Origin of the sequence: Xenorhabdus sp. TH1, from assembly GCF_037260955.1 — a bacterium.
GTDB classification, from domain to species: domain Bacteria; phylum Pseudomonadota; class Gammaproteobacteria; order Enterobacterales; family Enterobacteriaceae; genus Xenorhabdus; species Xenorhabdus griffiniae.
In genome coordinates, this window is record NZ_CP147734.1 from 674,386 (window position 1) to 722,500 (window position 48,115).

42 protein-coding genes and 1 pseudogene (2 of these 43 running past the window's edge) are annotated in these 48,115 nt (G+C 43.7%); 29 read left to right on the forward strand and 14 right to left on the reverse strand.

Annotated features, from left to right (window positions below):
- Positions 1-1,277: the 5' portion of a glycerol-3-phosphate 1-O-acyltransferase PlsB gene (gene plsB, locus WDV74_RS02940; RefSeq protein WP_338884494.1), read on the reverse strand. The gene continues 1,192 nt to the left of window position 1, outside the view; 1,277 of the gene's 2,469 nt are visible here — the first part of the coding sequence; it begins with the start codon at positions 1,275-1,277; the stop codon falls past the left edge of the window.
- Positions 1,278-1,413: 136 nt separating this feature from the next.
- Here plsB and WDV74_RS02945 point away from each other — a divergent pair, with 136 nt between their 5' ends.
- Positions 1,414-1,785 (forward strand): diacylglycerol kinase, encoded by a 372-nt coding sequence (locus WDV74_RS02945; protein WP_338884495.1) that lies wholly within the window; start codon positions 1,414-1,416, stop codon positions 1,783-1,785.
- 120 nt (positions 1,786-1,905) lie between these two features.
- On the forward strand, positions 1,906-2,520 hold the full coding sequence (gene lexA, locus WDV74_RS02950) for a transcriptional repressor LexA (RefSeq protein WP_338884497.1): 615 nt from the start codon (positions 1,906-1,908) through the stop codon (positions 2,518-2,520).
- A 145-nt stretch (positions 2,521-2,665) separates the two neighbouring features.
- Here the strand turns inward: lexA and zur are convergent, their stop codons facing one another.
- Complete coding sequence (gene zur / locus WDV74_RS02955) at positions 2,666-3,178, reverse strand: zinc uptake transcriptional repressor Zur (RefSeq protein WP_338884499.1); 513 nt, start codon at positions 3,176-3,178, stop codon at positions 2,666-2,668.
- A gap of 420 nt (positions 3,179-3,598) precedes the next feature.
- On the opposite strand from zur, the gene WDV74_RS02960 reads away from it, so the two are divergent.
- Positions 3,599-4,747, forward strand: a complete 1,149-nt coding sequence (locus WDV74_RS02960) for a DUF1266 domain-containing protein (RefSeq protein WP_338884501.1) — start codon at positions 3,599-3,601, stop codon at positions 4,745-4,747.
- A gap of 75 nt (positions 4,748-4,822) precedes the next feature.
- Here the strand turns inward: WDV74_RS02960 and WDV74_RS02965 are convergent, their stop codons facing one another.
- Together WDV74_RS02965 and WDV74_RS02970 are read right to left on the reverse strand one after the other, a co-directional pair.
- Positions 4,823-5,272, reverse strand: coding sequence for an MFS transporter (locus tag WDV74_RS02965; RefSeq protein ID WP_338885523.1), 450 nt, complete (start codon positions 5,270-5,272; stop codon positions 4,823-4,825).
- Positions 5,273-5,287: 15 nt separating this feature from the next.
- Positions 5,288-5,459, reverse strand: a pseudogene (locus WDV74_RS02970) (site-specific integrase); the annotation flags it as partial.
- Between the two features lie 77 nt (positions 5,460-5,536).
- Here WDV74_RS02970 and dusA point away from each other — a divergent pair.
- Positions 5,537-6,574 (forward strand): tRNA dihydrouridine(20/20a) synthase DusA, encoded by a 1,038-nt coding sequence (gene dusA, locus WDV74_RS02975; RefSeq protein WP_338884502.1) that lies wholly within the window; start codon positions 5,537-5,539, stop codon positions 6,572-6,574.
- 13 nt (positions 6,575-6,587) lie between these two features.
- On the opposite strand, the gene WDV74_RS02980 is transcribed toward dusA, so the two are convergent.
- A complete protein-coding gene (locus tag WDV74_RS02980) occupies positions 6,588-7,571 on the reverse strand; it encodes a quinone oxidoreductase (RefSeq protein WP_338884503.1) in 984 nt (327 codons plus the stop codon).
- Between the two features lie 278 nt (positions 7,572-7,849).
- On the opposite strand from WDV74_RS02980, the gene dnaB reads away from it, so the two are divergent.
- The 3 genes from dnaB to WDV74_RS02995 all read left to right on the forward strand — a co-directional run bounded on the left by dnaB (position 7,850) and on the right by WDV74_RS02995 (position 11,703).
- Complete coding sequence (gene dnaB, locus WDV74_RS02985) at positions 7,850-9,259, forward strand: replicative DNA helicase (protein WP_338884504.1); 1,410 nt, start codon at positions 7,850-7,852, stop codon at positions 9,257-9,259.
- Between the two features lie 102 nt (positions 9,260-9,361).
- On the forward strand, positions 9,362-10,441 hold the full coding sequence (gene alr, locus WDV74_RS02990; protein WP_338884505.1) for an alanine racemase: 1,080 nt from the start codon (positions 9,362-9,364) through the stop codon (positions 10,439-10,441).
- A gap of 68 nt (positions 10,442-10,509) precedes the next feature.
- Complete coding sequence (locus WDV74_RS02995) at positions 10,510-11,703, forward strand: amino acid aminotransferase (RefSeq protein WP_338884506.1); 1,194 nt, start codon at positions 10,510-10,512, stop codon at positions 11,701-11,703.
- A gap of 186 nt (positions 11,704-11,889) precedes the next feature.
- On the opposite strand, the gene WDV74_RS03000 is transcribed toward WDV74_RS02995, so the two are convergent.
- The 3 genes from WDV74_RS03000 to uvrA form a co-directional block, all read right to left on the reverse strand.
- The gene (locus WDV74_RS03000; protein ID WP_338884508.1) at positions 11,890-12,456 is read right to left on the reverse strand and encodes a disulfide bond formation protein B; all 567 of its coding nucleotides are present in this window, start codon (positions 12,454-12,456) and stop codon (positions 11,890-11,892) included.
- Between the two features lie 12 nt (positions 12,457-12,468).
- Positions 12,469-12,627: a DUF5993 family protein gene (locus WDV74_RS03005; RefSeq protein WP_338884509.1), complete on the reverse strand. Its 159-nt coding sequence runs from the start codon at positions 12,625-12,627 to the stop codon at positions 12,469-12,471.
- 246 nt (positions 12,628-12,873) lie between these two features.
- Positions 12,874-15,705: an excinuclease ABC subunit UvrA gene (uvrA, locus tag WDV74_RS03010; RefSeq protein WP_338884511.1), complete on the reverse strand. Its 2,832-nt coding sequence runs from the start codon at positions 15,703-15,705 to the stop codon at positions 12,874-12,876.
- Between the two features lie 250 nt (positions 15,706-15,955).
- Here uvrA and WDV74_RS03015 point away from each other — a divergent pair, with 250 nt between their 5' ends.
- Positions 15,956-16,471, forward strand: a complete 516-nt coding sequence (locus WDV74_RS03015) for a single-stranded DNA-binding protein (protein WP_338884513.1) — start codon at positions 15,956-15,958, stop codon at positions 16,469-16,471.
- A gap of 108 nt (positions 16,472-16,579) precedes the next feature.
- On the opposite strand, the gene WDV74_RS03020 is transcribed toward WDV74_RS03015, so the two are convergent.
- Together WDV74_RS03020 and glk are read right to left on the reverse strand one after the other, a co-directional pair.
- Positions 16,580-17,362, reverse strand: a complete 783-nt coding sequence (locus tag WDV74_RS03020) for an aminoglycoside adenylyltransferase family protein (protein WP_338884515.1) — start codon at positions 17,360-17,362, stop codon at positions 16,580-16,582.
- Between the two features lie 205 nt (positions 17,363-17,567).
- A complete protein-coding gene (gene glk / locus WDV74_RS03025; protein ID WP_338884517.1) occupies positions 17,568-18,536 on the reverse strand; it encodes a glucokinase in 969 nt (322 codons plus the stop codon).
- Between the two features lie 664 nt (positions 18,537-19,200).
- On the opposite strand from glk, the gene WDV74_RS03030 reads away from it, so the two are divergent.
- The 3 genes from WDV74_RS03030 to WDV74_RS03040 all read left to right on the forward strand — a co-directional run bounded on the left by WDV74_RS03030 (position 19,201) and on the right by WDV74_RS03040 (position 23,412).
- Positions 19,201-20,547 carry an NCS2 family permease gene (locus tag WDV74_RS03030; RefSeq protein WP_338884519.1) on the forward strand — a complete coding sequence of 449 codons (1,347 nt, stop codon included), beginning with the start codon at positions 19,201-19,203 and terminating at the stop codon, positions 20,545-20,547.
- A 294-nt stretch (positions 20,548-20,841) separates the two neighbouring features.
- On the forward strand, positions 20,842-22,491 hold the full coding sequence (locus tag WDV74_RS03035; RefSeq protein ID WP_338884520.1) for a Na+/H+ antiporter: 1,650 nt from the start codon (positions 20,842-20,844) through the stop codon (positions 22,489-22,491).
- 21 nt (positions 22,492-22,512) lie between these two features.
- A complete protein-coding gene (locus tag WDV74_RS03040) occupies positions 22,513-23,412 on the forward strand; it encodes a carboxylate/amino acid/amine transporter (protein ID WP_338884521.1) in 900 nt (299 codons plus the stop codon).
- On the opposite strand, the gene metR is transcribed toward WDV74_RS03040, so the two are convergent.
- Complete coding sequence (gene metR, locus WDV74_RS03045) at positions 23,297-24,253, reverse strand: HTH-type transcriptional regulator MetR (RefSeq protein ID WP_338884522.1); 957 nt, start codon at positions 24,251-24,253, stop codon at positions 23,297-23,299. The two genes, WDV74_RS03040 and metR, sit on opposite strands and share 116 nt — an antisense overlap.
- A gap of 107 nt (positions 24,254-24,360) precedes the next feature.
- Between metR and metE the strand changes: the two genes are divergently transcribed.
- The 13 genes from metE to hemB all read left to right on the forward strand — a co-directional run bounded on the left by metE (position 24,361) and on the right by hemB (position 38,274).
- Entirely contained in the window at positions 24,361-26,640 is a 2,280-nt protein-coding gene (metE, locus tag WDV74_RS03050) for a 5-methyltetrahydropteroyltriglutamate--homocysteine S-methyltransferase (protein WP_338884523.1), read from the forward strand.
- A 347-nt stretch (positions 26,641-26,987) separates the two neighbouring features.
- Positions 26,988-28,373: a gluconate:H+ symporter gene (locus WDV74_RS03055; protein ID WP_338884524.1), complete on the forward strand. Its 1,386-nt coding sequence runs from the start codon at positions 26,988-26,990 to the stop codon at positions 28,371-28,373.
- Positions 28,374-28,586: 213 nt separating this feature from the next.
- A complete protein-coding gene (gene udp / locus WDV74_RS03060) occupies positions 28,587-29,342 on the forward strand; it encodes a uridine phosphorylase (protein ID WP_338884526.1) in 756 nt (251 codons plus the stop codon).
- A 147-nt stretch (positions 29,343-29,489) separates the two neighbouring features.
- Complete coding sequence (locus WDV74_RS03065) at positions 29,490-30,272, forward strand: tyrosine-protein phosphatase (RefSeq protein WP_338884527.1); 783 nt, start codon at positions 29,490-29,492, stop codon at positions 30,270-30,272.
- 77 nt (positions 30,273-30,349) lie between these two features.
- Positions 30,350-30,880, forward strand: coding sequence for a DedA family protein (locus WDV74_RS03070; RefSeq protein WP_338884528.1), 531 nt, complete (start codon positions 30,350-30,352; stop codon positions 30,878-30,880).
- 160 nt (positions 30,881-31,040) lie between these two features.
- The gene (rmuC, locus tag WDV74_RS03075; RefSeq protein ID WP_338884529.1) at positions 31,041-32,396 is read left to right on the forward strand and encodes a DNA recombination protein RmuC; all 1,356 of its coding nucleotides are present in this window, start codon (positions 31,041-31,043) and stop codon (positions 32,394-32,396) included.
- Between the two features lie 76 nt (positions 32,397-32,472).
- On the forward strand, positions 32,473-33,228 hold the full coding sequence (gene ubiE / locus WDV74_RS03080; RefSeq protein WP_338884530.1) for a bifunctional demethylmenaquinone methyltransferase/2-methoxy-6-polyprenyl-1,4-benzoquinol methylase UbiE: 756 nt from the start codon (positions 32,473-32,475) through the stop codon (positions 33,226-33,228).
- A gap of 1 nt (position 33,229) precedes the next feature.
- On the forward strand, positions 33,230-33,898 hold the full coding sequence (locus WDV74_RS03085; RefSeq protein ID WP_338884531.1) for an SCP2 domain-containing protein: 669 nt from the start codon (positions 33,230-33,232) through the stop codon (positions 33,896-33,898).
- On the forward strand, positions 33,885-35,522 hold the full coding sequence (ubiB, locus tag WDV74_RS03090; RefSeq protein WP_338884533.1) for a ubiquinone biosynthesis regulatory protein kinase UbiB: 1,638 nt from the start codon (positions 33,885-33,887) through the stop codon (positions 35,520-35,522). The genes WDV74_RS03085 and ubiB overlap by 14 nt, the downstream gene beginning before the upstream one ends.
- Positions 35,523-35,655: 133 nt before the next feature.
- Positions 35,656-35,922, forward strand: a complete 267-nt coding sequence (gene tatA, locus WDV74_RS03095) for a Sec-independent protein translocase subunit TatA (RefSeq protein WP_338884535.1) — start codon at positions 35,656-35,658, stop codon at positions 35,920-35,922.
- Positions 35,923-35,925: 3 nt separating this feature from the next.
- On the forward strand, positions 35,926-36,348 hold the full coding sequence (gene tatB, locus WDV74_RS03100) for a Sec-independent protein translocase protein TatB (RefSeq protein WP_338884536.1): 423 nt from the start codon (positions 35,926-35,928) through the stop codon (positions 36,346-36,348).
- Between the two features lie 3 nt (positions 36,349-36,351).
- A complete protein-coding gene (tatC, locus tag WDV74_RS03105; protein WP_338884538.1) occupies positions 36,352-37,140 on the forward strand; it encodes a Sec-independent protein translocase subunit TatC in 789 nt (262 codons plus the stop codon).
- A 117-nt stretch (positions 37,141-37,257) separates the two neighbouring features.
- A complete protein-coding gene (hemB, locus tag WDV74_RS03110; protein WP_338884539.1) occupies positions 37,258-38,274 on the forward strand; it encodes a porphobilinogen synthase in 1,017 nt (338 codons plus the stop codon).
- A gap of 53 nt (positions 38,275-38,327) precedes the next feature.
- On the opposite strand, the gene rfaH is transcribed toward hemB, so the two are convergent.
- Positions 38,328-38,816: a transcription/translation regulatory transformer protein RfaH gene (rfaH, locus tag WDV74_RS03115; RefSeq protein ID WP_338884541.1), complete on the reverse strand. Its 489-nt coding sequence runs from the start codon at positions 38,814-38,816 to the stop codon at positions 38,328-38,330.
- 255 nt (positions 38,817-39,071) lie between these two features.
- Between rfaH and ubiD the strand changes: the two genes are divergently transcribed.
- Positions 39,072-40,544, forward strand: coding sequence for a 4-hydroxy-3-polyprenylbenzoate decarboxylase (gene ubiD / locus WDV74_RS03120; RefSeq protein WP_338884542.1), 1,473 nt, complete (start codon positions 39,072-39,074; stop codon positions 40,542-40,544).
- Positions 40,545-40,554: 10 nt separating this feature from the next.
- A complete protein-coding gene (gene fre, locus WDV74_RS03125) occupies positions 40,555-41,256 on the forward strand; it encodes an NAD(P)H-flavin reductase (protein WP_338884543.1) in 702 nt (233 codons plus the stop codon).
- Between the two features lie 179 nt (positions 41,257-41,435).
- On the opposite strand, the gene fadA is transcribed toward fre, so the two are convergent.
- Complete coding sequence (fadA, locus tag WDV74_RS03130) at positions 41,436-42,599, reverse strand: acetyl-CoA C-acyltransferase FadA (RefSeq protein WP_338884544.1); 1,164 nt, start codon at positions 42,597-42,599, stop codon at positions 41,436-41,438.
- A gap of 11 nt (positions 42,600-42,610) precedes the next feature.
- Positions 42,611-44,797: a fatty acid oxidation complex subunit alpha FadB gene (gene fadB, locus WDV74_RS03135; RefSeq protein WP_338884545.1), complete on the reverse strand. Its 2,187-nt coding sequence runs from the start codon at positions 44,795-44,797 to the stop codon at positions 42,611-42,613.
- A 273-nt stretch (positions 44,798-45,070) separates the two neighbouring features.
- Between fadB and pepQ the strand changes: the two genes are divergently transcribed.
- The 3 genes in view from pepQ to trkH are tightly spaced (at most 36 nt apart) and all read left to right on the forward strand, a layout consistent with a single transcriptional unit that may run on beyond the window.
- Complete coding sequence (gene pepQ, locus WDV74_RS03140; RefSeq protein WP_338884546.1) at positions 45,071-46,405, forward strand: Xaa-Pro dipeptidase; 1,335 nt, start codon at positions 45,071-45,073, stop codon at positions 46,403-46,405.
- Positions 46,405-47,016, forward strand: coding sequence for an IMPACT family protein (locus WDV74_RS03145; protein ID WP_338884548.1), 612 nt, complete (start codon positions 46,405-46,407; stop codon positions 47,014-47,016). Before pepQ ends, WDV74_RS03145 begins: the two co-directional genes overlap by 1 nt.
- A 36-nt stretch (positions 47,017-47,052) precedes the next feature.
- A protein-coding gene (gene trkH, locus WDV74_RS03150) for a Trk system potassium transporter TrkH (protein ID WP_338884550.1) crosses the window boundary here: on the forward strand, positions 47,053-48,115 show its 5' portion. The gene runs 389 nt beyond the window's last position; only the first 1,063 of its 1,452 coding nucleotides appear in the window; it begins with the start codon at positions 47,053-47,055; its stop codon lies beyond the right edge, outside the window.

The window sequence follows — 48,115 nt, forward strand, 5'->3', positions numbered from 1 at the left end:
ATATAGATCGGCACAATCGTGATGGGACGAGATTCCCCTCGCAGCATGGCTTGCAAGGTCATGGAGAGCGTTCCAGTTTTGGGATCAAGCAAACGACCAGTCCGGGAGCGTCCTCCTTCGACAAAGTATTCAACTGAATAACCACGGGTAAACAACTCGCCGAGATATTCACGAAAGAGGGTTGAATAGAGCTTATTACCTTTAAATGTACGGCGGATAAAGAATGCACCGAGACGACGGAATATCGGGCCGGCAGGCCAGAAATTCAGGTTAATGCCCGCAGCAATATGAGGTGGAACCAGCCCTTGGTGATAGAGCACATAAGAGAGCAAAAGGTAGTCCATATGGCTGCGATGGCATGGAACATAAACCAGTTCATGGCCATCCTGCGCCAACTTGCGAACCCGTTCGGCGTTATGAACATTGATGCCTTGATACAAACGGTTCCAGGTCCAGCTTAAAACCCGATCGGTCAAGCGTACGGTTTCATAGGAGAAATCCGCGGCAATCTCTTCCAACATATTGATGGCGTTCTGCTTTGCTTTTTCGGGAGAGATTTTCTTACTACGGGCTTCATCAGCAATCGCTTTTTCTATTGCTTTTGATGTCAGCAACTTGTTGAACAGATCCTGCCTGGCAGGCAAACGCGGCCCAACTGCCGCAAGACGCTGGCGAGAATAGTGCATCCGAGCCACACGGGCGAGTTTATTGGCGATGATATTATCTGCACCATGCTCGTCAGCCATACGGCGTAAAGACACCGGTGTGGAGAAACGGACAAAACTATCCCGTCCAAGCCATAAGATGGCAAATAATTTTTGTACACCGTTTAGCAAACGTAATTGTGGGGTTGTATGTCCTTCTTGCCCTTCGCGTCCTGGGGAGCGGCCAAACATGACGGAAACGGGCACCATCTGGATATCTAGATCAGGATTATTGTGATGTAAGTCCAGATAAGAGTGAAAAATTTTCACAGATTCATGTTTTGGAGCATAACAACGGAACACACGTGGACCGTTATCGATAAAAACACAACTGGGAAGCTGTATATCACTAATTTCCAAAGGATCCAAAGGATCTGGTAAATCTTGCGCCAGACATTGTTGACGCAGAGTCAATAAGTCTGTTTTTGAGTGATACGGCAGTATATACAAAATAGGCCGAGTCGTATCAAGACGCAGCTCCGCAATAGGATCCGTAGGGATTAATTTACTTTTTACTAATAATTTTAGTGGTAAATTCAATAACTTATAATATATTTTACGCCAACCTGACATAACTGCTTTAAGCCTCTTGTTAGCAACGCATCGCAAGGATACCAGAAACAGATTTTGAGATCTGTGGAAATAAGACAATAATAAGAGCGAAAAGTTATATATCCATATCATCATTGAGTTCATTTAAAGAAATTTTATGGCAAATCAATCAACAGGTTTAAGTCGTATCATTAAAGCTGCTGGGTATTCGGTGAAAGGAATTAAGGCTGCATGGCAAAATGAAGCGGCATTTCGGCAGGAAGTAATTGCTGCCATACTTGCGATCATCATAGCATTTTCTTTAGATTTTAGCTTACTTGAGAGACTCTTCCTGATTGGCTCTATTATGCTGGTGGTCATTGTTGAAATTCTCAATAGTGCCATAGAAGCCGTCGTGGATCGCATTGGTAGTGAATATCATGAATTATCAGGTCGAGCGAAAGATATGGGATCTGCGGCGGTATTGCTCACCCTACTTTTGGCGTTATTTATTTGGGGAATGATCTTTTGGTCACATTTTATGGGCTGAGAAGTAGCGTGTTTTTTCATCAAATACGTTATTTAGTTGCTTTTACATGCCGACTGGTTCCCAATTCGGCTTTACCTGTATATACTCACAGTCTGACTGTATAAACAAACAGGGGGCGAAATGAAAGCGTTAACTGCCAGGCAGCAGCAAGTCTATGACTTGGTGCGTGACCATATTTCGCAAACGGGTATGCCACCAACACGTGCTGAAATTGCAGCGCAGCTTGGTTTTCGTTCACCTAACGCAGCAGAAGAGCATTTAAAGGCACTTGCGCGTAAAGGGGTGATAGAGATTATATCTGGTGCATCCAGAGGTATCCGTTTGCTGCTTGAAGAAAATGAAGGGGCAGGATTGCCGTTGATCGGTCGTGTTGCTGCCGGGGAACCACTGCTGGCTCAGGAACACATCGAAAGTCACTATAAGGTTGATCCTGAATTATTCAAACCAAGCGCTGATTTTTTATTACGTGTCAGTGGGATGTCCATGAAAGACATTGGGATTATGGATGGAGATTTACTGGCTGTACATAAAACACAGGATGTTCATAATGGGCAAGTTATTGTGGCGCGTATTGAAGATGAAGTCACAGTAAAACGCTTCAAACAAACAGGAAGCAAGATTGAACTGATTGCTGAGAATCCGGAATTTAAGCCTATTGTTGTTGATTTAAGTGAGCAAAATTTCACTGTTGAAGGATTGGCAGTCGGCATTATTCGTAATGGGGACTGGTTCTGATTGTAAAGGCGATAATTGCAGTTTGCCATCCTGGGGCGGTCATTTTTCCCAGAACCCGTTAAACTTAAGTTTAACAGGAGCTTGAAAAATATATGATTATATCAGTTATGACCGCCTCATTGTTCAATTTATCTTCAAGCGTTTTTTATTTCTTTCTATTTTCTTCAGCCGAATGATTGTGCTGGCATGTATCGCGCTCCGTGCAGGATTCAATTTCATGGCAGGAGGAACACATACCATGAACTTCTATCACACTATTTCGCAAATGAAATCCTGTACCTTGTGCCAACTGCTGAATAGCTGATGCTATATCCTTTGCATCCTTTTCGGTTACTAAACCACAAAATTCACAAATAAACATTGCCGAAGTGTGACTGGGCTCTTCAAAATGATGGCAAAGTACATAGCTGTTTGTGGATTCTATTTTGTGAATAAAACCTTGTTCCAGCAGAAACTCCAATCCACGATAAACTGTTGGAGGCTTAGCTTGTGGCTCAACTTCACGTAATAAATCCAGCAAATCATAAGCGCTTATTGCGCCAGGTTGTTCAGTGATTAAACGAAGAATTTCAAGGCGTTGAGGCGTCAAACGAACCCCTCTTGACAGGCATATTGTTTCAGCCTGTGCCAGTAACTTTTTTTGATTGATAGTTTTCATTACACCTCTCACACCTACACGATGCTAATGACTTTAATGTTATCATGTTTTTTAACCTGAGAGTGGGATCGATATGATGTTCAGTTCTCTTCTGATGTGCAATATGCCTGTGAAGAAAAGGGGTTAACTTGTCATGATGAGATACTTGAAAATAAAATTAATCCGTGGATAAGAACAATAAAATGGGTCAAATAACGAAGGAAACTTATTTAGATAATTATATTGGAAATTAAAATTATATTCTGTTTAAATATAGTCTTCTTTATTATTAACACTAAAAATAGTATTTTACATTACTAATATTAGAGATGGTCAACAATGATTAATGAAAAAGCTGTTTATTCTAGTAGTTCCACTTAGGAAGGAAAAAGATTTAAACATTAAAAATATTCTAAATACATCTTACTTAATGGATTAAAAATGAAAGAATTATTACAAAACCACCCGAATAATAGAAGATTTCCTGTTAATGGTTTTAGGATAATCAAAAATATCCTCAAGGAAAGAAAAGGCGTGGTATTTCTCAGACCTATTCAGATCGTGGGTTTAAGTGTTCTTTGGATTGCGACCTTTTTTCTGGTTGTATTCTCGGTTGGAGTAACGATCCTGATCTTTGCTTCTAATAACGTACCTTCAAAGGAATATATACTTTGGGCTAGCATGATTGGCTTGAGCTTACTTGGTATATATCTCTCCACATATAGTTTCCAACGCGTCAAAAATCTCCCTATTACCGAACAAAAACGTTATTACTTACAGGCAAAATATTCTGTTTTACCGGAAGAAAAACGTCAGGCATTGCGTTTGGATATCGTTAACTCTTATTACGAGGGTTTTTGGACAGAAACATTAGAACATTACCCTTTAAAAAGCCGAGTTTCTCGCGATAATTACCAATACCGTATCTTGCCCTTATCTGATGCAGAACCTCATCAGTCCCAAGTCTATACAAATTGGGGAATACTTGATGAAAAAGATTATTGGAAAGTATTGCATGATTTATGGGCAGGAATGCACTCAGAGCGTTTTGCGGTTGATGCAGTTTTTACCGATGGAGAAATGTTTAAGATACTTGGCAGTTTAATTGAAGAGCCAGAGGAATATATACAGCAATGTTCTCGCTCAATTAATGGACGCCCACCCGCTTTACTTTGGGGATTTGATCTCTGGCGAGCGATTGTTTTGAGCCGAAATTGTTTTGCGGCGGGCTATATTAGTGAAGAAACGGCGTGGAAAAATATATTAAAAACAGCCGATTATATTTATGAAATTTTTGGCAGCTTCGATGAATTCTATACGAATTATCGGTTAGGTAATGCCTATTGGAGTCGAGATTTTGACACAGTGAAAGGACGCCTAAAAGCGTTTTTGTTTTACAAGGAATATTGTGACTGGCCGATAGCTCAATTACCTTGGCCAAACCCGAAAGGTATCTTTATGGAACAATATATGAAAGAGGGTTTTGCTGATGTGGTCAATTCCATGTTGAAGGATCAAATGGAAGATTCACTTTATGATGAGATAATGGATGAAGATAGTAGTCATACTGAAATTCGCGTTTTGCACTAATAACCAACGGGAATAATTTCTTATTGCATTACATAGTAGCTCTCTAAAAAGAGCTACTATACTATCACTTGCCCTCTATTTTGAATAATGAAATTCTTTGGTTTCATGTTTATGCATATAAAACCATATTGCCAAATTTATTATGAAAATAATTAAGCCGGAAATAACAACACCAAACCAACCATGAGATTTATAAGTATAAATAGAAATAATAGAACCTAATGCCGTACCTGAACAACAACTTGTCATATAAGCTGATGTTAATCGGTTTTGCGCTTCTGGCAATATTTTATAGATTGTACTTTGGTTAATAACATTCAATCCTTGAACAGCGAGATCTAATAAAATAATCCCAACAATTAACCCATAGATAGAGTATTGTACATATGCCATAGGTAACCAAGAAAATAATAAGAGAGTTAAACCGACTTTCGTTACCGATTTTGCCTGACCTTTATCAACATAATGGCCAACATTGGTTGCTATTAGAGCACCTGCAATCCCTGCTAGCCCAAATAAACCGATTACACCTTCTGGCGCGGGAACTCCGTTTTGTTCTAGCTCAGTGCCCCCGTGTCTTGGCGTGGGACTGTCTTCCGAATATACGGTTCTCTCTATAGATATATTTACCACCAGACTTAACACCAATAGTGCAACGATAGCGGGCAGTGCCGTCTGCGCGCGGGCGTTTTTCTATGCTATAGTAGACCATCTTTAATACTCTCCTTTTCAGGTCCCCAAATTAATGGGGTTCTGCTTGGGGTGCTGATAATTCAAAAATAACCTGAAATGCACGAAAATATACAGATACAAAAACCTAATAAATTCACTGTAATATCAACGGATGCGAGAAGATTCAAACCTTCCCGCTTTTCCGTTGCGCCCATGTTAGACTGGACAGATCGCCATTGCCGTTACTTTCATCGTTTATTAAGCAAGGAAGCATTGCTTTACACGGAAATGGTTACAACGGGAGCGATTATTCATGGTAAAGGGGATTATCTGGCCTATAACGAGCAAGAACATCCAGTAGCACTGCAATTGGGGGGGAGTGATCCACAGGCATTAGCGCAGTGTGCCAGGATCGCACAGGAAAGAGGTTACGATGAGATCAATCTGAATGTGGGTTGTCCTTCTGATCGTGTGCAGAATGGTCGTTTTGGGGCTTGCCTGATGGGAGAATCCGCGCTAGTTGCTGATTGTATTAAGGCAATGCAGGATGTCGTGGATATTCCTGTTACGGTTAAAACCCGCATTGGAATTGATGAACAGGATAGCTACGAGTTTTTGTGTGATTTTATTGATATTGTTGTGAAAAACAGCGATTGCGATAATTTTATTATCCATGCACGTAAAGCATGGCTGTCGGGTTTAAGCCCGAAAGAAAACCGCGAAATTCCGCCTTTGGACTATCCGCGAGTCTATCAATTGAAACAAGATTTCCCCTACCTGACGCTTTCAATTAATGGTGGCATTAAATCGCTGGAAGAAGCCAAACAGCATTTGCAGTATATGGATGGCGTAATGGTTGGACGAGAAGCCTACCAAAACCCATCCATTCTGGCACATGTGGATCGTGAATTGTTTGATCAAACAGTTCCAGTGACCAATACGGTTGAGGCCGTTAAAGCGCTTTATCCTTATATCGAACAAGAGCTGTCTAAAGGCACTTATTTAGGGCATATCACCCGCCATATTCTAGGCATTTTCCAGGGGATCCCTGGGGCACGTCAGTGGCGTCGTCATTTAAGTGAAAACGCCCATAAGTCGGGCGCTGATATTATGGTTGTTGAAAAAGCGTTGGAAATGGTGACAGAGCGGATGTAAATCCGTTCAGAAATTATGGAATCAATAAGCTGGAACCGTGGGTTGCACGGTTTTCCAGCGTCTGGTGTGCTCTTACTGCTTCTCTCAGTGGAAATTTCTGGTTTTCTGGTACATCCACATTAATTTTGCCGCTGGCAATTAAAGCAAATAATGTCTTGCTGGCTTCAGCTAACTCTTCGCGAGTAGTGATATAGCCATTAAGGGAAGGGCGGGTGAGAAACAGTGAACCTTTCTGATTGAGGATACCCAAATTCACGCCGGTTACGGGGCCTGAAGCGTTACCGAAACTGACCATCAAACCTTGTCGTTTCAGGCAATCCAGCGAATCCAGCCAAGTCTCTTTGCCGACAGAATCGTATACGACACCGACTTTTTCCCCGCCAGTAATAGCCAAGACACGTTCTGCAATATTTTCGCGACGATAGTTGATGGTTTGCCATGCCCCTGCTGCCTTGGCGAGTGCCGCTTTTTCGTCTGAACCTACTGTGCCAATCAATTTCGCACCCAATGCTTTTGCCCATTGGCAGGCAATCAAACCAACACCACCAGCGGCAGCATGAAATAGAATTGTTTCGCCTGTCTGGAGCTTATGAGTCAAATTGAACAGATAGTAAACCGTCAGCCCTTTTAAAAATGACGCAGCCGCTTGTTCGAACGAGATCTCATCCGGCAACAGCGCGACTTTGCTTTCAGGAACGTTGTGTATTTCACTGTAAGCACCTAAAGTTGACTGAGCATAAACCACACGATCACCGACTTTAATTGATGTCACATTGGAACCAACTTTAGTAACAATGCCTGCGGCTTCCGTTCCCAGGCCACAGGGCAGGCTGGCTGGTGGATATAACCCACTGCGCATGTAGGTATCAATATAATTAATGCCGATAGCTTTGTTTTCGACTTGTACTTCATCGGGAGCAAGGTCAGCGGGTATAAATTCACAATATCGGAGTACTTCTGGGCCGCCAGTAGCGGATAATTCGATGTGTTTTGCCATGGTAACGCTCTCATTATATTAGAAATACTGGGAACAGCTTCGCATGTTTGCAATGAAATAGCTGCAAATAACGTTAATGTATTTGAAATCATTACAGACTATACGCATTAAACTTCAAGTTGCAATTGACAGCACGATATGAAACCTGATTTCTTCGCGGGGAGAAATCACACGCATCTTGAAATTAGATCGGTATATATATAATTACTCAAGGCTGTTTTCATGGCGTATACTGATACCCTATTTCGTTTTTTGTTTCGTGGATTGATGCGGTATACATGGCTGGAAAAAAACCAACTAACAACAGTATGGCTGAACCAAAAGATCGCCAAGTGGAAGGGCTGAAACTTCCACCACACTCTTTGGAAGCAGAGCAATCCGTGTTAGGCGGTTTGATGCTGGATAATGAACGTTGGGATAGTGTATCCGAACGGGTTACTAGCAATGACTTTTTTAGCCGACCACACAGGCGTATTTTTGCTGAAATGCAGCGTTTGCTCGAAACGGGCAAACCTATCGACCTGATCACATTAGCGGAATCTCTTGAACAGAATGGTGAACTCGATAATGTCGGAGGGTTTGCCTATCTTGCTGAATTGTCGAAAAATACCCCAAGCGCGGCGAACATCAATGCTTATGCCGATATTGTCCGCGAACGTGCAGTAGTACGCGAGATGATTGCGGTAGCCAATGAAATTGCCGATGCAGGCTATGATCCGCAAGGGCGAACCAGCGAAGAACTGTTGGATTTGGCTGAATCACGAGTATTCCAGATCGCAGAAAATCGGGCAAATAAAGATGGAGGTCCAAAAGGCATTGAACAGATCCTAGAAGAAACTGTTGAACGAATTGAACAGCTCTATCAGCGCCCGCATGATGGTGTAACAGGCGTTTCTACCGGCTATCAAGATCTGGATAAGAAAACCGCAGGATTGCAAAAGTCAGATTTAATCATCGTGGCGGCGCGTCCTTCAATGGGTAAAACGACTTTTGCGATGAACTTGTGTGAAAACGCGGCCATGATGCAGGATAAACCTGTTTTGATTTTCAGCCTTGAGATGCCCGGCAACCAGATCATGATGCGTATGCTAGCGTCTCTGTCCCGCGTAGACCAAACACGTATTCGTACCGGTCAACTTGATGATGAGGATTGGGCACGCATTTCCAGTACGATGGGGATCTTGCTGGAAAAACGCAATATGTATATCGATGACTCATCTGGTTTGACGCCAACAGAAGTACGTTCCCGTGCGAGACGCATTTTCCGCGAACACGGTGGGCTCAGTTTGATTATGATCGACTACCTGCAATTGATGCGAGTACCTTCTCTATCTGACAACCGAACACTGGAAATTGCGGAAATATCCCGCTCATTAAAAGCATTGGCAAAAGAACTTCAAGTGCCGGTCGTCGCACTCTCCCAACTTAACCGTAGCTTGGAACAGCGAGCCGATAAGCGTCCGGTTAACTCCGATCTGCGTGAATCAGGCTCTATCGAACAGGATGCTGACTTGATCATGTTTATCTATCGTGACGAGGTTTATCACGATAACAGTGAACTGAAAGGTGTGGCAGAAATTATTCTTGGTAAACAGCGTAACGGCCCTATCGGCACGGTAAGGCTGACATTTAATGGCCAATGGTCACGGTTCGATAATTATGCTGGACCAAGTTACAGTGACGAATAAATCCAAGTGCCTATCGTTCGTGTTCAAATAGCGTCAATAATCAATATCGAAGATAGGCTGTTATTATCAAACCTGACTGAAAAATGATAAAAAGGGGATGGAATGAAAGCGGCAACTGCTGTTATCGACCGCCGCGCTCTGCGACACAATCTGCAACAGGTGAGAGTACAAGCGCCTGACAGTAAGTTAATTGCAGTTGTGAAAGCAAACGCCTATGGACATGGTTTATTAGAAACTGCTTACACAATGGAAGATGCTGATTGCTTCGGTGTTGCTCGCATTGGGGAAGCGCTGGCCTTGCGCAGTGGTGGGATCGCCAAGCCAATCTTGCTATTAGAAGGTTTTTTTGAAGCGGCAGATCTCCCCGTTTTAGTCGTCAATCATATTGAAACCGTAGTGCATAGCATTGAACAGCTTGAGGCATTGGAACAGGCGGATTTATCCCATCCCATTAAAGTGTGGATGAAACTCGATACAGGTATGCATCGTCTGGGAGTCCGGATCGATGAAGCAGACGCATTTTATCAACGTCTCAGCCGCTGTCGTCATGTTGAGCAACCCGTTAATATCATCAGCCATTTTAGCCGTGCAGATGAACCCACAGTTGAAACGACCCAGCAACAAATGGAGCGTTTTATGGCATTTATCGTGGATAAATCTGGCGAAAAATCTATTTCTGCATCAGGGGGGATCTTATTATGGCCAAAGGCGCATTTGGACTGGGTTCGTCCCGGCATCATGATGTATGGTGCTTCGCCGATGGCAGATAAGACTGCTGCCGATTTTAATTTACTCCCTGCCATGACACTCAAATCCAGCTTAATCGCCGTTCGTAAACACAAAGCGGGTGAAGCAGTAGGATATGGTGGTACGTGGAGCAGTGAACAGGACACCTATCTTGGCGTTGTGGCAATGGGATATGGTGATGGCTATCCCCGCAGTGCACCTGCCGGTACGCCAGTATTTATTAATGGTCGGGAAGTGCCACTTGTTGGCCGTGTATCTATGGATATGATTACTGTGGATCTGGGACCAACATGCCAGGATAAAGTTGGAGATGAAGTTATCCTTTGGGGGAATGCCCTGCCAGTTGAAAAAATTGCAGCGCATTCGGGGATCAGCGTTTATGAGCTAATTACGAAACTGACTTCACGTGTTGCGATGGAATATCTAGACGAATAATCCGGGTAAGTTATATTGTCTGTTATTGCACTTTTAATAAATAATTCAATAGCAGGGAGTATAACGTAATGTTCCAGAATGTTGATGCGTATGCGGGCGATCCTATCCTGTCGTTAATGGAAGAGTTCAAAAATGATCCCCGCGCAGAAAAAATAAATCTGAGCATCGGGCTGTATTACGATGAAGAGGGTATAACGCCAAAATTACAGGCTGTTGCAACTGCTGAAAAACAAATAAACGCCTTGCCACAGTCTGCTTCCCTTTACCTGCCAATGGAAGGTTTGTTTGCCTATCGCACAGCAATTCAGGCATTACTGTTTGGCAAAGATCACCCACTATTAAACCAACAACGTATTGCTACGATCCAAACATTGGGTGGTTCAGGCGCATTAAAAGTAGGGGCTGATTTTTTACATCGTTATTTTCCTGATTCTGAAGTATGGTGCAGTGATCCGACGTGGGAAAACCATGCCACTATTTTTGCCGGAGCAGGCATCAAAGTGAACTATTACCCTTATTTTGATGATAAAACCAAAGGGGTAAAGTTTGACGAAATGCTGGCAACATTCAAGCAATTGCCGGCAAAAAGTATTATTTTGATGCATCCTTGTTGCCATAACCCAACAGGTTCCGATCTTACCAATGACCAATGGGATCAGGTGGTTCAGGTGACTAAAGAGCGGGGATTGCTGCCTTTCCTTGATATCGCTTATCAGGGGTTTGCCGATGGTATGGAAGAAGATGCTTACGCTATCCGCGCAATGGCCAATGCGGGGTTGCCTTGCCTGGTCAGCAATTCATTTTCGAAAATTTTCTCATTGTATGGTGAGCGTGTTGGTGGATTATCAGTTATCTGTGACGATGTAAAAGCGGCTGAACATGTCTTGGGACAATTGAAAGCGACGGTGCGCCGTATTTACTCCAGCCCACCAAATTTTGGTGCGCAGATTGTAGCCAGAGTATTGAGTAATCCTGAATTAAAAAACCAGTGGTTGGACGAAGTTGAACGGATGCGTTTGCGTATTCTGGAAATGCGGACAGTATTGGTCAATGCCCTGCAACAAGCACTACCAGAAAAAAACTTTGACCATTTACTGCAACAGCGTGGAATGTTCAGTTATACCGGATTCAGTCAGACACAAGTGGATAGATTACGTGAAGAATTTGGCGTCTATCTGGTCGGTTCTGGCCGCGTTTGTATGGCTGGCGTGAATCATCATAACGTGCAACGCATTGCAGAAGCGTTTGCGGCGGTGAGTTAATGATTTTTATTGTTTGCGAGTGTTGACCAAATAGCCATGCTTGTCTACATCTGTAGACGGCGTGGTGTGATATCTAATCACGCCAAGAAAATTAGTGATTTGTTGGTGAAAAAACCGGCTTAAAAAAACAGAAGGTTGCTGGAATTATGCAGCCTTCTGTTTTAATAGTTTCAATATAAATAAAGATTACTTTTGCAATAACTGATAGAACGTTGGGTTGTCATCACATTGTCCACCACCACACTCTAATAGGGTAGAAACTAGATTGGCTGCAATCAGAAATGCGAACAAGCCCATGACAATTTTGCCTGAAGTTGGAGGTGTGTATCTTGTTGAATCAACATTGTCTGTTTTCAGGGGCATGATAGCGGCGATGGCAATAATAGTCAGAATAGATAGAATGGCAGCCCAGGTATAAAAATGCAGGCCGAAGAAAGTTGAACCATATCCCGTATCGCCCGGCATGATATGAAGAGAAACCTGCCGCATGGCAATGAAACCAGTTATAATGCAGCCGAGCAGTGAAAGACTATAATGGGCATTTTTTATGCCAAAATAAATATTAAACAAAAAGCCAAAACCAATCATGATAATGCCTGCTCGCTGCAATAAACATAATGGGCAGGGAAGTTCAAAGCGGGCTAATTGATAATAAAACGCGATTATCAAAACCACACTAATACCGAACAGACCCAGAATATTTAAGGCCATTGCAAGGTTAGCATTACGCGGAGCTGACATTGTATTATTCATTATTGCCTCCGATTAGAAAGAAAGGTTCAATGCATCAGTTGCATGATATTTAAACCAAAATACCGTGATAACGAATAAAGCAAACCACAGGGTATATGTGAGCTTTTTCTTATCGGTAACAACTGTGACGATGATAATTAGCGCAATTAAGAATGGTAAAAACATATACATGTTTAATCTCCATTATAAATTTAAAGAATATGTTATGCCATTATGGCACTAATACTTCGGTGATGTGAGTATTAATAGTATTAGATCAACAATACAATACTAATTCACGAAAGGTTGTTTCACCTGAATTGACTGTAAGAAAAGGCTTAACTGTCCGTAGTAAATTGAATTTGATAAATAATTGTCTATAAAATAAATAAAAAACTCCCCACGATGTGAGGAGGATTATAAATAGTTTTTTTAAAATTAATCTCGCTCAAGTATTGGCTTCAAAAAACGAGCAGTGTGAGATTTTTCACATTGAATGACTTCTTCGGGTGTTCCTGAAACCAATATTTCACCACCGCCGCTACCACCTTCAGGGCCAAGATCGACAATCCAGTCAGCCGTTTTGATCACATCCAGATTATGTTCGATGACGACAATAGTATTTCCTTGATCTCGCAATTGATGCAGAACGGATAATAGTTGCTGAATATCCGCAAAATGCAGGCCGGTTGTTGGTTCATCAAGGATATATAGTGTCTGGCCTGTACCCCGTTTAGACAATTCCCGCGCCAGTTTTACCCGCTGCGCTTCCCCGCCAGAAAGTGTCGTTGCGGATTGCCCCAGGCGAATATAGGAAAGGCCGACATCTATCAAAGTTTGCAACTTACGGGAAAGCGCAGGAACTGCGTCAAAAAACTCACGAGCCTCTTCGATGGTCATATTCAGCACTTCATTAATATTCTTGCCCTTATATTTGATTTCCAGCGTTTCTCGATTGTAACGCTTACCCTTACATTGATCGCAAGGCACATAAACATCAGGTAAGAAATGCATCTCAACTTTAATTACGCCATCACCTTGACAGGCTTCACAACGTCCGCCTTTAACGTTGAAACTGAAACGCCCCGGTGTATAGCCACGGGTACGGGATTCAGGAACGCCTGAGAATAACTCTCTGACAGGCGTAAATATACCCGTATAAGTGGCAGGATTTGAACGTGGGGTTCTGCCAATCGGGCTTTGGTCGATATCGATTACCTTATCAAAATGCTCAAGACCCTGGATATCAATATAAGGGGCAGGACTAATATTTGTTGCTCCATTTAACTGACGCTGTGCAATAGGAAATAACGTATCGTTGATCAACGTTGATTTACCGGAACCAGAAACACCTGTGATACAAGTGAACAGGCCGACGGGGAGATTTAATGTCACCTTTTTCAGGTTATTGCCTTTTGCGCCAATCAATTTCAGCATCTTATCTGGATTAACAGACACGCGCTGCTCTGGAATAGCAATTTGACGCTCACCACTGAGGAATTTTCCTGTGAGTGATTTTGGGCTTTCCATGATAGCGGTAATCGTTCCTTCGGCAACAATCTCGCCGCCATGTACACCTGCGCCCGGTCCAATGTCAATAATATGGTCAGCCGCACGGATGGCATCTTCGTCATGTTCGACAACGATAACCGTGTTACCCAAATTGCGCAGGTGCAGTAAGGTTTCCAGCAAACGCTCATTATCCCTCTGATGCAGGCCAATGGAAGGTTCATCCAATACATACATCACACCGACGAGTCCTGCACCAATCTGGCTCGCCAAACGGATACGCTGGGCTTCCCCACCGGAAAGCGTTTCTGCTGAACGGGAGAGCGTCAGGTAATTTAATCCAACATTAACCAAGAATTTCAGGCGATCACGGATCTCTTTCAGGACTTTTTCGGCAATTTGGGCGCGTTGTCCACTCAGCTTGATATTTTGGAAAAACGCCATCGCATGACCGATGCTGAAATCCGAAATTTGTGGCAGCGTAGTATCTTCGATAAAGACATAACGCGCCTCCTTACGCAGTCGCGTTCCATCGCAGGAAACGCAAGATCGATTGCTGATATATTTTGCTAACTCTTCCCGTACGGCGGTGGATTCCGTCTCTTTATAGCGGCGTTCCATATTGTGCAGCACACCTTCGAACGGATGGTGGCGAACAGTCACATCACCACGATCATTGGTGTATTTAAATTCGATGGATTCTTTACCTGAGCCGTATAAAACTACTTTCTGAATGGTTGGGCTTAACTGATTAAACGGTGTTTCGATATCGAATTTGTAGTGTTCTGCCAGTGATCTTAGCATCTGAAAGTAATAGAAGTTACGGCGATCCCAACCACGGATCGCACCTCCGGCAAGGGAGATACCTTCATTTTGGACAACGCGTTCGGGATCAAAAAATTGCTGAACCCCTAATCCATCACAAGTAGGGCAAGCCCCTGCGGGATTGTTGAAGGAAAACAAGCGAGGTTCTAACTCGCTCATACTATAGCCACAGATTGGACAAGCAAAATTGGCGGAGAAGATCAGTTCTTCGGCCTGTGTATCCTCCATATTGGCAATGACGGCAGTACCACCGGAAAGTTCTAATGCAGTTTCGAATGATTCCGCTAATCGCTGGGCGAGATCAGCACGCACTTTAAAGCGGTCGATGACGACTTCAATGGTATGTTTTTTCTGTAATTCGAGTTTTGGTGGATCGGAAAGGTCACACACTTCACCATCAATACGGGCGCGAATATAGCCTTGTGCAGCGAGATTATCCAGCAGCTTGGTATGTTCACCTTTACGCTCTTTGACGACAGGAGCCAGTAACATCAGGCGTTGGTTTTCTGGTAGAGCCAAGACGTTATCTACCATCTGGCTGATTGTTTGTGCCGCCAGAGTGATATCATGCTCAGGACAACGTGGTTCACCCACTCGCGCAAATAGCAGACGGAGATAATCGTGAATTTCAGTTATCGTGCCGACCGTAGAACGTGGGTTATGGGAAGTAGACTTTTGCTCAATGGAAATGGCCGGGGATAGCCCCTCAATATGATCGACATCCGGTTTTTCCATCAGTGACAAAAACTGGCGTGCATATGCAGAGAGGGATTCAACATAGCGACGTTGCCCTTCCGCATACAGGGTATCGAAAGCCAAAGATGACTTACCGGAACCCGATAGCCCAGTAATGACTATCAGCTTGTCACGGGGAATTATTAAATTGATATTCTTAAGATTATGGGTGCGGGCGCCCCGAACTTCGATGTTATCCATATACCACTTCCCAGATGATTGATAGAGCAAAACTCATAAACGCGTTATTATTGCACAAACATTGCTGAATGGATATACAGTATTTAACGGACAATCGTGCTGTCACCATGACAATGTAAAGTACGATGCGCTTCGCAAAGTATAATATAACGGCTCTCTGTTTAAACTTATCTCTCGCATGGTAAACTACATTGCTTATAATTAGATAAATCCGTTTTTAGCAAAATTCATTTCATCAGGAGTATTCCCAATGGCCAGCAGAGGCATAAACAAAGTTATTTTAGTGGGTAATTTGGGACAGGACCCAGAAGTTCGCTATATGCCGAATGGCGGTGCAGTGACCAACATTACTCTGGCAACGTCTGAGAGCTGGCGTGATAAACAAACCGGTGAGATGAGAGAGAAAACCGAATGGCATCGTGTCGTGTTTTTCGGCAAATTGGCAGAAGTCGCCGGTGAATACCTGCGCAAAGGTTCTCAGGTTTATATTGAAGGTTCTTTGCAGACCCGTAAATGGCAGGATCAGAACGGCCAAGACCGTTATACCACGGAAATTGTCGTCAATCCTGTCGGTGGGGTAATGCAGATGCTGGGTAGCCGTAGTGGTGCAGCACAGGATGCGCCAGCGCAAGGCGGTTGGGGGCAACCACAACAGCCACAAGCCTCTCAGCAATTCAGTGGCGGTGCTCCATCTCGTCCAGCGCAGTCGCCTATGCCACAGAGCAATGAGCCGCCGATAGATTTCGATGATGATATTCCTTTCTGAGTGAACTAAAAAAGCAGCTTGATTCTGGTCAGGACCAGTCACAGATTTTGCGATCTGTAGTCGTTTAACTTTGATCTGGCAATTGTTTTTGTTTCGATAATTGTCAGATCAAGTCTTAAGTTTCACACATAGATTTGTTAGCACACAATCGTGCAGCGAACTTACCGTAATTTGAAGTTCTTGCTGGCGATTTTGCCAATCTTCTTCATGCCCTTTCAAATAGGTTTCCCGCGCATCGGCTAAGACTGCGGCCTGTGTGGCTGGAAGACGCTCAGCCGCCCAATCGGCAGCAACATCCTTAGAAACAAACTCTCCCGTCACTAATGTCCGCCACATTCGAGCCAGCGTTAGAAGGACATTACGTTCATCTCCCTGTAGCGTCTCAATTAAATTCGGCAGGACATCCTTAATAGCTCGATGAATATCCGAACTTGGAATAGCGGGTAGGAGATTGCTTGTGTTCGAGCCGAGCAGTGGTATTGCTTCCTGCCGTGCTTGAGCCAGCACCAAGGTAAGCTCTGGATCATAAACTGGCTTGGGAATTTCTCCCACCTCATATTTATGGCGTAGCCACTCACCATAAATAAATTCACTTCGGGCAGGATAAAGCGATGCGATGAGATTGGTGCGCAAGAAAACAATCAGTTCAATCGGGCGATGCCCATCAGGATCAAAAGGATATCGGCCTGATACCATCATTAAATCGGCAGCGAGAGATGCCCGAACCTCAGATGTCATCGGTTGGTCAATAACCACGAGCAAATCTACATCGCTGCGGGGGCGAAGACCACCAACCGCAGCCGAACCATGAAGGTAGACCGCGACCAGCGATTCGGCTAATCGCTTCTGGACGATCAACAATACTTGCTTTGCTTCAGAAGGAATAGTCACTCAATAGATCACTCATAAAATATTTATGCTAAATATTGCTCAAAATTATCACCAGCAAAGCAAACAAATAGCATGAGCATATACCAATCTCATTTCAAGATGCGTGTGATTTCTCCCTGTGAAGCGGGGGAGAAATCACGTTTCATAGCGTGTTGTAAATTGCAACTTGAAGTTTAATGCGTATATATAAATATCTTGGTTCTATTTAACCAATCGCTTTACCCAGTAATTGGCGAATATAAGATCCTGCACCCAATAACCCTGGGTTGTCATGAGTAATCAGATATACAGGAATATCTTTTAAATAGTCTGTAAATCTGCCTTTGTTTTCAAACCCTTGCCGGAAACCTGATTTTTGGAAGAAATCAAAGAAACGAGGGACGATCCCACCTGCAATGTAAACACCGCCAAATGCACCCATATTCAGCGCTAAATTTCCACCAAAACGTCCTAACGCGGTACAGAAGAGTTCTAACGCTTGTTTGCAGATAGAGCAATTTCCATTCAGTGCACGGTCAGAAACATCGCGAGGGGTAAGATCTTCGGCGACTTGCCCGTTGAGTTTCATCAGGGAACGATAAATATTCACTAATCCAGGGCCGGAAAGGACTCGTTCAGCGGAGACATGTCCATATTCTTCGCGCAGTACGCGCAACATATGATCTTCTTCCGCACTATCTGGCGCGAACTCTACGTGACCACCTTCACCAGGTAAGCTCATCCATTGGCTGCCAGTGTGAACAAGATGCGCGACTCCTAACCCAGTCCCTGCACCATAAACCGCAATAGGGCGTTTAGTTTGAGGTTGCTTTCCACCAATCTGAATGACGTCACCTGCTCCCAGAACCGGAATGGCGAGGGAAACGGCGGTAAAATCGTTAATCACCTCAAAACGTTCCCACCCCAAAGAGGCTTTCATTTGGCTAACAGAAAAACGCCAACTGTGGTTAGTCATGCTGATTACATCGTCCGTCACCGGACAGGCAATAGCGATACTGCCATATTTGACTGCACAATTCTGCTGTTTCAAATATTGGCGGATAACAATTTCAAGCGATTCATAATGCGCACAGGGATAGAATTCGACCGCGCTCAATTGCCCAGTATCTACATCACATAATGCCAGACGTGCATTTGTACCGCCGATATCACCTACCAGGGCATAAGTTGTCATGGTTTATCTCCTTAATTCTTACAGAAATCCTAATGAATCAGTCAAAAGTCGAATTGAGGGGATTTTACACAAGGTCAGGCTTAAAGGCCGCATAAAAATGTGTCGATAGGGTGTGGGTATCAGATAATATCTTGATTATTATAGGTTATAAGACCCATTTCATCAGCCAGAAAATCTACGGCTTTGATAACTGAGTTAGAAGACCAGAGTGGTTGTGATTCAATAGAGACTGTCAGTTGATTTTCTTTAAGCCGATCACCGAATAGCATTATCGCCTTATCGCCATGTTGTTTTGATGCCCACGTTATTGCTTGGGCAGATGGATTATCACGGTAAATTTGGCCTGCGATTCGGCTTCGGAAAGCAAAGCATCTTTGTTAACCAATACCCCTGTAAATATACAGAATACCGAGTATGAGTTTTATCATCTTTGATGTGATTATTGCTTGATTCTTATCCCTGATTCACTGGATAATCGTCGGCTTCAAATTTTCTCACTTTTTCTTTACCCTGAAAGCCAAACGATTGCGCAAACGAATGGTTGAGCCAATGAATGCAGCACTGATTTTTATTATCTTGTGGCGTAATCGTTTTCGTTTGAAGAGGTGAAGAAATAGGGAGAGAACTTTTAAAGCGATATAGTTAACAGAAGCAGGGGAAAAACATGTCTGGTATGCAGGCACCAACTCAATGCAAACTCGATAGGTATTTTAAGATTACTGAACGCGGATCGACAATACGTCAGGAAGTTCTCGCTGGATTAACGACATTTTTGGCGATGGTCTATTCCGTTATTGTGGTGCCAGGGATGCTTGGGCAAGCCGGATTTCCTCATACTGCCGTGTTTATTTCTGTTTGTTTGGTGACCGGTATCGGTTCGTTATTGATGGGGTTGTGGGTTAATTTGCCAATGGCGATTGGCTGTGCGATCTCGTTGACAACATTTACCGCATTTAGCCTGGTATTAGGGCAACAGGTCAGCATTTCCGTGGCTCTCGGTGCGGTTTTCCTGATGGGATGTTTGTTTACGTTAATTTCAATAACGGGCGTGCGAGCGTGGATTTTGCGTAATATGCCAATGGGTATTGCACATGGAACGGGTATTGGCATCGGTTTGTTTTTATTGTTGATTGCAGCCAATGGCGTAGGTCTGGTGGTAAAGAACCCAAACGCTGGCTTGCCTGTGTCTTTTGGTTCATTGACGTCATTTCCTGTGGTGATGACGTTATTGGGGCTGGCGGGCATTATCGGTCTGGAACGTAAGAAGGTGCCGGGTGGTATCTTGCTGATGATTATCGCAATTTCTATTATCGGCTTGATTTTTGATCCAGCCGTTAAATATCAAGGATTCTTTAAATTTCCTACATTGGGGGAAGATGGTTTGTCCCTGATGTTCAGTATGGATGTTATGGGCGCTTTACAGCCTGTTGTATTACCCAGTGTTTTGGCTCTGGTAATGACAGCTATATTTGACGCAACGGGTACAATCCGGGCTGTGGCGGGGCAAGCTAATTTATTGGATAAGAGAGGCCAGATTATCAATGGCGGCAAGGCACTGACAGCCGATTCTGTCAGTAGTATTTTTGCTGGAATGATCGGTTCTTCTCCCGCAGCGGTTTATATTGAGTCTGCTGCAGGAACCGCTGCTGGAGGCAAAACGGGTTTAACTGCTTCCGTTGTCGGTATTTTATTCCTGTTGATTGTATTCCTATCCCCGCTGTCGTATTTAGTGCCTGGCTATGCTACGGCTCCTGCCTTGATGTATGTCGGATTACTGATGCTGAGCAATGTGCGAAAGCTGAATTTTGATGATTTTGTTGATGCAATGTCAGGTTTACTGTGTGCGGTATTTATTGTGCTGACTTGTAATATCGTCACAGGCATTATGCTGGGTTTCAGTGTCCTGGTTGTTGGGCGTATTTTTTCGGGTGAATGGCGTAAATTGAATATTGGCACGGTTATACTTGCTATTATATTAGTGGTATTTTATGCCGGCAATTGGGCTATCTAATTAAAATAGGATGTGTAAACAATTGGCGTTTGCACATCCCTTCCATACCCCTCTGTTTCATTATTAGCCATATTGTGATTGCCAAGTATGTTCTAAAATGTGCTAATTTTTCAACATACTCAAGTTGGTAAGCATAAAATAGAAAAATGAAGCAATGCTTATTGATTCACAATGTGATTGCTTTTTGATTTTCTTTAGTAACTGTAATATTTATGGTTATTAGCGCTATTATTAACAGTAAAAAACAGTCACAATCTTTCCACTGACGGATTTTTGGCAATTTGTAAGGGTAACATGGAAATATTCTTTACTATCTTGATCTTGATTTTGGTGGTGTCAGTTTCTGGTGTTCTTACTAAAATGATTCCGTTCCGTATCCCCTTGCCGATAGTGCAAATAGCAATGGGAGCGTTGCTGGCTTGGCCTCATTTTGGTTTACACGTTACTTTCGATCCTGAACTTTTCCTCGTATTACTTATCCCCCCTTTGTTATTTGTTGATGGTTGGAAAACACCAACCAGAGAGTTTTTCCAGCATGGGCGTGAAATCGTCATTTTAGTTTTAGTATTGGTACTGGTGACGGTTATTGGCATTGGTTATTTGATCTATTGGTTATTGCCAAGTATCCCTCTTATTGCTGCCTTTGCACTGGCGGCGGTATTGTCCCCAACAGATGCGGTGGCGTTGTCATCAATTGTTGGAAAAGGACGTATTCCTAAAAATATGATGAGCGTGCTGGAAGGGGAAGCATTAATGAATGATGCTTCCGGTCTGGTGGCTCTGAAATTTGCGGTGGCGATTGCCATGGGCACGATGGTATTTACTGTCACTGGCGCAACGGTGGAGTTTTTCAAGGTTGCGATTGGTGGTTTGTTGTCGGGCATCGCCATCACATGGTTATACAGCAAATCACTGCGCTTAATGAGTCGTTGGAGCGGGGATGATCCTGCAACTCAAATCATGTTTATGATGTTGTTGCCGTTCGCTTCCTATATGATTGCTGAGCATATCGGTGTATCAGGGATTTTGGCTGCGGTTTCCGCAGGTATGACTATCAGTAAGGCAGGAGTGATCCGTAACGCACCACTGGATATGCGTCTGCGTGCCGATAATGTATGGGGAATGCTGGCCTTTGTCTTCAATGGCCTGGTGTTTATCATGCTAGGTCTGCAATTGCCGGGCATTTGGGAAACATCGGTAGATCAGGCTGAGCTTGATCCAAATGTTGAAACCTGGATGCTGTTTGCTGCCGTTGGCATCATTTACGTTGCGCTGGTATTACTGCGATTCAGTTGGTTATGGCTGATGAAAAATATCAGCAAGATGCTGATAAAGAAAAAACCGCTTCAGTTTGCCTCCTATACGACCCGTGAATTATGGTTGGCTTCTTTTGCGGGTGTCCGTGGGGCAATTACACTGGCAGGTGCACTGTCTGTGCCACTGTTCCTGCCGGATGGCGACCCATTTCCGGCTCGTTATCAGTTAATTTTCATTGCGGCGGGCGTGATTTTGTTCTCCCTCTTTGTCGGGGTTATCGGTTTACCTTTGCTGCTACGTGGCATGAAAGTTGGCGATAAGCAAGCAGATCTCGATGAAATCAGAATGGCAAAATCGGCAATGGCTGAAGTTGCTATTGTCAGTATGAATAAGATGGAAGAGCGTCTGTCGGCCAGCACTGAAGAAAAATTGGATGCAGAAGTCATTAATGAGGTTGCATCTCGCGTTACCGGTTATTTGCGGCGCCGTACCGCGGGAACGGATGAAATCGAGCATAATCTGATGGTTGAAGATTTGGAGCGTCGTTTCCGTTTGACGGCATTAAGGGCTGAACGCGGGGAGTTATATCACTTGCGTGCAACCCGTAAGATTAGTAATGAAACACTACAAACGTTGCTACATGATCTTGATTTGTTAGAAGCGCTTTTAGTGGAGAAAGATCAATAAAAGGTGAAAGACCAATAAATTATGTGGCTGTTAACGATCACAACATTTTTGTGGGCCGCCTCATTTAGCCTGATTGGCGCTTATCTCGCTGGTCAGGTTGATAGCTGGTTTTCGGTTCTTGTCAGGGTAATGTTAGCAGCAATGGTATTTTTACCATTTTTGCGCTGGCGTGGGTTATCTCTGAAAGTTATTTCACTGTATATGGCTGTTGGTGCCTGTCAGCTTGGTGTGATGTATTTGTTTGTTTTTCATGCCTATCATTATCTGACTGTGGCTGAGTTTTTGCTGTTTACCATTATGACGCCACTTTATGTCACATTAATTTATGATCTGATGGGGCGTCAGAGATTGCGCTGGGGTTATGCCTTGAGTTCTTTATTGGCAGTGGCTGGTGCAGCGATTATTCGTTATGACCGATTGAGTGAATCTTTCTGGATTGGCTTGCTGTTAGTGCAATTGGCAAATATTTTCTTTGCGATTGGTCAGGTCGGTTATAAGCGCTTGATGGAGATCCATCCCATTCCACAACGAGTGGCATTTTCATGGTTCTATCTGGGCGCTTGTACCGTCGCCATCATCGGCTGGCTAATGTTTGGTGATCCGCAAAAATTGCCCACAACTCAGCTTCAGTGGGGTGTTTTGGTTTGGCTGGGTGTTGGGGCATCGGGGATTGGCTACTTTATGTGGAACTATGGTGCCACCCAAGTGGATGCCGGAACACTGGCAATTATGAATAATATGTTGGTTCCGGCGGGGTTATTGGTCAATTTTGCAATTTGGCAGCAGCATCCTAACTGGCTGAACTTTACCATTGGAGGCAGCCTGATTGTTGCGTCACTTTGGGTGCATCACCGTTGGATACTGAAACCCGTTTTACCAACGGCAAATTGTCCACCGCGTGCCGGCGTGCAGAACGAATAAAGGTATCGATCGCGGGTTGGCGCTGCTCTCCTTCTCGGCTGGCAGCGTACAATCTGCTCCATAATCCCTCTCCTAATGTTTTGGTTACAACCAACCCTTGTCTTTCGAATGTTTCTACAGCCCAGTGTGGTAATGCGGCAATACCCAATCGGGCGGCAACCATCTGAATGAGCAATAACGTATTGTCGACCGTTTTTAATGTCGGCGTAATTTCCGCGGGTTGGAGAAAGCGTCGCCAGATATCAAGCCGTTGGCGCTGAACGGGATAAATCAGCAAAGTTTCAGCGGCGAGATCTTGTGGGCGAATATCGCGTGTGTTTGCCAGTGGATGATCTGGTGCGATCACTAGCTTCACTTCATAATCAAACAGCGGTGTATAGTGCAGGTTACTGTCTGCAATAATGTCAGATGTCAGGACAATATCCAGCTCGCGTTTTTGCAGGGCAGGTTGAGGATCAAATGTCACACCAGATTTAAAGTCCACATTAACCTGTGGCCAGCTTTCACGAAAACGCTTAAGCGCAGGTGTCAGCCATTGAATACAGCTATGGCACTCAATGGCAATGCGTAAGTTTGTCTCTTGTGGTTCATGGCATTGACGCAAGGAAGCTGTCACTAAGGGCAAGACTTGCTCTGCTAATTTTAATAGCACTTCTCCTTGAGGCGTTAACTTCAGGGGTTGGCTTTTACGAATGAATAACTTAAATCCCAGCCGATGTTCTAATTCACTGAACTGATGAGAGAGCGCAGATTGCGTTTGATGCAAATAATTTGCTGCTGCTGCGAGTGAGCCACAATGGTTCAGTGCTTGTAGTGTTTTTAAGTGTTTTAGTTCGATCATGAAAAACCTTCAAGATGATAATGAATAATTTGCGCTTGTGGTTTATACATTACCTGTTGATTATAGAAGTGTAAACATCTAGACGGCTAAAAATTACGGGTGACGACATGACGGTTTTGAATCATACATTAGGTTTTCCACGTATCGGATTGAAAAGAGAGCTAAAAAAGGCGCAAGAAAACTATTGGGCGGGCAAAATTTCTCAACAGGAATTGCTGGAGACAGGTCGTGAATTACGTGCACGTCACTGGCAACAACAAAAAGAAGCGGGCGTTGATTTAGTCCCCGTTGGTGATTTTGCCTGGTATGACCAAGTATTGACCACAAGCCTGTTATTGGGCAATGTTCCGCCACGTCATCAAAATGAAGATGGCAATATTGATCTGGATACACTGTTCCGTATTGCCCGTGGCCGAGCACCAACAGGTACACCTGCGGCTGCTTCGGAAATGACTAAATGGTTTAATACAAATTATCATTATATCGTGCCTGAATTTCAAGAGGGGCAGGCATTTAAGCTGGGTTGGACTCAGTTGTTGGACGAAGTTGATGAAGCTCTGGCACTGGGGCACAACGTAAAACCTGTACTTTTGGGACCAGTGACCTATTTATGGCTCGGTAAGGTAAAAGGCAAAGTTTTTGATCGCTTGTCTCTATTGAAAGATATCCTGCCGGTATACCAGCAAGTGCTGGCAGAACTGGCAAAACGTGGCATTGAATGGGTACAGATTGATGAACCAGCTCTGGTACTGGAATTACCAGAAACATGGCTGACGGCATTCTCAACGGCTTATCAAGCACTTGAGGGGCAGGTGAAATTGTTGCTGACGACCTATTTCGATAGCATTGGTCACAATCTGGAGACGATCAAATCGTTGCCAGTGCAGGGATTGCATGTTGATTTGGTTGCGGGAAGGGATTCACTTGAGAATTTGGATACATCTCTGCCGAAAGATTGGTTGCTTTCATTGGGAGTGATTAACGGCCGTAATGTTTGGCGAGCCGATTTGAGTGAGAAATATCAGCTTGTTGCACCATGGGTTGGTAAGAGAAATGTGTGGATTGGCACTTCCTGTTCACTGCTGCATAGCCCTATTGACCTGAATGATGAAACTGGGTTGGATGAAGAAGTGAAAAGCTGGTTTGCCTTTGCATTACAAAAATGTGCGGAACTTTCTTTGTTGTCGCAAGCATTGAATGTGCCAGAAGGCAATAAACAAGCCGAGCTGGATGCCTATAGTGCTCCCATTCGCGCCCGTCGCAGTTCTACAAGAGTGAATAATCCCGCGGTTGCTGGGCGTATTGCAGCAATTAAGCCACAGGACAGTGAACGTCAGCAGGTATATCCTGAACGTGCTAAGCTCCAGCGTCAACGTTACAATTTACCGTTGTGGCCAACAACAACCATAGGTTCATTCCCACAAACGACGGAAATTCGCAGCCTACGTCTCGATTTCAAAAAAGGTCGGGTGGATAGTACGCACTACCGAACCAATATCAATGAACATATTAAACAGGCGATCCAAGAGCAGGAGCGTTTGGGGTTGGATGTCTTGGTACACGGTGAAGCTGAACGTAACGACATGGTGGAATATTTCGGCGAACACTTTGACGGTTATGTCTTTACCCAAAATGGTTGGGTGCAGAGTTATGGCTCCCGTTGCGTGAAACCACCGGTCATTATTGGCGATATTAGCCGTCCAGAGGCGATAACAGTAAACTGGGCGACCTATGCGCAATCCTTGACTGAGAAGCCAGTCAAAGGCATGTTGACCGGGCCTGTGACCATTCTCTGCTGGTCATTCCCAAGGGAAGATATTAGTCGTGAAACCATTGCTAAACAGATCGCACTGGCTTTGCGTGATGAAGTTGATGATTTGCAGAAGGCAGGCATTGGCATTATCCAGATTGATGAACCGGCATTGCGTGAAGGCTTGCCACTGCGCAGAGAAGAGTGGCAGGAATATCTGGAGTGGGCAGTGGATGCTTTCAAACTGAGCGCAGCCATTGCGAAAGATGATACCCAAATCCACACTCATATGTGTTATTGCGAGTTCAATGACATCATGCCGTCGATTGCAGCGCTGGATGCGGATGTGATCACCATTGAAACCTCGCGCTCGGATATGGAATTGCTGGATTCATTCGAAGATTTCTCTTATCCGAATGAGATAGGGCCTGGTGTGTATGATATTCACTCACCAAACGTCCCAAGCGTTGAATGGATTGAGGCATTGTTACGCAAAGCGGCTGATCGTATTCCAGTCGAGCGTTTGTGGGTGAACCCAGACTGCGGATTGAAAACGCGTGGTTGGACAGAAACCAGACAAGCGTTGGCAAACATGGTTGAAGCGGCAAAACGCTTGCGCTCTTCATTAAATAGTTAACTGATACCAATCTGATTTTTCCCTGCGAAGTGGGAAAAATCAGGTTTTATATCTTGTTGTCAATTGCAACTTAAAGTTTAATGCGTATAGCGTTTATTTGTTTAATTTAAACTTAATCAGTAATAAAACTGCCCGCTACAATTAGTGCAATGTGGCGGGTAGAAAAGTTGGTCATGTATTGGATAGTTAGATAATTGCCAGACTTTTTTTCAAACAATCTCCTTTTTTTCAATTGCGATTTTCACTCCTTATCACTGAGTTTTTCAACTACCAAATCGATTTCTGATAGCGAAAAGCATAACAAATATGGCATGTTCCAGTTTGTCCATTTTTGATGAGGTTTGGTGATGGAGTTTTACATTCCAATTATTGGGTTGGGAGTGGCGGTATTTACGCTGGTTTTTCTGGTGTTGCGGACTCGTGTTCATGTCCTGATTGCTATGCTAATTGCAGCGATAATCGCTGGAATATCAGGCGGTTTGACTATAAATAATGTCGTTGATGTGATCGCTAAAGGATTTGGTTCGACATTAGGCAACATCGGTATTGTGATTGGATTGGGATGCATGATGGGGCGAATATTGGAAGTATCAGGTGCAACAGAGCAAATCGCTTATAGCTTGATAAAATGGTTGGGCAAAAGGCGTGAAGAGTGGGCTTTGGCGATTACCGGTTATATTGTCAGTATCCCCATATTTGTGAATTCAGCTTTTGTGATCCTCTATCCGCTGGTGAAGGCATTGGCGAAGAAAGGTAAACGCAATGTACTGTCCCTTGGGGTTGCTCTGGCGGGAGGGTTAGTGGTGACTCACCATATCGTTCCACCAACGCCAGGGCCGCTTGGTGTCGCCGGAATATTTGGGGTGAGTATCGGCAAAATGATGCTGGCAGGTATGGTATTGGCGGTACCCTGTGTTATTGGTATTACCTGCTATGCAAAGTGGCTGGAGACTAAATATCCTGAATATCAACTTGGTGATACAGAAGAAAGAGCAGAAAACTTATCACAAGTTCATCAGTGTTATCTGGAAGAGAAAGAGCAAAAATCACTTCCAAGCCTATTTCTTTCTCTTTTACCCATCGTCGTGCCAATTATTCTGATTTTTATTGGTGTAATTAATGGAATGATACTGAGAACTGATGAGTTTGCTGGTAAAGAGGACACTTTCTATTTTCAGGTTTTTGATTTTCTAGGATCACCCATTATTGCGCTAGCAATCAGTGTATTACTGGCGGTTTATACCTTAATGCCAAACGTCAGTAAGCATGAAGTAATTGAACATCTGGAAACAGGGTTAAAAACTGTGGGCATTATTTTGTTGGTGTCAGGAGCGGGAGGAGCATTAGGCGCAGTATTGAACGAAGGCGCGACAGGGACGATATTGGCGCATTATATTGCCAGCCTGCCCATAACACCTGTTTTGATCCCATTTATCATTGCAACGCTTATACGCATAATTCAAGGCTCTGGCACAGTGGCAATGATAACTGCGGCGTCTATTTCTGCACCTGTTATCAAACAAATACCGGATGTTAATATGCTGGTGGCGGCTCAAGCTGCGATGATGGGTACACTATTTTTCAGTTATTTCAATGACTGTTTTTTCTGGGTGGTTAACCGGATGATGGGCATTAAAAATACGAAGCAACAGATTATCATTTGGTCGATTCCCACCACAATTGCATGGGGGATCGGATTATGCGGTGTGCTGCTTCTTAATCTCGTCATGTAACTTTTTATGTGAACGGTTTATGTGAATGATTTATGTGAATAGTGATAGTGCTCTGTAGGGGGCACTACCTTTCAAATGTGATATTAATCACAAATTTATGTATGTGTTTCTTTTTTATATTAATTAAAGATGATTTCAATTACTAAAAAATGTCAGAGTATTGATTAAATTTAGGTATTCATATTTTGAATCATGCCTGTTGAGGAGTCTGATATGTCTGATGTGTTTCACTTAGGTATTACCAAAAGCGACCTGCAAGGCGCAACTCTGGCGATTGTACCCGGCGATCCTAACCGTGTTGAGAAAATTGCGCGATTAATGGATAACCCAGTACATTTAGCTTCCCACCGTGAATTTACGACCTGGCGTGCAGAAATTGATGGAAAAGCAGTAGTTGTCTGCTCTACAGGCATTGGTGGCCCCTCAACGTCAATCGCTGTAGAAGAATTGGCACAGTTGGGAGTACGTACTTTCCTGCGTATCGGAACAACGGGAGCAATCCAGCCACATATCAATGTAGGGGATGTATTGGTGACGACTGCGGCGGTTCGTTTGGACGGCGCCAGCTTGCATTTTGCCCCAATGGAGTTCCCGGCAGTTGCTGATTTTGAATGTACAAATGCCTTGTATGAAGCAGCAAAAGTCTCTGGTTCTGCGACCCATGTTGGTATTACGGCATCTTCCGATACCTTCTATCCCGGCCAGGAGCGTTACGATACCTATTCTGGCCGTGTCGTTCGTCGTTTCCAGGGTTCAATGAAAGAATGGCAAGAAATGGGCGTAATGAACTTTGAGATGGAATCAGCAACATTGTTGACCATGTGTGCAAGTCAAGGACTGCGTGCCGGTATGGTCGCTGGTGTGATTGTTAACCGTACCCAACAGGAAATCCCAGATGTTGAGTTGCTGAAGAAAACAGAAAGCAATGCGCTGGGGATAGTTGTGGAGGCAGCTCGTCGTCTGCTGTAATGCCTTTTATCAAGGGTCAGATGATTCTGGCCCTATCGTTTGTGTGATCTTCTCTTCCTTTCATTTCAAAATTTGATAATGTCATAGCACTTTGTACTAATAGATAGTTTGTTCTATTAACTATTTTTAATCTCAGCAAGAGTGACTATGACCATAACATTTCTATCCCATCCTTCACTACTTCCTTTAAATGGCGGCATTAATTTTCGTGATTTAGGTAATAAGACACTGGGCAATGGCGCCAGGATTAAATCAGGCATGTTATTTCGTTCCGGTTCATTGGACAGGCTGACAGAAAACGATCAGGCTTTTTTAGTGGATCAAAACCTTTTGCAGATCATTGATTATCGTGATAGCAGCGAAATTATGGATAAACCAGATCGAGTATGGAATGGGGCGCATTATCATCATGCTCCTGCCAACCCTCTTTCCAAAGAAGTGGATGCTAATCTGGATAAGTTAGACATGAAAATATTGGAACAATTCGACGCGAAAACATTTATGTCTCGCTTATATGAATTGTTACCCATTAACAATCCAGCGTATAAGACGTTAGCGACATTATTGCTGCAACCAGAGAAAGGCGGCATTGTGCAACACTGCGCGGTTGGTAAAGACAGGACAGGAGTGGGCTCTGCACTGGTTTTATTCGCGTTGGGTGCTGATCTGGATACGGTAATGGAAGATTATTTATTGACCAATGTCACATTGGCTCCATACCGTGACTATTTATTGAATGAACACGCAAAAATTATGAGCGAAAGTGTAGTCGAAAAATTTGCCTATGTTTATTCAGTAAGGGAAGAGTTTTTACTGACCGCACTTAATAGCATCAACCAGCATTATGGCAGCATAGATATTTGGCTGGAAAAAGATATTGGACTTAATATCGCTGCGCGTGAAAAACTACAAACTTATTTTCTTGAATAAAAATATTAGGTTAGCATTGGGCGGATTGTTCAGGGCTGACCTTATCACCTCCCACTGATAATACAGGAAAGATTAATGTGAGCCTGCATGAAATTATCGAATTGGTCACAAACTTCGTAAAAGCCCATGAAGTTTGGGCAATTCCCATCATTTTCCTACTGGCATTTGGTGAATCGTTGGCATTTATTTCCCTATTGTTACCAGCAACGATCATTTTGTTAGGGTTAGGAGCGTTAATTGGTGAAAGTGGGTTAACTTTCTGGCCAATATGGATAGCCGCAGCCGCTGGTGCTTTCTTTGGTGATTGGGTTTCTTACTGGTTTGGTTGCCATTACAAAGAAGATGTTGGCAAGATGTGGCCGCTTTCTCGCCATCCTCAAACTTTGGTTCGCGGACATCGTTTTTTTGAACGATGGGGTGTATGGGGCGTTTTCATTGGGCGTTTTTTTGGTCCCTTGAGAGCTGTTGTACCGCTGGTAGCCGGAATCTGTGCTATGCCAAAACGCCATTTTCAGCTTGCTAACCTAGCTTCTGCATTGATTTGGGCATTCGGTATCTTAGCACCAGGGGCATTTGGCTTGCGTTGGTTGGCAGAGTGGATGGGATAATTGCGAGCTGCTTTGCAAACTGAAAGAAAGCCATTGAATACTCTGGACATCTATACAGCCTCTATTTAACTTACATTGGGGCTAATGACTCACAAAAGTTGTCTGAAATTTATCGGTAATCGTGCCAATAAAAAATAATAGAGTTAGCGAGGGTGTATAGGTGGATATCCAGTGGTTATACATGCTGATCGGTGGCTTGGGTGGATTGCTGGGCGGAGGGATCTTCGTCTGGCTTTCTGTTCAGCAGAGGCTCCAGCAAAAAGAGCAGGAGCTGCGTGAATTATATAGCCAACTGGCTGTCAGCCATGAAAAACGGGAGCAAGCCCACTATTGGCGTACTGAATGCGATCAATTAAACCAAGAGTTACTGGCGCAACGTGAAATTAACAGTGTGCAGGAAGCTGAATTGCGCGAATTGGGCATTCGGCTTGAAGAAACCAGACTAGCTGCGGAGGAAAAGCAGCGTTTATTGATCAGCAGTGAGCAGCGATTAAGTACCCAATTTGAAAATCTGGCCAATCGCATCTTTGAGCAGAACCGACTCCGTACCGATGAATATCATCGCCAAAATCTCAATCATCTTCTGATGCCATTTCGTGAACAACTTGAGGGATTTCGCCGTCAGGTACAAGACAGTTTTGGGCTAGAAGCCCGTGAGCGCCATACCTTGACTCATGAAATCCGCAATCTTCAGCAACTTAATGCACAGATGGCAAAAGAAGCTATTAATCTTACAAAGGCCCTGAAAGGAGACAATAAAATACAGGGAAATTGGGGAGAGATGGTATTGGCTCGAATTTTGGAAGCCTCTGGCTTGCGTGAGGGATATGAATTCGATACACAGGTTAATATTAAGGCTGAAAACAATGAACGTTTTCAACCTGATGTGATCGTGCATCTGCCGCAGGGAAAAGATGTCATTATTGATGCCAAAATGTCCTTGGTCGCCTATGAACGTTATTTCAACAGTGATAGCGAAGAACAACAGGCGCCAGCCTTACAGGAACATATCAATTCTATCAGAGGACATATCCGTGGCCTGAGCCGAAAAGATTATCAACAATTACCCGGATTGCGATCACTGGACTATGTTTTGATGTTTATTCCTGTGGAACCCGCTTATTTGGTTGCACTCAACCAGGCGCCAGAATTACTTGATGAAGCATGGAAACATAATATTATGCTGGTTAGCCCATCAACTTTGCTGGTTGCCGTTCGTACTATCAATAACTTGTGGCGTTATGAATATCAAAGTCAAAACGCCCGTTTGATTGCTGATAAAGCCGCCAGAATGTATGACAAAATGCGATTGTTTGTGGATGATATGCAAGGATTAGGGCAAAGCCTTAACAAAGCACAGACGAGTTACCATTTCGCAATGAAAAAGCTTGTTGAGGGCAGAGGTAATTTAATTAGTCAGGCCGAAGGATTTCGTGATTTAGGCGTGGATGTGAAGTGTCCTATTGATTCACAGTTGATTGATAAATCTTTCCAATCGTTGCAGGTAAATGAGTGAAGTCTGGAATAGGGTTTTGTTGGAAAGGCTGATACACTGACTATAAATTTTTTTGAATAAAAAGCGGACAAATAATATGGCAGATCAATCAAAAGAAACCACTGATTTTGGTTTCCGCACTGTAGCCAAAGAACAAAAAAAAGAGATGGTGGCAGAGGTATTTCACTCTGTGGCTTCGAAATATGACTTAATGAATGACTTGATGTCATTGGGCATTCACCGTATCTGGAAACGTTTCACAATTGAGTCAAGTGGTGTCCGCCGTGGTCATAAGGTGCTTGATCTTGCTGGTGGGACAGGCGATCTAACCGCAAAATTCTCCCGAATTGTGGGGGAAAAAGGGCAGGTTGTTTTGGCGGATATCAACGACTCAATGTTGAAAGTTGGCCGCGAAAAATTACGCGATATCGGTATCGTAGGCAACGTCAGTTATGTTCAAGCCAATGCTGAAGAACTGCCTTTCCCGGATAACTATTTTGACTGTATTACCATTTCTTTTGGCTTGCGTAATGTTACGGACAAAGAAAAAGCGCTACGCTCCATGTATCGGGTACTTAAGCCTGGTGGCCGCTTGTTGGTGCTGGAGTTTTCCAAACCTGTACTGGCACCGTTAAGTAAGATTTATGATGTTTATTCATTCCACGTTCTGCCCCGAATCGGTCAGATCGTTGTGAATGATGCGGACAGTTACCGCTATTTGACAGAATCCATCCGTATGCATCCTGATCAGGAAACCTTGAAAGGTATGATGGAAGAAGCGGGCTTTGACCAGGTTTACTACACCAATATGACTGGTGGCGTTGTTGCATTGCACAAAGGGTTCAAATTCTGAGATGGAAATACCCTCATCAAGCCATAATATGGCTTTTGCGATCTCAAATGAAAAAGTGTTGTTTCCGGTAGTAACGGCCTTTCTGGAAACAACCTTGAATCGTCTTTTATATCGAGAAGCTGTATTAAAACCTGCCCGCTTGAGACTAGCAGGTAAGATACTGTCCATTAAACTGAAAGAAATCGAAACTCCCTTGATACTGATATTCAGTGAGAAACAAGTGGATGTTTTGAGCCAATGGTCGGAACCTGTGGATTGCTCGATGAAAGCAACGCTCCCTGCATTACTCAAGCTACGGGATCGCCAGTGCCTTTCAGCCTTGATTAACCGTGGTGAAATTGTCATTGAAGGGGATATGCAGGTGATTCAACAATGGTCTGCTTTGCTGGATATGTCAGAGTGGGATCCTGCGCATTACCTCTCCCCTTATGTTGGTGATATTGTCGCAGAAGGCATCACCCGGATGGTGAAGAAAAGTTTTGAATTTGCCAGCAATACCATTGCAAAGAAGAAAACGCATTTCACCGAATCATTGACGGAAGAATGGGAAATGGTTCCCAGTGCGCTGGAAGTGGCCTATTTCAGTGAGGAAGTTAATGCCGTTGCCAATCAGATAAACCAATTCGAAAAACGGTTGGCGGCACTGGAGGAAAAACATGACACCCAGTGAAATTAGACGACTTTACTTTATCATCCGGGTCTTTCTTTCTTACGGGTTGGATGAACTCATCCCGAATATTCGTTTGACATGGCCGTTGCGTTTTGGGCGTTATTTCCTGTTTTGGATACCTAATAAGCATAAGGATAAACCTCTCGGCGAACGTTTGCGTTTAGCATTACAAGAACTCGGCCCAGTGTGGATCAAATTTGGCCAGATGCTCTCCACACGTCGTGACTTGTTTCCACCTGCCATCGCAGATCAACTTTCGATGTTACAAGATCGGGTAGTTCCCTTTGATGGTGCGGTGGCACGAAAATCGATTGAAACGGCTTTAGAGGGAGCACTGGAAACGTGGTTTGAGGATTTTGATCCACAACCGCTGGCTTCCGCGTCTATTGCTCAGGTACATACTGCCCGACTGAAGGAAAATGGCAAAGAGGTTGTCCTCAAGGTGATCCGCCCGGATATTCTGCCTGTAATTAAAGCTGACGTGCGGTTAATGTATCGTCTGGCAAATTTGGTTCCTCTTTTACCTGATGGTCGTCGTCTTCGTCCGCGTGAAGTTGTCAGAGAATATGAAAAAACCCTGCTTGATGAGCTGAATTTATTGCGTGAAACTGCAAACGCGATTCAATTGCGGCGCAATTTTGAAGATAGTCCTATGCTCTATGTGCCAGAGGTCTATCCTAACTATTGCCGAGAAAATGTTTTGGTGATGGAGCGCATTTATGGCATTCCTGTGTCAGACATTGCGGCGTTAGAGGCACAGAACACCAATATGAAATTGTTGGCTGAGCGTGGCGTTCAGGTGTTTTTCACCCAGGTATTTCGTGACAGTTTTTTCCATGCGGATATGCATCCCGGTAATATTTTCGTCAGTTATGACAAACCAGAAGATCCTACTTATATCGGTATCGATTACGGTATTGTTGGCTCTTTGAATAAAGATGATAAACGCTACTTGGCAGAAAATTTCATTGCCTTTTTTAATCGTGATTATCGTCGGGTTGCTGAACTGCATGTCGATTCTGGTTGGGTGCCGGCAGATACCAATGTGGAAGATTTCGAATTTGCTATCCGTACCGTCTGTGAACCCATTTTTGAAAAACCACTGGCTGAAATCTCATTTGGGCATGTTCTGCTAAACCTTTTCAATACCGCCCGCCGTTTTAATATGACAGTTCAGCCCCAGTTGGTTCTGCTGCAAAAAACGTTGTTGTATGTTGAAGGCTTGGGGCGCCAACTTTATCCTCAGCTTGATCTGTGGAAAACAGCAAAACCTTTTCTGGAAGATTGGTTGCATAACCAGGTTGGGCTTCCCGCTATTGTGCGTGCCTTTAAAGAAAAAGCGCCTTATTGGGCGGAAAAGTTACCAGAGCTTCCCGAACTGGTATATGGCTCGCTTCAGCAGCACCGACGTTTGCAGAGCAGCATTGATCAGATATCGCAACAATTCAGGCAACAACAGCTCAAACAACGCAAGTCTCTTTATTTATTGGGGATTGGTGCAACTCTCTTTATCTGTGGTAGTTTGTTTTTCATTATAGATCAGAAACACCTGGCATGGGGAATGATAGGGGTCGGCATTGCATCATGGGGATTGGGCTGGCGTCATTTAAGTAAACTTCAATAATTCAGTAATGATGAATATTAAATGAAGGTAATTTTGCCACGAACCTTGATATGATTGCATTATTTTTGAACATCAAGTTCGTCGTTTATAATTAAATCACGAGTCATATTCTGATGAATAGAGGTAGGTCAGTATGGGTGGTATAAGTATTTGGCAATTGCTCATCATTGCCGTCATTGTCGTACTGTTGTTTGGTACTAATAAACTTCGTACCTTGGGTTCGGACTTGGGTGAATCCATAAAGGGCTTTAAAAAGGCAATGAGTGATGATGAAAAGTCACAGCAGCCGGAGAAAATGAGTCAGGATGCCGAGTTTGAAACTAAAAACCTGACTGAAAAGTCCACGGTTGCGCAATCTGAAAAATCAGAGAGTAAAAGTAAAGACAAAGAGCAGGTATAAACCGTGTTTGACATTGGTTTTAGTGAGCTACTGTTAGTGATGATCATTGGCTTGGTTGTTTTGGGGCCGGAGCGTTTGCCTATCGCGGTCAAAACAGTGGCTGGATGGATTCGCGTATTGCGCTCGCTGGCAGCTAACGTTCAGAATGAACTTGCTCAAGAACTAAAATTGCAAGAGCTTCAGGACACACTGAAAAAAATGGAAGAAAAAGCTGACCTGCAATCACTTTCGCCAGAACTGAAAGCCTCAATGGAGGAGTTGAAGGAAGCGGCTGAATCATTGAAAAATACCTATCAGTTGAAACCGGATGAAATGAGGGAGTTGGAGGAAGACGAAACGCATTTTCATTCTTCTGGGTCCCAATCGAGCACAATACCAGAGCAGCAGAAAAGAAAACTTCCTGAACAAGCAAATGGCGAACACTGAAACATGTCTGTGGATAATACCCAACCTCTTATCAGTCATCTGATTGAACTGCGTAAGCGGATTTTAAATAGTCTAATTACCGTGCTGGTAGTATTTCTGGCATTAGTTTATTTTTCCAATGACATTTATCGGCTTATTGCAGCGCCTTTAATGGAGCAATTACCTAAAGGCGCCAATATGATTGCAACGGATGTTGCATCACCTTTCTTTACCCCAATTAAACTGACCATTATGGTGTCTATCTTTGTTTCGGCACCGATGATCCTTTATCAAGTATGGGCATTTATTGCACCGGCATTGTATAAACACGAACGCCGTTTGATTATGCCCCTGCTGTTTTCCAGTAGCATATTATTTTATCTGGGAATGGCATTCGCCTATTTTGTCGTTTTTCCCATAGCATTTGGTTTCTTTATCAATACGGTGCCAGCTGGGGTCGTAATATCGACGGATATCAGCAATTATTTAAGCTTTGTCATGGCGCTATTTATGGCTTTTGGGGTTTCATTCGAAATCCCTATTGCCATTATTTTGCTGTGTTGGAGTGGGGTTGTGACGCCAGAATCACTAAAGAGAAAACGTCCTTATATTTTAGTTGGGGCGTTTGTGGTTGGGATGTTGTTAACACCACCTGATGTTTTCTCCCAGACTCTGCTGGCTGTTCCCATGTATTTGCTATTTGAACTGGGAATTGTACTTTCGCAGTTCTATGTTGGTAAATGGGGACGGCGTAATTTTATCAACCCAGAAGATAAAGCAGACAGTGATATTGGTGACAATTTTAAAAAATAATCTGATACCAGACATTCATAATTATCGTGAACTGATTGATGGTGTTAATATCATTATCATGAAACGATGACGACTAACCCAGCGCTTTGTCGCTGGGTTTTACATTAGGAGAACCATATGAGCTATGTATTTCCGGGGGTATTTCCCGGTCGTCGTATGCGCCGTGTGCGCCGTCATGATTTTTCCCGCCGCTTAGTTGCTGAAAATCAACTTACTGTTAATGATCTGATTTATCCTGTATTTGTTATGGAAGGAACAAATCAGCGTCAGGAAGTGCCTTCAATGCCAGGAGTGTATCGTCTGACAATCGATCTTTTGCTGAAAGAAGCAGAAGAGATTGCCCGACTGGGTATTCCTGTTTTGTCCCTGTTTCCAGCCATTGAAGCGGATAAGAAATCGCTGGATGCGAAAGAAGCTTATAATCCAGATGGCTTGATCCAGCGTGCTGTTCGTGCCCTGAAAGATGCTGTTCCTGAATTGGGGCTGTTGACGGATGTAGCGCTCGATCCATTTACTACCCATGGTCAAGATGGTGTTATTGATCAGGATGGCTATGTTATCAATGATGTGACCAAAGATATTCTGGTGAAGCAAGCATTATCCCATGCTGAAGCTGGGGCTGAGATTGTCGCACCAAGTGATATGATGGATGGCCGTATTGGTGCTATTCGCGATCAGCTTGAGATGGGGGGGTATGTGAATACCCAAATCATGGCTTATTCTGCCAAATATGCCTCTTGTTACTATGGGCCATTTAGAGATGCGATTGGTACCAGCGGTAACTTGAAAGGTGGCAATAAGATGACCTATCAAATGGATCCTGCAAACAGTGATGAAGCCTTGCAGGAAATTGCACAGGATTTACAGGAAGGTGCAGATAGCGTTATGGTTAAACCTGGTATGCCATATTTGGATGTGATTCGCCGGGTAAAAGATACTTTCGGTGTGCCAACATTTGCCTATCAGGTTTCGGGTGAATATGCCATGCATATGGCGGCCATTCAAAATGGTTGGTTGAAAGAGCAGCCCGTGATTATGGAATCATTATTATGCTTCAAACGAGCGGGAGCAGATGGCGTTCTGACCTATTTTGCCAAGCGTGTAGCGCAGTGGTTACATGAACAAAAATATTGATTATTGTAATAGCCAGGGGATATTAAAGACGGGCAATTTTGCCCGTTTATTGATTAAATTTTGATGAAATATTTATTATCTAAAACTTTAGAAACTTCTTTGTTGAGAATATTTAGCAAGAGAATGGAACGGGCTTCCCCATCCGGTTCGTTGTAAATTGCCTGAATTCCTTCGAAAATTCCCTCGGTGATCAGGACAGTATCACCCGTATTTGGGGTTTCTGGTGCAATATATTCTTGCTCAGTAACAGACATTAATTCATCAATTAATGTTTGTGGAATAATGGTAGGGTAAGTGCTGAATCGAACGAAATGATTTACACCACGTGTTGAGTTAACTGTCGTAGTATGAATAACTTCAGGATCAAAATGAACAAACAGGTAATTGGGAAACAGTGGTTCAGTAACGGTGGTTCGTTTACCTCGGATGATTTTTTCAATTTTGGCTGTAGGTGTTAAGCAAGTTACGTTTTGTCGCTCTAAATTCTCTATTGCTCGAGAGATTTGCCCACGTTTACAGTAAAGAAGATACCAATTTCCCATAATATTTAGACTCCATTGCGTAGAATGTCTAGCATAACAAAACCAGTACTATAGGGTCATCAGTAAAAATACACGTTACTTAAAGTGTAAGCCGTATTTTTTTATATTCTATTGTGCCTATTTCTAGCAAAAATTTATGTATTAATTATTACACTAAATTCATTGTGTTTTAGCAGGTTATGAGTTTTCCTTGTAACCCTCATGGGAGGGATTATAATGGCTTTCCCTCCTTGAAAATCGGCATGAATGAACACTATGAAATATCGCGATCTAAGAGACTTTCTTTCCTTGTTAGAACAATCAGGTGAATTAAAACGAATTCGTATGGAAGTTGATCCATACCTGGAAATGACTGAAATCGCAGATCGTACTCTTCGTGCCGGTGGTCCCGCCTTATTATTTGAAAACCCTAAGGGATATTCGATGCCTGTCTTGTGCAACTTATTTGGCACACCTAAGCGTGTTGCCATGGGTATGGGGCAGGATGATGTTAAGGCACTGCATGATGTTGGGAAGCTATTAGCTTTCCTTAAAGAGCCTGAGCCGCCAAAAGGCTTTCGTGATTTGGTCGATAAACTGCCTAAGTTCAAACAGGTCTTGAATATGCCAACTAAACGCCTCAGCTCTGCGCCGTGTCAGGAACAAATTTGGGCAGGAGATGAGGTGGATCTCACCCGTATTCCAGTTATGCATTGTTGGCCAGAAGATGTCGCCCCTTTGATTACCTGGGGGTTGACGGTGACTAAGGGGCCTAATAAAGAGCGCCAGAACTTGGGGATCTACCGCCAACAGGTATTGGGAAAAAACAAACTGATTATGCGCTGGTTATCACATCGTGGCGGTGCGCTTGATTTTCAGGAGTGGTGTCAGGCACATCCAGGAGAACGTTTTCCCGTGTCCGTTGCATTGGGCGCCGATCCTGCCACGATATTGGGAGCGGTTACCCCAATTCCTGATACCTTGTCTGAATATGCGTTTGCTGGATTATTACGGGGACATAAAACGGAAGTTGTTAAATGTATATCTAATGATCTGGAAGTACCGGCCAGTGCTGAAATTATCCTTGAAGGCTATATTGAACCCGGCGAAATGGCTCCAGAAGGTCCATATGGTGATCATACCGGCTATTACAATGAAGTAGATACGTTCCCAGTATTTACGGTAACCCATATTACCCAACGTAGTGATGCTATCTATCATTCTACTTACACTGGGCGTCCACCGGACGAACCTGCGGTGTTAGGGGTTGCGTTGAATGAAGTCTTGGTGCCAATATTGCAAAAACAATTTCCTGAAATTGTGGATTTTTACTTGCCGCCAGAGGGCTGCTCTTATCGACTCGCTATCGTTACAATCAAAAAACAGTATGCAGGCCATGCCAAGCGAGTAATGATGGGAGTTTGGTCATATCTGAGACAATTTATGTACACAAAATTTGTTATCGTTTGTGATGATGATATCAATGCGCGAGATTGGAATGATGTCATCTGGGCGATAACAACGCGAATGGATCCGCAGAGAGATACTGTCTTAATGGAAAATACACCCATTGACTATCTCGATTTTGCATCCCCTATTTCTGGGTTAGGTTCAAAAATGGGATTGGATGCAACGAATAAATGGCCAGGAGAGACACAAAGGGAATGGGGGCGTCCGATAGTGATGAGCGATGAGATTCGGGCCCGTGTCGATGAAGTTTGGGATCAATTAGATATTTTGAAGCGATAAGAGGGAACGCATGACAATATTAAGCTGTAAAGTAACATCGGTTGACTCCATTACAGATACAGTTTATCGGGTTCGTTTATTACCTGATTCGCCTTTTTCTTTCCGTGCGGGGCAATATTTAATGGTGATTATGGATGATAGGGATAAGCGTCCTTTCTCCATGGCATCACCACCATCAGAAAAACAGATCATTGAGTTGCATATTGGTACTTCTGAGCTAAATCTCTATGCGATGGCGGTTATGGATAGAATTCTGGATCAGAAAGTCATTGATATTGATATTCCACATGGCCAGGCCTGGTTTCGTGAAGACAGCAAAAATCCGATGTTATTGATTGCTGGTGGAACAGGATTCTCATATACACGCTCTATCTTATTGTCTGCATTGGAACAAAATCCTAATCGCGAAATTTCCATTTACTGGGGAGGACGAGAGCTGCAACATTTGTATGATTTGGGGGAATTGCAATCATTAAGTGAGCACTATCCTAATTTGACCATTGTACCGGTGGTTGAACAAGTTGATGAACATTGGCGCGGAAGAACGGGCACAGTTCTGAGTGCAGTTTTGGAAGATTTTGGCAGTTTGGCAAACCATGATATCTACATTGCTGGTCGCTTTGAGATGGCTAAAATTGCCCGTGAACGGTTCTGTAGTGAGCGTGATGCATCTATCGAACGCATGTATGGGGATGCATTTGAGTTTATTTGAGCCATTTGCCGATAAAAAATAAGACGCAAAAATAAAAAAACCCGCCCCTGACAGGCGGGAAACTATGGCAACAACTTACTAGAGTGATGCAATAGATAAGACAGACAAGGGAAAAACGTTAATTTTTAAAAGTCATCAATGTTAATCATCAGCTATGCTTTATAGCCAAATTTTCATGACTATACTCTTTCAATAATCGTGGCTATACCCTGGCCTAACCCGATGCACATGGTTGATAGCCCGAACTGAACATCTTTACTTTCCATCAAGTTAAGCAAGGTGGTTGTAATGCGAGTACCAGAGCATCCCAATGGGTGACCAAGAGCAATAGCGCCACCGTTCAGGTTGATTCTGTCATCCATACTATCCAGCAGATTCAACCCCTTTACGCAGGCCAAGGATTGTGCAGCAAATGCTTCGTTCAATTCCATGACGCCAATATCCGTCAGGCTTAAGCCGGCTTTTTTCAAGGCCATTTGTGTGGCCGGCACCGGGCCATAACCCATGATCGAAGGATCACAACCAACCACCGCCATTGAGCGAATACGGGCGCGAGGTTTTAATCCTAACGCTTTAGCTTTGCTTTCGCTCATGATCAGCATGGCAGAGGCGCCATCGGAAAGCGCGGAGGAGTTACCCGCAGTCACACTGCCAGTGACAGGATCAAAAACGGGACGCAGTGCAGCCAACCCTTTGAGATTAGCATCTGTGCGGATCACCTCATCAAAATCGACGAGTTTCATATTCCCATCAGCATCATGTCCATATATAGGAACGATTTCGTTAGCGAAAGCCTTGGATTCAGTCGCTTGTGCTGCCCGTTGATGAGAACGCAGGGCAAACTCATCTTGCATTTCACGACTAATATTGTGCATTTTAGCCAGCATTTCTGCCGTCAATCCCATCACACCTGCTGCCTTAGCAACGTTACGGCTTAATTTGGAATGAAAGTCGACACCGTGTGTCATGGGAACATGTCCCATATGTTCAACACCGCCGACCATAACAACACTGGCATCACCGGTCATGATCATGCGGGCACCGTCGTGCAATGATTGCATTGAAGAACCACAGAGGCGGTTAACGGTTACCGCGGGGACTGAGTGAGGAATGCCCGCCAGTAAAGCAGAATTGCGGGCAATATTGAACCCTTGTTCCAGTGTTTGTTGTACGCATCCCCAAGAGATATCATCAATATCTTCAGGCCTAACGGCAGGATTGCGCTTGAGTATTGACTTCATCAGATGTGCGGAGAGATCTTCGGCACGGACCTGACGGAATACACCACCTTTTGAGCGCCCCATTGGGGTACGGATACCATCAATAATAACTACGTTTTCCATGTTTTCAGACCTCACGCTTTTTCACCTGGATTAATAGCAAGTTCTGCCGGTGCAGGGTAGTAACTTTCATTGCTTTCGGATTTTGCTTTCAGGCCAGCGGGTATGTGATAGAGTGCGCCTAAATCAGCATAACTTTCTGCCATCTTCACATAGGCTGCGGTTCCCATGGTATCCAGGTAACGGAAAACGCCACCATGGAATGGAGGGAAGCCTAAACCATATACCAGTGCCATGTCTGCTTCTGCTGGGCTGGCAATGACACCTTCTTCTAAGCAGCGAACAACTTCGTTAATCATTGGGATCATGGTTCGGGCAATGATCTCTTCACCAGAGAAAGTATGTTTCGGTTTGCTGATGCTTGCCAGTAACTGATCGGTAGTCTCATCCAGCTCTTTTTTTGGTTTACCTTTTTTATCTTGGGTATATTTATAGAAACCAACGCCATTTTTCTGACCATAACGCTGATTTTCAAATAGTACATCAATGGCATCCCGATAATCGCGGCTCATGCGGTCTGGGAAACCTTGAGCCATAACAGCTTGTGCATGGTGAGCAGTATCAATACCGACAACATCGATGAGATATGCAGGACCCATTGGCCAGCCAAATTCTTTTTCCATGATTTTGTCGATTTGGCGGAAATCGCCCCCATCCCGTAGCAACATGCCAAAACCAGCCAGATAAGGGAACAACACGCGGTTTACAAAGAAGCCAGGGCAGTCATTAACAACGATCGGTGTTTTACCCATTTTACTGGCATAGGCGACAACGCTTGCAATAGTCTTCTCTGAAGTTTTTTCTCCACGGATGACTTCAACCAATGGCATACGATGTACTGGGTTGAAGAAATGCATACCACAGAAGTTTTCCGGGCGTTTTAGCGATTTTGCTAATTCAGTGATTGGGATAGTGGAGGTATTGGAAGTCAGAATGCAGTCATCGCTGATATGTGATTCTGTTTCTGCCAAAACCGCAGCTTTAATCTTAGGATTTTCAACTACAGCTTCAACAACAACTTGGGATTGTTCAATACCCGCATAATTCAGGGTTGGTTGGATGGATGCCAGAATTTTGGCCATCTTCATGGCATCTAAACGTCCCCGTTCAAACTGTTTATTCAGCAACTTGGCCGCTTCATTGATACCTAAATCCAGCGCTTTTTGATTAATATCTTTCATCAAGACAGGAATACCCTTGCGCGCTGATTGATAGGCAATCCCTCCCCCCATGATACCAGCACCCAGTACAGTCGCATGTTCAGGGGTTGTAACGGTTTGTAGGTGTTTCTTCGCTAGCCCTTTAACATACTGTTCATTCAGGAAGATGCCGACTGACGCACGAGCGACAGAGGTGTGCGCTAATGATACAAAACTGGCTGATTCCAGTTTTAAGGCTTCATCGCGACCGAGTGTAGCGGCTTTTTCAATGGTTTTTACCGCTGTGATTGGTGCTGGATAATGCGGGCCAGCAACCTTCATTACCATACCTTTTGCTACGGTGAAACTCATGGTACGTTCGATCTCATTGAGAGTCAGAGGCAACAATTTAGGCTGACGGGCGGCTTGCCAATCTAAATCTCCTCGAATGGCTTGTTCCAGAACTGAAACGGCAGAATCAACCAGTTTTTCAGCAGAAACGACGGCATCGACCAAGCCATTTTTCAGCGCTTCTTCAGCACCAATATCTTTTCCTGCGGAGATGATTTCGAGAGCATTATCTGTGCCAATCAAGCGTGGCAGGCGAACAGAACCCCCAAATCCCGGCATAATGCCCAATTTAGTTTCTGGTAATCCAATGCGAAGATCGGGGGATGCGATACGAAAATCTGTTGAAAGTACCAATTCACAGCCACCGCCAAGGGTATAGCCATTGATAGCAGAGATAGTCGGAACCGGAAGATCTTCTATACGGTTAAAGATATTGTTAGCGAGATTCAGTAATTCGTGCAGTTTTTCTGCTGGTGCATTGAATAGCGATAAAAATTCTGTGATATCAGCACCAACAATAAAAGCTTGTTTTTCAGAGCGTAGCAGTAACCCTTTTAGTTTAGTCTCTTGCTCAAGGGTTGCAACGGCTTTATCCAGTGAAGTGACCGTTTTTGTGTCTAATTTATTAATTGCAGCCGGTGCATTGAAAATGAGTTCAGCAATGCCATCTTTTAGCCATTTTACTTGAATAGTTTCACTTAGGTAGAGCATGTCATTCTCCTCAATGAGTGCATACCATCTGGTATGACCAGATGTGGTTGATTGTGATTACTGTGTTAATTTAATGCAAACTGATGATTAATTTTTTGTAGGGCGGATCACAGGTAAGATTTATGGCAGAGAACAATGTATTTTGTTAATGCTTTGAAAAATATAACTATATTAGTTTAGTTGTAGAGAATGCGTTTTTTGCGTGATAGCTCCGACGATAATGAATTGTGGTAATATTTAAGCTCCTGCCAAAAAATCAAAAGGCTAATTAAGATGGAAAAGTTGGCATCTCTGTACCAAGAACATATTAAAACCTTACAAAAACGTGCCCGAGAAATCTTAGAACGAACTCAGTTTGACGCCTTGCTTATTCATTCAGGCGAATCATTACGGGTTTTTCTGGATGACAGCCATTATCCGTTTAAGGTAAATGCACACTTTAAGGCTTGGGTACCTGTGACCAAAGTGCCTAATTGCTGGTTGTGGATTGATGGTGTCAATAAACCTAAGCTCTGGTTTTATTCACCAGTAGACTACTGGCACAGCGTAGAGCCACTACCTAGTGGCTATTGGACTGAAGTCATAGAAATGATTCATTTGGCAAAAGCTGAAGATATCAGTATTAAACTGAATGGATTATCAAAACAGAACACTGCTTATATTGGTGAACAAACGGAGCGTGCTAAATCCTTGGGTATTCTTGAGCACAATATCAACCCAAAAGCTGTCTTGGACTACTTGCATTATCACCGTTCATATAAAACAGATTATGAATTGGCTTGTATGCGTGAGGCCCAGAAAACCGCCGTTAATGGTCATCTGGCAGCCTATGATGCATTTTTGTCTGGTGTGAGCGAATTTGAAATCAATATGTTCTATCTGATGGCAACAGGGCACCGTGATACCGATGTTCCTTATGATAATATTGTTGCCCTGAATGAAAATACGGCTGTTTTGCACTACAACAAATTACAGCAGAGGGTTCCTGCGGAAATACGCAGTTTCTTGATTGATGCGGGAGCGGAATATCATGGTTATGCCGCGGATATCACCAGAACCTATGCAGCAAAACCTCATAACGATTTCGCTTCACTGATAAAGGATTTGAATGAAGAACAACAGGCGCTCATTGGCACAATTAAAACGGGAGTTCGATATACCGACTACCATATTAATATGCATCAACGTATAGCCAGGATACTGAAAAAACATGATATTGTTCATGGGATCAGTGAAGAAGGTATGGTTGAGACAGGATTGACGACGCCATTTTTCCCACATGGACTCGGCCATCCTTTAGGTTTGCAAGTGCATGATGCGGCTGGGTTTATGCAAGATGATGGCGGAACTCATCTGGCAGCACCGGAGAAGCATCCTTATTTGCGCTGCACCCGTATTCTGGAGCCAAGAATGGTTTTGACCATTGAGCCTGGGATCTATTTCATTGAAACATTATTAGCGCAGTGGCGTGAAAGCGAATATCGTCAACATTTTGATTGGAAAAAAATTGAAATGTTGAAACTTTATGGTGGTATTCGTATTGAAGATAACATCGTTATTCACGATGGAAAAATTGAAAATATGACCAGAGAATTACAATTATCGTAATGAAGCCTTATTTAATTCCTGCGGCTTCAGTCAGCTTTACTGAAGAAATAAAAAAGAGTCGTTTCATTACCCTGCTGGAGCATACCAGCGGGGTGGATGAGGCTAAGTTATTTATCCAAAGCATTAAAGAGCAATATCCTGATGCTCGGCATCATTGTTGGGCTTTTGTGGCAGGAGCGCCGGATGATTCCCAACAGTTAGGGTTTTCTGATGATGGCGAACCTACCGGAACCGCTGGCAAGCCGATGATTGCCCAGTTAATCGGAAGTGGTCTGGGGGAAATTACCGCTGTATCTGTTCGCTATTTTGGTGGCATAAAACTTGGTACGGGTGGTTTGGTCAAAGCTTACGGCAATGGGGTACAACAAGCTCTGAAGTTGTTGCAAACCGAATACAAAGTACCGCAGAAGTTATACCAGTTACAGTGTGAATATTCGCATATTTCAATGGTAGAACAGTTGCTCCACCAATTTTCTGGGCAGGTGCTCGCCAGTGATTATGCTGAAAATGTCACGTTGCAAGTCTCGCTGCCAGCTACCCTTGTTGGTGAGATAGGTGATAAATTACGGGACTTGAGCCGTGGTGCTTTGTTTTTAACACCAAAATCATAACTATTCTTCATATCGGATTTCTAAGGAACCAGCCGAATGCATTTTCGCGCCATAACCCGTATTGTTGGACTACTTGTCATTCTTTTTTCTGTCACAATGATTATTCCGGGGCTGGTCGCATTGATCTATCGCGATGGCGCAGGCAGGGCATTTAGCCAGACATTCATCTTTGCTCTCGTCATTGGTTTAATATTGTGGGTACCTAATCGCGAACAAAAATCTGAGCTTAAGCCGAAAGAGGGCTTTTTGATTGTTGTCCTATTTTGGACTGTGTTGGGAAGTGTGGGTGCATTGCCATTCATTTTCTCTGAAAAACCCAATCTTTCAGTCACAGATGCCTTTTTTGAATCATTTTCTGGCTTAACGACCACTGGCGCGACGACACTTGTTGGTCTCGACTCCCTTCCCAAAGCTATTTTGTTCTACCGACAAATGTTGCAATGGTTGGGGGGGATGGGGATTATCGTTTTGGCTGTGGCGATCTTACCTCTGCTTGGTGTGGGGGGAATGCAGCTTTATCGTGCAGAAATGCCAGGGCCGTTAAAAGACAATAAAATGCGTCCTCGTATTGCAGAAACGGCAAAAACGCTTTGGCTGATTTATGTCTTGTTGACCATTGCCTGTGCCCTGGCATTGTGGGCTGCGGGGATGCCGGTGTTCGATGCGATTTCTCATAGCTTTTCTACCATCGCTATTGGTGGATTTTCTACCCATGATGCCAGTATCGGTTTTTTCAATAGCCCAGCCATCAACACGATTATTGCCATTTTCTTATTGATTTCGGGCTGTAATTTTGGTTTGCATTTCGCGGTTCTTTCTGGACGAAGCTTGAACGTGTATTGGCGTGATCCAGAGTTTCGGATGTTCATTACTATCCAGTTGGCACTATTGGCAATCTGTATGCTGATATTATGGCAACATTCCGTTTATGAATCAGTATGGGAAGCGTTGAATCACGCTTTTTTTCAAGTTGTCTCCATGGCGACAACAGCCGGATTTACAACGGACTCTTTTGCCAATTGGCCTCTTTTTCTGCCTTTTCTGCTGCTATGTTCTGCATTTATAGGGGGATGTGCGGGTTCAACGGGAGGCGGTCTCA

What these genes read in the sequence shown, in the direction of transcription:
- WDV74_RS03085 (WP_338884531.1), top strand. Translation starts at nt 33,230, where the DNA reads ATGGAAATACCCTCATCAAGCCATAATATGGCTTTTGCGATCTCAAAT.
- WDV74_RS03000 (WP_338884508.1), bottom strand. Translation starts at nt 12,456, where the DNA reads ATGAATAATACAATGTCAGCTCCGCGTAATGCTAACCTTGCAATGGCC.
- fadB (WP_338884545.1), bottom strand. Translation starts at nt 44,797, where the DNA reads ATGCTCTACCTAAGTGAAACTATTCAAGTAAAATGGCTAAAAGATGGC.
- WDV74_RS02945 (WP_338884495.1), top strand. Translation starts at nt 1,414, where the DNA reads ATGGCAAATCAATCAACAGGTTTAAGTCGTATCATTAAAGCTGCTGGG.
- uvrA (WP_338884511.1), bottom strand. Translation starts at nt 15,705, where the DNA reads ATGGATAACATCGAAGTTCGGGGCGCCCGCACCCATAATCTTAAGAAT.
- WDV74_RS02980 (WP_338884503.1), bottom strand. Translation starts at nt 7,571, where the DNA reads ATGGCAAAACACATCGAATTATCCGCTACTGGCGGCCCAGAAGTACTC.
- fre (WP_338884543.1), top strand. Translation starts at nt 40,555, where the DNA reads ATGACAATATTAAGCTGTAAAGTAACATCGGTTGACTCCATTACAGAT.
- dnaB (WP_338884504.1), top strand. Translation starts at nt 7,850, where the DNA reads ATGGCTGGAAAAAAACCAACTAACAACAGTATGGCTGAACCAAAAGAT.
- glk (WP_338884517.1), bottom strand. Translation starts at nt 18,536, where the DNA reads ATGACAACTTATGCCCTGGTAGGTGATATCGGCGGTACAAATGCACGT.
- rfaH (WP_338884541.1), bottom strand. Translation starts at nt 38,816, where the DNA reads ATGGGAAATTGGTATCTTCTTTACTGTAAACGTGGGCAAATCTCTCGA.
- WDV74_RS03040 (WP_338884521.1), top strand. Translation starts at nt 22,513, where the DNA reads ATGTGGCTGTTAACGATCACAACATTTTTGTGGGCCGCCTCATTTAGC.
- ubiB (WP_338884533.1), top strand. Translation starts at nt 33,885, where the DNA reads ATGACACCCAGTGAAATTAGACGACTTTACTTTATCATCCGGGTCTTT.
- hemB (WP_338884539.1), top strand. Translation starts at nt 37,258, where the DNA reads ATGAGCTATGTATTTCCGGGGGTATTTCCCGGTCGTCGTATGCGCCGT.
- metE (WP_338884523.1), top strand. Translation starts at nt 24,361, where the DNA reads ATGACGGTTTTGAATCATACATTAGGTTTTCCACGTATCGGATTGAAA.
- udp (WP_338884526.1), top strand. Translation starts at nt 28,587, where the DNA reads ATGTCTGATGTGTTTCACTTAGGTATTACCAAAAGCGACCTGCAAGGC.
- WDV74_RS03005 (WP_338884509.1), bottom strand. Translation starts at nt 12,627, where the DNA reads ATGTATATGTTTTTACCATTCTTAATTGCGCTAATTATCATCGTCACA.
- WDV74_RS03035 (WP_338884520.1), top strand. Translation starts at nt 20,842, where the DNA reads ATGGAAATATTCTTTACTATCTTGATCTTGATTTTGGTGGTGTCAGTT.
- WDV74_RS03055 (WP_338884524.1), top strand. Translation starts at nt 26,988, where the DNA reads ATGGAGTTTTACATTCCAATTATTGGGTTGGGAGTGGCGGTATTTACG.
- dusA (WP_338884502.1), top strand. Translation starts at nt 5,537, where the DNA reads ATGCACGAAAATATACAGATACAAAAACCTAATAAATTCACTGTAATA.
- WDV74_RS03015 (WP_338884513.1), top strand. Translation starts at nt 15,956, where the DNA reads ATGGCCAGCAGAGGCATAAACAAAGTTATTTTAGTGGGTAATTTGGGA.
- zur (WP_338884499.1), bottom strand. Translation starts at nt 3,178, where the DNA reads ATGAAAACTATCAATCAAAAAAAGTTACTGGCACAGGCTGAAACAATA.
- lexA (WP_338884497.1), top strand. Translation starts at nt 1,906, where the DNA reads ATGAAAGCGTTAACTGCCAGGCAGCAGCAAGTCTATGACTTGGTGCGT.
- ubiE (WP_338884530.1), top strand. Translation starts at nt 32,473, where the DNA reads ATGGCAGATCAATCAAAAGAAACCACTGATTTTGGTTTCCGCACTGTA.
- WDV74_RS03030 (WP_338884519.1), top strand. Translation starts at nt 19,201, where the DNA reads ATGTCTGGTATGCAGGCACCAACTCAATGCAAACTCGATAGGTATTTT.
- fadA (WP_338884544.1), bottom strand. Translation starts at nt 42,599, where the DNA reads ATGGAAAACGTAGTTATTATTGATGGTATCCGTACCCCAATGGGGCGC.
- WDV74_RS02960 (WP_338884501.1), top strand. Translation starts at nt 3,599, where the DNA reads ATGAAAGAATTATTACAAAACCACCCGAATAATAGAAGATTTCCTGTT.
- WDV74_RS03145 (WP_338884548.1), top strand. Translation starts at nt 46,405, where the DNA reads ATGAAGCCTTATTTAATTCCTGCGGCTTCAGTCAGCTTTACTGAAGAA.
- metR (WP_338884522.1), bottom strand. Translation starts at nt 24,253, where the DNA reads ATGATCGAACTAAAACACTTAAAAACACTACAAGCACTGAACCATTGT.
- tatA (WP_338884535.1), top strand. Translation starts at nt 35,656, where the DNA reads ATGGGTGGTATAAGTATTTGGCAATTGCTCATCATTGCCGTCATTGTC.
- alr (WP_338884505.1), top strand. Translation starts at nt 9,362, where the DNA reads ATGAAAGCGGCAACTGCTGTTATCGACCGCCGCGCTCTGCGACACAAT.
- WDV74_RS03065 (WP_338884527.1), top strand. Translation starts at nt 29,490, where the DNA reads ATGACCATAACATTTCTATCCCATCCTTCACTACTTCCTTTAAATGGC.
- tatC (WP_338884538.1), top strand. Translation starts at nt 36,352, where the DNA reads ATGTCTGTGGATAATACCCAACCTCTTATCAGTCATCTGATTGAACTG.
- ubiD (WP_338884542.1), top strand. Translation starts at nt 39,072, where the DNA reads ATGAAATATCGCGATCTAAGAGACTTTCTTTCCTTGTTAGAACAATCA.
- WDV74_RS02995 (WP_338884506.1), top strand. Translation starts at nt 10,510, where the DNA reads ATGTTCCAGAATGTTGATGCGTATGCGGGCGATCCTATCCTGTCGTTA.
- pepQ (WP_338884546.1), top strand. Translation starts at nt 45,071, where the DNA reads ATGGAAAAGTTGGCATCTCTGTACCAAGAACATATTAAAACCTTACAA.